General features: G+C 50.1%; 56 protein-coding genes (2 of these 56 cut by a window edge). 12 read left to right on the top strand and 44 right to left on the bottom strand.

Annotated features, from left to right (window positions below):
- From BBD41_RS27095 to BBD41_RS27035, 12 genes are all read right to left on the bottom strand, one after another.
- On the bottom strand, positions 1 to 470 hold the beginning of the coding sequence (locus BBD41_RS27095) for an extracellular solute-binding protein (protein WP_099479733.1). The gene continues 1,240 nt to the left of window position 1, outside the view; 470 of the gene's 1,710 nt are visible here — the first part of the coding sequence; its start codon is at positions 468 to 470; its stop codon lies beyond the left edge, outside the window.
- Between the two features lie 278 nt (positions 471 to 748).
- Positions 749 to 1,540 (bottom strand): sulfite exporter TauE/SafE family protein, encoded by a 792-nt coding sequence (locus BBD41_RS27090; protein ID WP_077566739.1) that lies wholly within the window; start codon positions 1,538 to 1,540, stop codon positions 749 to 751.
- Between the two features lie 17 nt (positions 1,541 to 1,557).
- A complete protein-coding gene (locus BBD41_RS27085) occupies positions 1,558 to 2,325 on the bottom strand; it encodes a spermidine synthase (RefSeq protein WP_099479732.1) in 768 nt (255 codons plus the stop codon).
- 154 nt (positions 2,326 to 2,479) lie between these two features.
- Positions 2,480 to 3,025: a GNAT family N-acetyltransferase gene (locus BBD41_RS27080; RefSeq protein ID WP_099479730.1), complete on the bottom strand. Its 546-nt coding sequence runs from the start codon at positions 3,023 to 3,025 to the stop codon at positions 2,480 to 2,482.
- Positions 3,026 to 3,248: 223 nt separating this feature from the next.
- Positions 3,249 to 3,716 carry a hypothetical protein gene (locus BBD41_RS27075; RefSeq protein WP_099479728.1) on the bottom strand — a complete coding sequence of 156 codons (468 nt, stop codon included), beginning with the start codon at positions 3,714 to 3,716 and terminating at the stop codon, positions 3,249 to 3,251.
- Between the two features lie 16 nt (positions 3,717 to 3,732).
- The gene (locus BBD41_RS27070) at positions 3,733 to 4,272 is read right to left on the bottom strand and encodes a thioredoxin fold domain-containing protein (RefSeq protein WP_099479726.1); all 540 of its coding nucleotides are present in this window, start codon (positions 4,270 to 4,272) and stop codon (positions 3,733 to 3,735) included.
- 11 nt (positions 4,273 to 4,283) lie between these two features.
- The gene (locus BBD41_RS27065) at positions 4,284 to 4,811 is read right to left on the bottom strand and encodes a MauE/DoxX family redox-associated membrane protein (protein WP_099479724.1); all 528 of its coding nucleotides are present in this window, start codon (positions 4,809 to 4,811) and stop codon (positions 4,284 to 4,286) included.
- 25 nt (positions 4,812 to 4,836) lie between these two features.
- The gene (locus BBD41_RS27060; protein ID WP_077566745.1) at positions 4,837 to 5,481 is read right to left on the bottom strand and encodes a hypothetical protein; all 645 of its coding nucleotides are present in this window, start codon (positions 5,479 to 5,481) and stop codon (positions 4,837 to 4,839) included.
- Between the two features lie 355 nt (positions 5,482 to 5,836).
- A complete protein-coding gene (locus BBD41_RS27050) occupies positions 5,837 to 7,288 on the bottom strand; it encodes a carbon starvation CstA family protein (RefSeq protein WP_077566746.1) in 1,452 nt (483 codons plus the stop codon).
- Between the two features lie 146 nt (positions 7,289 to 7,434).
- Positions 7,435 to 8,172, bottom strand: coding sequence for a LytR/AlgR family response regulator transcription factor (locus tag BBD41_RS27045; protein ID WP_099479720.1), 738 nt, complete (start codon positions 8,170 to 8,172; stop codon positions 7,435 to 7,437).
- 20 nt (positions 8,173 to 8,192) lie between these two features.
- The gene (locus tag BBD41_RS27040) at positions 8,193 to 9,950 is read right to left on the bottom strand and encodes a LytS/YhcK type 5TM receptor domain-containing protein (protein ID WP_099479718.1); all 1,758 of its coding nucleotides are present in this window, start codon (positions 9,948 to 9,950) and stop codon (positions 8,193 to 8,195) included.
- 237 nt (positions 9,951 to 10,187) lie between these two features.
- Positions 10,188 to 10,781, bottom strand: a complete 594-nt coding sequence (locus BBD41_RS27035) for a GNAT family N-acetyltransferase (RefSeq protein WP_099479716.1) — start codon at positions 10,779 to 10,781, stop codon at positions 10,188 to 10,190.
- A gap of 371 nt (positions 10,782 to 11,152) precedes the next feature.
- On the opposite strand from BBD41_RS27035, the gene BBD41_RS27030 reads away from it, so the two are divergent.
- Positions 11,153 to 13,549 (top strand): Ig-like domain-containing protein, encoded by a 2,397-nt coding sequence (locus tag BBD41_RS27030; RefSeq protein ID WP_099479713.1) that lies wholly within the window; start codon positions 11,153 to 11,155, stop codon positions 13,547 to 13,549.
- Between the two features lie 143 nt (positions 13,550 to 13,692).
- Here the strand turns inward: BBD41_RS27030 and BBD41_RS27025 are convergent, their stop codons facing one another.
- Both BBD41_RS27025 and BBD41_RS27020 read right to left on the bottom strand, forming a co-directional pair.
- Positions 13,693 to 14,136: a GNAT family N-acetyltransferase gene (locus BBD41_RS27025; RefSeq protein ID WP_237086933.1), complete on the bottom strand. Its 444-nt coding sequence runs from the start codon at positions 14,134 to 14,136 to the stop codon at positions 13,693 to 13,695.
- Between the two features lie 109 nt (positions 14,137 to 14,245).
- On the bottom strand, positions 14,246 to 14,965 hold the full coding sequence (locus BBD41_RS27020) for a VOC family protein (protein WP_099479711.1): 720 nt from the start codon (positions 14,963 to 14,965) through the stop codon (positions 14,246 to 14,248).
- Positions 14,966 to 15,281: 316 nt separating this feature from the next.
- Between BBD41_RS27020 and BBD41_RS27015 the strand changes: the two genes are divergently transcribed.
- Positions 15,282 to 15,737 carry an AraC family transcriptional regulator gene (locus BBD41_RS27015; RefSeq protein WP_099479709.1) on the top strand — a complete coding sequence of 152 codons (456 nt, stop codon included), beginning with the start codon at positions 15,282 to 15,284 and terminating at the stop codon, positions 15,735 to 15,737.
- Positions 15,738 to 15,815: 78 nt separating this feature from the next.
- Here the strand turns inward: BBD41_RS27015 and BBD41_RS27010 are convergent, their stop codons facing one another.
- The 7 genes from BBD41_RS27010 to BBD41_RS26980 form a co-directional block, all read right to left on the bottom strand.
- Positions 15,816 to 16,406, bottom strand: a complete 591-nt coding sequence (locus BBD41_RS27010) for an HD domain-containing protein (RefSeq protein WP_077566753.1) — start codon at positions 16,404 to 16,406, stop codon at positions 15,816 to 15,818.
- 451 nt (positions 16,407 to 16,857) lie between these two features.
- Positions 16,858 to 17,505, bottom strand: a complete 648-nt coding sequence (locus BBD41_RS27005) for a FusB/FusC family EF-G-binding protein (protein ID WP_099479705.1) — start codon at positions 17,503 to 17,505, stop codon at positions 16,858 to 16,860.
- A 256-nt stretch (positions 17,506 to 17,761) separates the two neighbouring features.
- Positions 17,762 to 18,679, bottom strand: coding sequence for an HPr(Ser) kinase/phosphatase (gene hprK, locus BBD41_RS27000; RefSeq protein ID WP_077566755.1), 918 nt, complete (start codon positions 18,677 to 18,679; stop codon positions 17,762 to 17,764).
- A 307-nt stretch (positions 18,680 to 18,986) separates the two neighbouring features.
- On the bottom strand, positions 18,987 to 20,471 hold the full coding sequence (locus tag BBD41_RS26995) for an S-layer homology domain-containing protein (RefSeq protein ID WP_099479703.1): 1,485 nt from the start codon (positions 20,469 to 20,471) through the stop codon (positions 18,987 to 18,989).
- Positions 20,472 to 20,603: 132 nt separating this feature from the next.
- The gene (locus BBD41_RS26990) at positions 20,604 to 21,299 is read right to left on the bottom strand and encodes a response regulator transcription factor (RefSeq protein WP_099479701.1); all 696 of its coding nucleotides are present in this window, start codon (positions 21,297 to 21,299) and stop codon (positions 20,604 to 20,606) included.
- Positions 21,268 to 22,776 carry a sensor histidine kinase gene (locus tag BBD41_RS26985; protein WP_099479699.1) on the bottom strand — a complete coding sequence of 503 codons (1,509 nt, stop codon included), beginning with the start codon at positions 22,774 to 22,776 and terminating at the stop codon, positions 21,268 to 21,270. Before BBD41_RS26985 ends, BBD41_RS26990 begins: the two co-directional genes overlap by 32 nt.
- 180 nt (positions 22,777 to 22,956) lie before the next feature.
- Entirely contained in the window at positions 22,957 to 23,439 is a 483-nt protein-coding gene (locus tag BBD41_RS26980; RefSeq protein WP_077566759.1) for a nucleoside deaminase, read from the bottom strand.
- 298 nt (positions 23,440 to 23,737) lie between these two features.
- Between BBD41_RS26980 and BBD41_RS26975 the strand changes: the two genes are divergently transcribed.
- From BBD41_RS26975 to BBD41_RS26965, 4 genes are all read left to right on the top strand, one after another.
- The gene (locus BBD41_RS26975; protein ID WP_099479697.1) at positions 23,738 to 24,619 is read left to right on the top strand and encodes a LysR family transcriptional regulator; all 882 of its coding nucleotides are present in this window, start codon (positions 23,738 to 23,740) and stop codon (positions 24,617 to 24,619) included.
- Between the two features lie 236 nt (positions 24,620 to 24,855).
- Entirely contained in the window at positions 24,856 to 25,011 is a 156-nt protein-coding gene (locus tag BBD41_RS29870; RefSeq protein WP_157929341.1) for a hypothetical protein, read from the top strand.
- Positions 25,012 to 25,051: 40 nt separating this feature from the next.
- Entirely contained in the window at positions 25,052 to 26,395 is a 1,344-nt protein-coding gene (locus tag BBD41_RS26970) for an arsenic transporter (RefSeq protein ID WP_077566761.1), read from the top strand.
- A 239-nt stretch (positions 26,396 to 26,634) separates the two neighbouring features.
- On the top strand, positions 26,635 to 27,927 hold the full coding sequence (locus tag BBD41_RS26965; RefSeq protein ID WP_077566762.1) for a saccharopine dehydrogenase NADP-binding domain-containing protein: 1,293 nt from the start codon (positions 26,635 to 26,637) through the stop codon (positions 27,925 to 27,927).
- Positions 27,928 to 28,028: 101 nt separating this feature from the next.
- On the opposite strand, the gene BBD41_RS26960 is transcribed toward BBD41_RS26965, so the two are convergent.
- Together BBD41_RS26960 and BBD41_RS26955 are read right to left on the bottom strand one after the other, a co-directional pair.
- Positions 28,029 to 28,694, bottom strand: coding sequence for a DUF2642 domain-containing protein (locus BBD41_RS26960; protein WP_077566763.1), 666 nt, complete (start codon positions 28,692 to 28,694; stop codon positions 28,029 to 28,031).
- A gap of 291 nt (positions 28,695 to 28,985) precedes the next feature.
- A complete protein-coding gene (locus BBD41_RS26955) occupies positions 28,986 to 29,795 on the bottom strand; it encodes a hypothetical protein (RefSeq protein ID WP_077566764.1) in 810 nt (269 codons plus the stop codon).
- A 211-nt stretch (positions 29,796 to 30,006) separates the two neighbouring features.
- Between BBD41_RS26955 and BBD41_RS26950 the strand changes: the two genes are divergently transcribed.
- The gene (locus BBD41_RS26950) at positions 30,007 to 31,053 is read left to right on the top strand and encodes a CotH kinase family protein (RefSeq protein ID WP_099479695.1); all 1,047 of its coding nucleotides are present in this window, start codon (positions 30,007 to 30,009) and stop codon (positions 31,051 to 31,053) included.
- A gap of 125 nt (positions 31,054 to 31,178) precedes the next feature.
- Here the strand turns inward: BBD41_RS26950 and BBD41_RS26945 are convergent, their stop codons facing one another.
- The 3 genes from BBD41_RS26945 to BBD41_RS26935 all read right to left on the bottom strand — a co-directional run bounded on the left by BBD41_RS26945 (position 31,179) and on the right by BBD41_RS26935 (position 33,914).
- Positions 31,179 to 31,868 carry a class I SAM-dependent methyltransferase gene (locus tag BBD41_RS26945; protein ID WP_099479693.1) on the bottom strand — a complete coding sequence of 230 codons (690 nt, stop codon included), beginning with the start codon at positions 31,866 to 31,868 and terminating at the stop codon, positions 31,179 to 31,181.
- Positions 31,869 to 31,919: 51 nt separating this feature from the next.
- On the bottom strand, positions 31,920 to 32,531 hold the full coding sequence (locus BBD41_RS26940) for a histidine phosphatase family protein (RefSeq protein WP_099479691.1): 612 nt from the start codon (positions 32,529 to 32,531) through the stop codon (positions 31,920 to 31,922).
- A gap of 564 nt (positions 32,532 to 33,095) precedes the next feature.
- The gene (locus tag BBD41_RS26935) at positions 33,096 to 33,914 is read right to left on the bottom strand and encodes an SPL family radical SAM protein (protein ID WP_099479689.1); all 819 of its coding nucleotides are present in this window, start codon (positions 33,912 to 33,914) and stop codon (positions 33,096 to 33,098) included.
- Positions 33,915 to 34,226: 312 nt separating this feature from the next.
- On the opposite strand from BBD41_RS26935, the gene BBD41_RS26930 reads away from it, so the two are divergent.
- On the top strand, positions 34,227 to 35,417 hold the full coding sequence (locus BBD41_RS26930; RefSeq protein WP_099479687.1) for an oxalate decarboxylase family bicupin: 1,191 nt from the start codon (positions 34,227 to 34,229) through the stop codon (positions 35,415 to 35,417).
- 51 nt (positions 35,418 to 35,468) lie between these two features.
- Here the strand turns inward: BBD41_RS26930 and BBD41_RS26925 are convergent, their stop codons facing one another.
- Genes BBD41_RS26925 through BBD41_RS26915 form a run of 3 tightly spaced genes read right to left on the bottom strand, consistent with a single transcriptional unit; the run spans position 35,469 to position 37,312 of the window.
- Positions 35,469 to 36,182: a 2OG-Fe(II) oxygenase gene (locus BBD41_RS26925; RefSeq protein WP_099479685.1), complete on the bottom strand. Its 714-nt coding sequence runs from the start codon at positions 36,180 to 36,182 to the stop codon at positions 35,469 to 35,471.
- Positions 36,175 to 36,726, bottom strand: a complete 552-nt coding sequence (locus BBD41_RS26920) for a methylated-DNA--[protein]-cysteine S-methyltransferase (protein WP_077569010.1) — start codon at positions 36,724 to 36,726, stop codon at positions 36,175 to 36,177. Before BBD41_RS26920 ends, BBD41_RS26925 begins: the two co-directional genes overlap by 8 nt.
- Positions 36,710 to 37,312 (bottom strand): bifunctional transcriptional activator/DNA repair enzyme AdaA, encoded by a 603-nt coding sequence (locus BBD41_RS26915; protein WP_077566771.1) that lies wholly within the window; start codon positions 37,310 to 37,312, stop codon positions 36,710 to 36,712. The genes BBD41_RS26920 and BBD41_RS26915 overlap by 17 nt, the downstream gene beginning before the upstream one ends.
- A 149-nt stretch (positions 37,313 to 37,461) precedes the next feature.
- Between BBD41_RS26915 and BBD41_RS26910 the strand changes: the two genes are divergently transcribed.
- Positions 37,462 to 38,535 carry a DNA-3-methyladenine glycosylase family protein gene (locus BBD41_RS26910; RefSeq protein ID WP_099479683.1) on the top strand — a complete coding sequence of 358 codons (1,074 nt, stop codon included), beginning with the start codon at positions 37,462 to 37,464 and terminating at the stop codon, positions 38,533 to 38,535.
- Between the two features lie 145 nt (positions 38,536 to 38,680).
- Here BBD41_RS26910 and BBD41_RS26905 read toward each other — a convergent pair whose 3' ends face one another.
- The 11 genes from BBD41_RS26905 to BBD41_RS26850 all read right to left on the bottom strand — a co-directional run bounded on the left by BBD41_RS26905 (position 38,681) and on the right by BBD41_RS26850 (position 52,152).
- Positions 38,681 to 39,154: a DUF3574 domain-containing protein gene (locus BBD41_RS26905; protein ID WP_077566773.1), complete on the bottom strand. Its 474-nt coding sequence runs from the start codon at positions 39,152 to 39,154 to the stop codon at positions 38,681 to 38,683.
- 223 nt (positions 39,155 to 39,377) lie between these two features.
- Positions 39,378 to 40,424, bottom strand: a complete 1,047-nt coding sequence (locus BBD41_RS26900) for a P-loop NTPase family protein (RefSeq protein WP_099479680.1) — start codon at positions 40,422 to 40,424, stop codon at positions 39,378 to 39,380.
- Positions 40,425 to 40,469: 45 nt separating this feature from the next.
- The gene (locus BBD41_RS26895) at positions 40,470 to 41,201 is read right to left on the bottom strand and encodes an alpha/beta fold hydrolase (RefSeq protein ID WP_077566775.1); all 732 of its coding nucleotides are present in this window, start codon (positions 41,199 to 41,201) and stop codon (positions 40,470 to 40,472) included.
- A 111-nt stretch (positions 41,202 to 41,312) separates the two neighbouring features.
- Complete coding sequence (locus tag BBD41_RS26890; protein WP_099479678.1) at positions 41,313 to 42,269, bottom strand: acetamidase/formamidase family protein; 957 nt, start codon at positions 42,267 to 42,269, stop codon at positions 41,313 to 41,315.
- 491 nt (positions 42,270 to 42,760) lie between these two features.
- A complete protein-coding gene (locus BBD41_RS26885) occupies positions 42,761 to 43,432 on the bottom strand; it encodes a DUF6320 domain-containing protein (RefSeq protein WP_099479677.1) in 672 nt (223 codons plus the stop codon).
- Positions 43,429 to 44,706 carry an alcohol acetyltransferase gene (locus BBD41_RS26880; RefSeq protein WP_099479674.1) on the bottom strand — a complete coding sequence of 426 codons (1,278 nt, stop codon included), beginning with the start codon at positions 44,704 to 44,706 and terminating at the stop codon, positions 43,429 to 43,431. Before BBD41_RS26880 ends, BBD41_RS26885 begins: the two co-directional genes overlap by 4 nt.
- 129 nt (positions 44,707 to 44,835) lie before the next feature.
- Positions 44,836 to 45,489, bottom strand: coding sequence for a YkoP family protein (locus BBD41_RS26875; protein WP_317616216.1), 654 nt, complete (start codon positions 45,487 to 45,489; stop codon positions 44,836 to 44,838).
- A gap of 285 nt (positions 45,490 to 45,774) precedes the next feature.
- Complete coding sequence (locus BBD41_RS26870) at positions 45,775 to 47,448, bottom strand: ribulokinase (RefSeq protein ID WP_099479672.1); 1,674 nt, start codon at positions 47,446 to 47,448, stop codon at positions 45,775 to 45,777.
- A gap of 24 nt (positions 47,449 to 47,472) precedes the next feature.
- Positions 47,473 to 48,480 carry a LacI family DNA-binding transcriptional regulator gene (locus tag BBD41_RS26865; protein WP_099479670.1) on the bottom strand — a complete coding sequence of 336 codons (1,008 nt, stop codon included), beginning with the start codon at positions 48,478 to 48,480 and terminating at the stop codon, positions 47,473 to 47,475.
- A 418-nt stretch (positions 48,481 to 48,898) separates the two neighbouring features.
- A complete protein-coding gene (locus BBD41_RS26855; RefSeq protein ID WP_237086932.1) occupies positions 48,899 to 49,753 on the bottom strand; it encodes an aminoglycoside phosphotransferase family protein in 855 nt (284 codons plus the stop codon).
- Between the two features lie 512 nt (positions 49,754 to 50,265).
- The gene (locus BBD41_RS26850) at positions 50,266 to 52,152 is read right to left on the bottom strand and encodes a beta-L-arabinofuranosidase domain-containing protein (protein WP_099479666.1); all 1,887 of its coding nucleotides are present in this window, start codon (positions 52,150 to 52,152) and stop codon (positions 50,266 to 50,268) included.
- Between the two features lie 188 nt (positions 52,153 to 52,340).
- On the opposite strand from BBD41_RS26850, the gene BBD41_RS26845 reads away from it, so the two are divergent.
- Positions 52,341 to 53,201 carry a helix-turn-helix transcriptional regulator gene (locus BBD41_RS26845; RefSeq protein ID WP_099479664.1) on the top strand — a complete coding sequence of 287 codons (861 nt, stop codon included), beginning with the start codon at positions 52,341 to 52,343 and terminating at the stop codon, positions 53,199 to 53,201.
- A gap of 30 nt (positions 53,202 to 53,231) precedes the next feature.
- Here BBD41_RS26845 and BBD41_RS26840 read toward each other — a convergent pair whose 3' ends face one another.
- From BBD41_RS26840 to BBD41_RS26830, 3 genes are all read right to left on the bottom strand, one after another.
- Entirely contained in the window at positions 53,232 to 54,026 is a 795-nt protein-coding gene (locus tag BBD41_RS26840) for an SDR family NAD(P)-dependent oxidoreductase (RefSeq protein ID WP_099479662.1), read from the bottom strand.
- 120 nt (positions 54,027 to 54,146) lie between these two features.
- Complete coding sequence (locus BBD41_RS26835) at positions 54,147 to 54,992, bottom strand: aldo/keto reductase (RefSeq protein WP_099479660.1); 846 nt, start codon at positions 54,990 to 54,992, stop codon at positions 54,147 to 54,149.
- 106 nt (positions 54,993 to 55,098) lie between these two features.
- Complete coding sequence (locus BBD41_RS26830) at positions 55,099 to 56,313, bottom strand: MFS transporter (RefSeq protein ID WP_099479658.1); 1,215 nt, start codon at positions 56,311 to 56,313, stop codon at positions 55,099 to 55,101.
- A 190-nt stretch (positions 56,314 to 56,503) separates the two neighbouring features.
- Between BBD41_RS26830 and BBD41_RS26825 the strand changes: the two genes are divergently transcribed.
- Together BBD41_RS26825 and BBD41_RS26820 are read left to right on the top strand one after the other, a co-directional pair.
- Entirely contained in the window at positions 56,504 to 56,908 is a 405-nt protein-coding gene (locus BBD41_RS26825; protein ID WP_077566788.1) for a winged helix-turn-helix transcriptional regulator, read from the top strand.
- Between the two features lie 302 nt (positions 56,909 to 57,210).
- On the top strand, positions 57,211 to 57,570 hold the full coding sequence (locus BBD41_RS26820) for a DUF3221 domain-containing protein (protein WP_099479656.1): 360 nt from the start codon (positions 57,211 to 57,213) through the stop codon (positions 57,568 to 57,570).
- Between the two features lie 74 nt (positions 57,571 to 57,644).
- On the opposite strand, the gene BBD41_RS26815 is transcribed toward BBD41_RS26820, so the two are convergent.
- Positions 57,645 to 57,671, bottom strand: the 3' end of a protein-coding gene (locus BBD41_RS26815; protein ID WP_099479654.1) for an ABC transporter substrate-binding protein. It continues 975 nt past the right edge of the window; the window shows 27 of its 1,002 coding nt (coding positions 976-1,002); the start codon falls outside the window, past its right edge; it ends in the stop codon at positions 57,645 to 57,647.

Here is a 57,671-nt window from a genome sequence, read left to right as displayed (position 1 = left end):
TCGTAAAGTTCCGTCATATCCATGATTTGGTCCGAATCCGCCAATTGCTTGAGCTGGGTGGCGTTGACCGGAATCACGTCCGGAAGGTCGCCCGAAGCCAGCGTCACGTTAATTTTCTGCAGGTATTGGTCGGAGGTTGGACTGCCTTTGACCACCCATTTGTACTTGACTTTGATGCCAAGCTCCTGCTCATACAATTGCGTCCATCGATTGTTGTCGATCGTTTCGTCTTTAAGCACGCCCAGCACGTTATTTTCCACGACGTCGCTAAGATCCCTTACGAACGATACCTCGATTGGCGGATCATATTTGCCGAAAGGGCCGTCATTTGCTACGGTGCTTGGATCGGTCTTGGCCGTTTCGTTTGAGCTGCCGCTGCCGGACCCGCTGCCTCCGCAGGCCGAGAGCAGGAGTGACGCCATGAATAATACGGATATCGCTCTCCGCCATACTGAATTCCTTTTTTGCATTTGCATCCCCCGTTCCAATGGATTCAAGATCTGTACTTGGTTACGCTTTCATTATGGAATGGCGTGCATTCCGTTACAACGTTCATCTTTTTACTTTGCTTCTCCTTCATTTACCAACTCCACTCGGCACCTTGATAATTGTCTAGACGTATACAGTTTTCGTGAAAATCCAGCTGATCCCTGATATGTACTTCGCTAAGCATAGAAAAAAAACCAACCAGATCACCCGGTTGGCTGAAACAAAAGTAAATGGGCTCAACGCGATGAACCCGGACGCTCTATCCTTTAAACATCAGCCGGATCGCCACGATGAACAAGCAAACCGACAATATCCGCACGATGACGAGCCCCGGTATTTTGGAGGCAAGCTTGGCACCGATTTGGCCCCCGGCCAGCGCTCCGATCGCAAGCCAAATGAACGTCCCCCATAACACATGGTCGAGCACGACATGAGAGATGGTTCCCACCAGCGAGGAAAGCAAAATTGAAAACATGGACGTTGCGGTGGCGATATGCGGCGGAAAGGCCAGGAACAGGATCATCGTAGGCACCATTACCGAGCCGCCGCCGATGCCGAACAAGCTGGAGATGAAACCGACAAAAAACGCAACCCCCGAGCCGAACCACAAATTGAACGCATAGCGATGCTCAACGCCGGAGGCATCGATGAAGTTTCTTGTCACCGTCGGCCGGAGGAAGCCGCCCCGGCTCTGGGTCGGCTTGAAGTTGATCACAACCGCCATCAGCATCAGGAAGAGTCCAAGCGCTACAAAAAAAACACGGCTCCCCACAATGCTTGTCGTCCAGGCACCCAGCACAGAGCCCGGTATCATGGCTACCGAGAACGCCAGGCCGCTCCGGTAATCAATTCGTTTTTGCCTCGCGTAGGCCCATGTGCTGGAGATCGCACTGACGAACAGAACGGCCATTGATGTGCCCGATATCTGGGACACCGGCATTGTATACATGAGGGCCAGTACCGGCACAATGATAAATCCGCCTCCAAGGCCGGCAATCGCCCCGCTCACCGCGGCCAGCATTCCGACAAGCACCAGCAAAACATATTCCATATGTATTCCATCCCTTCCTACGGACGATCCGTTATCACATAGCCCTGCTCAAGAGTTGCCTCCCGGAAGCCGGCCATATGACGCTCCTGATACAGAATAGGGCGCGCGGCTCCGATGAGAATGATATTTTGAATATCTGTGCGGCGATCGGACAGACGAAATGCCTTCGTATAGGAAAACACCGTATAGAGCGTCGTGTGGATCGCACGGATATAAGGGTCCGTAGTTCCTCGTCCAATCAGGTTCATAATCATAATACCCTGATCACGCAGCCTATCTGCCGCCATCATGAAAAATTCCGCAGAAGCCAGATGCCGCGGCGTTCCTTCCTTCGTAAAGGCATCCACAATAATAACGTCCAAAGTATCCTGAGCTTCCCTCTCCAGCAGCTCGCGCCCATCGCCAATTCTCACGGATTCAGCTTCGCTGCCGAAAAAGGTGCGGGCCAGCTCCGCCACCCGCTTGTCCACCTCGGCTGCCGTTATCCGCCTGTTCGCATAATGGCGGGCGATCGTCCCGATGCCGTGCCCGATCAGGAACATGTCCTCGAAATCCGAATGATTGGCATCGATCAGGTGAATGATCGCTCTCGGGTACTCAAAGACGATCCGCTCCGGATCGTTCAGATCCAGAACGCCCTGCACAGCCTGATCGGAGAATTCAAGCACGCGGAAACGTCCCTTCACCCCGTCTAACTCCTCTGTATCGTATACTTTCAATTCATGAACCTCACTCGTATCATGGAGCAGAATACGCACCTTCTCCACCCCCTTCGCTCCATTCATTCTGACAGGATGATCCTGTATGGTGCTGCTATCTATTGTACACCCGTTCGGGGACGCTCACACACCAGATTCCAGTGGAATCGCCACAAATTTATGTGATCAATTTCACGAATAATCTTGTGCGCCATTGATTAAGCCATAATAAAAAGCCTGGTTATTCAGGCTTTACAGCAATCGGTCTTCTCCAGATCATATGATGAAGGCCTTCGCCCCAATAATCCTGCAGGAGAACATCGGGTTCTCCAAACTTCTTCTTCCAAATGCTTTGGGCCGCAGAATATCCGCTGTCCAGGCAAAATTCCCGGTATCCCCGCTCCATCATCGACAACCAAATGACGTTTAAGAGCAGGCTTCCGATTCCCCTGCCTTGATAGTCAGGGTGAACGAATACGGTACCCACCTCCATGATGTCCTGCATGTTCCATGGAGCGTGCTGCCGGATCATGGCGTTGGCCGGCCCGTATTCGATCGTACCCACGACATGGCCTTCATTCAGGGCAATTAGGAAATACCGATGTTCGCCTCCTGAATCCAGATCCCAATGCAAGTATTGAATTTTCGATTCGATTTCCTGTTCGATATCCTCCTCCATTTCCGCCAAGCCTTCCTTGGCGAACGTATCGGTTACAACGACTCGAAAAAAAAGCGCAAGCGTCTCGACATCATCGTGCCCGGGTCTCCGGATCTCAATGCCCGCCATCAGTCCCTCTCCTTATTCCCTTCATCAGCTCACGATGAATGGTAACGTTCATACCCCTCACTGTTACTCCAATTATATCCTTAAAGCGCGGACAAAGCAGCCAAAAATAAGGATTGCGGCTCTTGTTGATTTGGGCGTGCCGGCATCCCATCACGACGCCATGCATTTCGACGAACCGGGTTGTTTTAATTCATGATTGGGAATTGGCAGCTGGCTAATGGCACTAATACGTAAATGTCGATCTGCATGCGCAAATAATATATCTTCCATAAATATGAGCCCCTTGGTAGCAGCCTTTTATGCCGAATTCGGGGTGAACATATTGCGAGATGCAATCCTGGCATTTGGCCCGTTGTCCGGGCGGATCGCTTGTATACCACCAGCCGGACGGATAAGGACACAGCCCTTTGCAGTCTGTAATAACCGATTTCGGCGTGCAGATGATATAATCGGGCGGGCATGAAGCATCTGCTCCGCAGCCGCTGCAATACTGACCGTGAGGCGGGCGGCATGGACCGGCGGCAAAGGAAATGCGAACAAGCTTCTCCTCTGGCCTCAGGAGGATTCTTGCCAGCAGCTCCGCCGTTTTTTGCGCGAACCGGTTCAAGATTGGGATTCGATTGGCTTTCCGGGTCAGACGGCTGATTACCGTCTGCGCTTCTTCATCCTTATTTGCAGGCTTGCGCCACATACTTATCACCTCGTATTCAGGAAGCCTTGGTTGCCTTCACGTAGGCTTCCAGCTGTTCGCGGCTGTTGACCAGCCCCTTGTGCCTGATGACGCCGCTGCCGTCAACCGCATATGCATAAGGCGTTACTTGGACGTCCAGCTGCCGGGCCAGCTCGGGGGTAACCAGGACGGCTTCATCCGCATAGCCGATCGTCGAGACATAAGACGCCGCTTGCTCAGCGGACGAGAATAACAGAAGGACAGGCTTAACCTGGTGCTTCTTCGCAATTCGGGTAAAATCGGGAATAATATGGGCGCACTCCTTGCAGGTCGGCGATCCGAACAACAGGATGGCTGAGGTGCCGGCCAAGCGGCTCGTCGACCAGGAGCCCCCTTGCAGATCGGTGGTGATAGCTTCGGGAAGCTTGCGACCGACCGGAATGCCGGATTGATTCACCCCCCGCGCAGTTCCCATCACCATGATTCCCAGCTGCCTGAACAAGACCAGGTTAAGCAGAACCAACGGCACAACGAGGAGCCATAGAATAATATAGGATATCCAAAAAAACGTGTTCATCACGTCCTCCTTTACCTAGGTTTGATGTACGGAGCATGCGGGGCAGCGAGCTCGCGGTATATCCGGATGGCATGCACGGCATCCGGAATGCCCACGATGACAAGCAGCGATACGAGAAGCAGCATGCCCTCCAGCAGAAATCCGTTCAGCGCGACTGCTTCCGGATAGATAAACCACGACGGATGGCTCCAACCCCAGCTGAGCATTCCCATTAACCCGTTAACCGCAATGAGCGGCCATCCGAGTCGGGAATGAAATTGCGGACCGAGACAGCCGCAGTCCACCCTTCCTTTCTTCCGTATGTAATAAACCACGCCGATCCCCTGAGTAAAATACAGGACCGACAGCAAAACAAAGCTCATGGATGAGGGATATCCGTAAACCATGGTTACGGTAAGGAACTGCAGCAATACAAGCAGCGCGTGCAAACGGGGACTGCCGGGGAATCGATCCGGATCCCCGAAGAAGGCACTCCAGATGTAGCCGGTGACCGACAACAGCATGGGGAAGGTGGAGGAAATAGCGGCAAATTCATACATCGGAACGGCAACCTCCCTTCTTAAATTAGGACAGGAGAATCCATAAGATGGATCCGGTCAGCAGCACGTAAGAAACGACTAAACGCACGGCGCTGAGCAAGGTGCGCTTAAGCCATCTTTTTTCCAGCAGCATGTGGACGACGGACCGGATCAGGGGGAGACTAAATACAGTGCCCCGTACGAATCCGAAGCATATTCCCGCCAGAAGACTCAACCACCAGGCCGGCGCAAATATCGATAATAGCACATAGGCGTGGAACAGGACGCCGGCTTGAAGCGTAATAAATCCCATGCCCAAAATATGGCCCCAGAGCGCTGCAGAACGGTATCCCGCCTGCCTTATCCATTCCGACGGCACAATGAAATTTCCCGCTGGGAGAAGTCCGGATTTATTAAACAGCTCTAACAGGATGAACACGGCAAACATGATGATAATGATTGCATTATATGAGGTATTCAGCGGGGTTAGAGACAGCAAATAATTGATACCGCCGATCGCGAGTCCGGTCACCGCGCCCCCCAGCGTGCAGGAGAGCACATAAACGAGTGCATAAGAGGCTTTGTTCACTTTTGTGTTATCCAGGCTTCCAAGCACGTTCAATCCGCAGGTGGTATCGACGCTGGCAACCGCAGCACTGGCGGCAAACAGGAACAGTAACAGGGTTAACATCTTGCACACGGCCCCCTTTCACCATTACACATTACTTTCATCATTTTATGAGCCGGTCGGATTGATTATATGTATATTTTCGTCAGGATGGTTGCATGAAGCATCTTGCAAAAAGTCCAAGTCCCTTATCCTATGGAGCAAAGGAGTGAACGATGGTTCTGCGCGAGGCCGGATGACTTCACGGCCGAATGAAGCGGCCATGCACCCGGCATCATGTCAACAGGTATTTGGATGGATGAAGTGGATGCCCGATCACGGCAAAAAGGCACCGCAAATGCAGGCTGTAACTAACCTGCTGCAGTACCTTCAAACCATGGATTACAGATTAACCTTTGATCCGTTAAAATTGTAGCTATTATGCAGCCTTGTTGAAATCGGAGACATCCACTTCCAGCGGAAGCTTGGCGGCTCGGGCTCTTTGTGCGGCTTTAAAGAAGACGACCACCAGAACCGCACTGATGACTGCACCGACGATGTAGGAAGCGTTCATGGACAAACGGAAGCCGATTTGCGCGTTCAAAATATACACCGTCGTGGTGTATAGCATCATCGCACCGGGAATCAGGGCCACCCAGAAGTTTTTGCGTGCAATGTACAAATACATCGCCCCGACAAACAGGGCAATCACACCAGTCGCCTGGTTAGCCCAAGAGAAGTAACGCCACAGAATGTTAAAATCGATCTGCGTAAGCGCTATCGAAATCACAAAGAGCGGAACGGCAATGAGAAGCCGGCTTTTCATGCTAAGCTGCGGCAGCTTGATATAATCGGCGATGATCATCCGCGCGCTGCGGAATGCCGTATCGCCTGACGTAATCGGCAGAACAATAACCCCAAGCACAGCGAATGTACCGACAACCGCCCCAAGCGTCACCTTCGCGACTTCGCTTACGACAAGCCCTGTGCCGCCTGATGCGAGAAGCTCATTCAGACCGGTCGAGCCGTGGAACAAGCTCATCGCCGCAGCTGCCCATACCATGGCGATAATCCCTTCGGCGATCATCATGCCATAGAAGATTTTGCGTCCCTGCCCCTCACGCTGCGTCGTTCGCGAGATGATCGGTGTCTGAGTCGCGTGAAACCCCGACAAAGCTCCGCAAGTAATCGTCAGGAACAGCAGCGGGAAGATCGGCAGGTTGTCAGGATGCATATTGGTAAATGTCAGCTCGGGAATCGGCGCCTTCTGGATGATCAGCATCGCCCCGACGCCGACCGAGGCAATCAGCAGCAGCGCACCGAAGATCGGGTAGAAGCGGCCGATAATTTTGTCGATGGGCAGCAGCGTTGCCAAGATATAATAGCCGAAGATAGCAACTGTAATCATCCACAAGCTGATAGAGCCATTCATCAGGTTGTGAAGCAGGCTTGCCGGCGAGGTGACGAATACCGTTCCTACCAGGATCAGGAGCAGAATTGCGAAAGCGTTGACCACATGCTTCATGACTTTCCCCAAGAATTTGCCCGCGAGCTCGGGCAGATGGGCACCGCGGTTGCGAATCGAGATCATACCGGTCAGATAGTCATGCACGGCTCCGGCGAATATGCAGCCAAATACAATCCACAGAAAGGCAACCGGACCGTATAAGGCTCCCATGATCGGCCCGAAGATCGGTCCGACACCCGCGATGTTAAGCAGCTGGATCAAGGAGTTTTTGCCCGTACTCATCGGCAAGTAGTCAACGCCATCCTGATTGACGTAAGCCGGCGTGGACCGCTCCTCTTTGACGCCGAATAACTTCTCAATATATTTCCCATACGTAAAATAACCGAGTATTAACAGCAAAATCGATACGATGAAGGTAATCATATCTATCGCCTCCTCCTTTGGAATCGCTTACATCGATTATAAGGAATTTCCTGCGGGCAGGAGGCGATTTGCGATTAACATGTCGTTATTACGGATTAAGATGCACAAACCGCGGGTTGACATGCAAGGAGTATGAGCAGGTCGTCCTACAGCTCCAATGCTTCGCGAAAAGCCTTGGCGTAATTGCGGCTCACGGCCAGCAGCTCGCTGCTCCCCTTGAGCTCGAGCTGGTATGCCCCATTAAACCATGGGATGAGTCTTTTAGCATATTTAAGATGAACGATATAGCTTTTATGGATCCGAAAGAACGGGTACAGCCGTAGCTTCGCCTCCAGCTCCTTGAGCGGCGTCTTCACATGAAACTCCCGATGGACGGTAACAATCTTGGTGTACGTATCTTCTCGCGATATAAAAATAATGTCATCCGGATCGATAAAATGAATCTGTCCATCCTCCTCCAACGACAGCTTGCCGCAGGACTTCATCGGCGCTGGCGATTGCTGCTTCGGCGATAGGATCGTTTTTTCCAATCTTCGAACCGTCTCAGCCAGACGCTCCTCGTCAATGGGCTTCAGGAGATAGTCTATCGCCTCATACTGGAAGGCATCGGCCCCGAACTGCGGATACGCGGTGGCGAACACGATTTTCGGGGGCTTCTTCATCTCCAGCATGGCTTCGGCCGCCGCAAGTCCGTTCATGAGCGGCATTTCAACATCGAGAAATACCGCGTCGGGCTGCAGCTGCAACGTTTTCAGCACCGCTTCCTCTCCGGATCCCGCTTCGCCCGCAACTTCGATTGAAGGATGCTGCTTTAATAGAAATGCGAGCTCCTCGCGGCTGTATCGTTCATCATCCACAATGATGGTTCTGATTCGTTCTGTCATGATGCGCTTGATCCCTGCCTTTATTTAAACTTATCGTCAGCTGCCGAAGACGCCGGCGGTATATGAAATACAACCTCGGTACCCTCTGACTCCTTGCTCTTAATCTTTAAGGAAGCGGATGCCCCGTACATTAGCGTCAAACGACGGTTGACGTTGAACACGGCCAGCCCGGTACCCGATGAGGATTCCATCATCTGTAGACCGAGCTGCTGCAGACGTTCAGCCGGAATTCCTTCGCCGTTATCCTTGATCGAAACGGTCACGCCGGAAGACGGCTTGCCGGCGATCCTGATGCGAATGATGCAATCATCCGTCTTGTTCCTGAAGCCGTGCCGGATGCAATTTTCCACGAGCGGCTGCATCGTCAGCGGAGGAACAATAGCGTGCAAAGCAGACTCTTCTACCTCATATTGGATCGCAAGCTTATCCTCGAACCTGGTTTCTTCGATGCTCATGTAGGATCGGATATGCTGCAGCTCCTCTTGAAGCGTCGCTTTCTCGGCAGCAGCTGCCGTTAAGTTCTGCCGGATATAATCCGACAAGCTCCGAAGCAGCTTGCGCGCTTTCATTGCGTCAATCCTCGTTAGCGACAAAATCGTATTGAGCGCGTTAAACAGAAAATGCGGATGGATCTGAGCCTGAAGCGTCTTGATCTCGGCCTCTCTCGCCAGCTCCTTCGCTTCGGCAAGCTGCGCTGCTTCCAGCTGATAGCTTAACAGCATACTAAGTCCGGACATCAGCTCGGTAGTAACATGCGTGATTTCCTTCTTGCTGCGGAAATAAAATTTAAGCGTCCCGACCGTCTCCCCTCCTTGCTTCAGCGGCCCGACGATCGCCGCCCCGAGCGGACAGTCCCGCATCTGGCATTGGATTTGGTGCCGGTCGACAATCAGCAGGTCGCCCTGCTCGATAACATGCCGGGTCACCTCCGTCTGCAGCGGGCGTCCTGGCGCATGATGATCGTCCCCGATGCCGATGTGGGCCAGGATGACTCTGTCATCGGTCATCGCGATTGCGCTTGCCTTCACTTCCTCGAACAGAATCCGGCAGACCGCTTCAGCTGATTCCGGCTTCATGCCCTGCCGCATGTAACCGAGCGTCTTCCGTGCAATGCGGAGCGAGGTTTGTGCCTGTTGGGCTGCTGCCTTCTGTTCTTCATTGACTACGGATCGGATGATCAGCAGGAACAAGGCGCAGCCGATTCCATTAGCCACGATCATGGGAACCCCGATAAATGTGACGAGGTTCAACGCCTGGTCAAAAGGCCTTGAAAGCAGCAGAATAATCAGCATCTGCAGCGATTCTGCCAGCGCTCCGAGGATTAAAGCAGCGGAAACGCTGATCTGCTCGTTCTTTTTCCGAAACAGGCTTGCCAGAATGCCCGCCAGCATCGTCGCCAATCCGCAGGCAAGGCTGGTAAAGCCGCCTAACGTGAAACGGTGCAAGCCTGCAACCAGCCCAGCCCCCAAACCGATTTTCCATCCGCCGAACAGACCGGCCATCGCGATTCCGACCACCCGTGAGTTAGCTATGGCTTCGTCCTCGGACACCTGGAGCATCCATTTATTAACGGCAAGCGACTCTGTACTGACCGTAATGCCGGTGTACGTTCCGACAATGCCCAGTACGCCGAATACCAGAACGGCCTGGAGCCGCTGAACGGAGGACAGCTTGTCCTGACTCAGCATCGTGCGGAAAAACCGCAGTCGGGTCACGATAAAAGCGATCGTAACAATAATGCCGATCCGTTCGGTCATGGTGATCAGCAATTCGAACATGGTGTCACCTCCGTTCATCCCGTTAGTCATAACCTTCTTCGCCTATATGCAGTATACCGTCAACACTCCTCTCCATACCAGCATGCGAGGATTAAAGACTAAGTGAGGTACATAAAAAAGCCCCCTTTCACATAGGTCCCTATGCGTCCGAAGGCTGCTTGCAGAAGTGTTTGAATACTACTCGCTATATAGTTGTCGATCAATTTCTTTCAAAATTTTCATGGAGCAGCTCAACGTTCATTTCTCGCGTGTCCACTCCATATAAATGCGGTATTTAAACCCTACGACTTCGGCATTCGCTTCCGCTTTCCGCTCAAACTCTCGGAACCCTAATTTCGAGTAAATCCGATGTGCGGCTTCGTTGGAATCGGTAACCTCAAGTACATAGCGGCGATATGGCAGCTTCTCCAGCACATATTTCAACAAGGCTGAGGAAATGCCTTTTCCACGATCACGGGTCAAAGTCGCCACACATTCGATATACCCCGTCCCGTCATCGTAAGGCAAAGCGGTATTAAACTCGTTTTTCATGACTTGATAAGCCAGTTCTCCCGTTTGCGCGCCGAATGCGTCCTGAAGCGGATCTAGTTTGACCTGCATCGCCCGCCGCCGATTGTTGGAGCAGGCCAGTATACCGGCAATCCTGCCTTGGCGTTCTGCCACATAGAAGACCTCGGAGCTAAACAGATCTTTGAAGGCGGAAATAAGGGTCGAACGATCTTTCGTGAAATAAGATAATTCACCATAATACCCATCCACGAAAACCTCTGCCACTTCATCCCGTACGTCGCGCCCCGCTTCGGCCATGTTATAAATCGCGATGGATTTCATCCATCATCCCTCCTGTCCATCAAGAAAATCCTCTCAACCCGAGCCCCCGGCGTAAATGCTCTTCAGCTGGAATCCACATCTAGGGCCGACGAACTCAAACGGGCCGCAAATGCTCATAGGAAACATGACATCCTATTCACCAACGTCCGTTTAACGACAGAATACATAAAATTTCTCCCGATTTACACCGTCTCAAGAATAAAATGGTGATCCGTCTGAAGAAGGATAGCCGGCGGCAGTTCTAATCCTCTTTATTCGTAATATTTAAAAGTAAGCGCTTTAATCGTGACCGTATCTGATTTTGCCATCAAGCGTTTAAGGCTGCCGGGTTGGTCAATACGTTTACATCTCAATGACAAGGGTGTGAAAAAATGTTAAAAAGCTCGAGGTTTCGCAAATGTGGACTCTTGTTCCTGACGGCAATTCTGCTCGCTGTCTGTATTCCCCTCCCTTCTGCCAAAGCGGCAGCGATGATCACCATTGATTCTCATCAGGATGGACAAACCATTCAGCCGGGTACGGCCGAGCTGTCAGGTATCTACTCCGGCGTCTATGATCTCGAACTGATCGTGAACGGAAACATGGTGACTGACGTCCACATGAAGGATCCGGACGGGGATGACAGCGGGACTTGGTCTTATTCGCTTGATACGACTCAGCTGGACGGGGCTATAGAAATTGTCCTCAAATCCAAAGATGTTGTAACCCGGTACGGAGTTTGGTCTCCATGGATTTATCTGAATATCGATAATCCCCCGGCTAACAAACCTCAAGTTCAAATCGTAAGTCCAGCCGAGAACACCCGGCTAAGAAGTAAAGTCGACGTCCAGATTTCGGCCGATGGCAAAAATCCGATATCGCGCGTCGAGCTCCGAATCGACGGGGGCGAGTGGATCCCGGTTCCGCCGGCCAAGAAAGGATATTTATATACCTGGGATACCCGTCGATTAACGCAGCCGGTCCACAGCCTGGAAGCCAGAGCAACCGATACGCACGGCAATACAGGTTACAGCTTATCCGTCTATGCGCAAACCGGAAATACTGCATCCGGCAGTATTTCGGCTGCCCATGCTGCCGTCACTAGCGACGTTTACGAGGATGATCCCAACATTGACCAGGATGATGTTGCGGGAACGGAAACCGTCGATTGGGCGCCCTTCCATCCAGAATCGGTTACAGACCTTACTTACGGGGATACTCACCCCCTTCCCGATCAGGACCGGGCAATCTGGATATGGGAAAATGCCTCCTATCCCCTGGTGCTAAACCCGAATGCGCGGTATTCTTTCGCTGCCATGGCCAAGGACACCGCTGCCTTTGATCAGCGCCCCATCAAGACGCTGTATCTGGCCGTCGGGAAATATCAGGGAACCATGATGCTGGAAGATTACCGAAATGAAGTGCAGCGGTTTATTACGTGGGCACATGAAGAAGGCTTTGATGTGCAGGCTTTGATTGCCGGCGGTACCGCACCTCCCTACTTCGGGGCTTACAGCCGTTATCACGCACAGGCAGTCAAAGAATTCGAGCAGGTATTGAATTATAATCTCGCCTCCGAAGCGTCCGCCAGATTTGACGGAATCAATCTGGACACCGAACCGTATATCCTGCCTGATTTCAAAACGGCGAAGCCCTCCGTCCAAATTCAGTATCTGGATATGCTGAAGCTGCTCATGTCACGAAAAGCGGCGTCCGGACTTTCGCTCTCAGTGGGAGCTGCCATTCCGAGATGGTATGATTCTTCGGCGGATGCCGGCAATATCACCTGGAATGGGGGGACCAAGTGGTTGTCCGAGCACATTCAGGACACTGCAGATTACATCTCCATCATGAATTATCGGGATCAGGCCGAAGGCTCCGCAGGCATTATTGCCCATGCCGTAAACGAGCTGGCTTATGCATCCAGGATCGGTAAACCTAAATCCGTCGTGATCGGAGTCGAGACGAAAGACATTGCCGATGGCGGAGATCCGGAGACCATCAGCTTCCATGAGGAAGGTCGGCTCTATATGGAACAGGAGCTCAACAAGGTATACGCAGCTTTCGAAGACGATCCTGCGTTTGGCGGGATTGCGATCCACCACTACGCTTCGTTGGTCGATTTCCCGAGCAAGTGGGGGCCTGGCGGGTTCAAATGGCAGCCTCCAGCAGACAACGAGCCTCCCGGACTGGTCAGCCGGGTATCCGCGTCTGCATTCGATTACCAGCGGATCGACATTCATTATGATATGGCTATGGACAACAGCGCCGTGAACGAATATCGGATCTATCGCGGTACCGATGCTGCATTCGAGATTGGTCCGGATACGTATGCAGGTTCATCGAACACTCTGTCATTCGAGGACACCGGGCTGCTGCCAAACACGACGTATCACTACAAAATTACGGCCGTTGACATCAGCGGCAATGAAGGAGCACCCAGTGCTGCTGCAGCTGCAACTACAGCTCCGTCCGCAATGAAGCCCATGATCATTGACCATATGACCATTACCTATAATGAAGGCACCGCTACGGTTACCATCCAGGTCGTTGACATGGAGACGAAGCAGCCGATTTCTGCAAGGGTCAGCGGACGATACACCCATATGGCTGGAAAGTATGTTCAAGGAGTGACAAATACGGAAGGCATGTTCACCTCCCGTTCTGAACACATCTCGGTGCCGAGCGGCGAGATCGGTTTCCTCCCGCGACGCATACTTGCAGATTCCTATTATTGGGCTGGCGCCTATGATCAACTCCCCTACCCGACCGTCATCTGGGAACCATAAGTTGTTCAAGTGCTCCAAGACTGTTCTGCGTACGAGTTAACGCATTCGTTGACGCTTATCCTTATCAAATCGGGTTAATCGAGTATATAAAAAAGCCGTTCCCTTTGGGCAGATCAGGGGAACGGTCTCTTTTCATATAAGAATTATTTCAAATCCTTGCTCATAAACACCAATCTGTCGATTTCGTTGAATCCGTTCCGCTTGTAAAACGATTCTGCAGGTATGTTCCGATTCGTTAAGAGCGTCATGTTGCTGACCCCGGAAGCCGTAAGCTCCCGCTCCAGGAATTGAAGCATGCCGGTGCCTATGCCCGATTGTTGACTGGTACCACGCACGCACATTTCGTGAATAAAGAACTCATCCGCACTCCACCATCGCTTGCGTACGCCAAAGATAAAGCCCGCTGCCCCGCTCACATCTTCAGCGATAACCCCGACAAATTCAGGCGTATCGGTGAAATCCTGCAAGTATTTCCGTGCGCGCTCCATTGTCCATCCATCGTTCCACGGCTCTTCATTAAAGACCTGCATAAAGGTTTTGGTGCATGGAAGAATGTCATTTCGATCATATTGTCTATAGTTCATCATCAGTTCCTCTCCTGTTCACTCAACTGTCAGGCTCTCTCCCGGCCGCTTCTTCATCAAACTCTCCGACTGGCGCTCAAGTCGATCTTTCATATATGTACCTCCCTGCCATTCACAGGTTTTTTGGAGAAATTTCCTCCAGCAACTCTTGAAGACGCTGCTTCTCTTCAAGTAATCGCTCAAATACACTTCGATTCAAATTGATCGTATTGATTTCGGCAAGCGTTTCATTCATTTCCTTTCCTCGCTCTAAATGAAATTCGATTTCAAGCTTTAGTATGAGCAACTTCGCATAGAAAATCTGTGACATCTCTTCTTTTTTACCGGTAAGTCCCTCAATGATTTTATACGCGGTTCGATAGTCGTTTTTAGAATGTGCTAATGTATATGCGCTATAGAATCGTTTTTCGATGGTAGAAGTACCGGCTGAATATGATTTCCCTCGATCATCCCGTTCTTTTTTTTGCCCAATAATCAGATAATTCCCTGCAGGATCAACCAGATTAAAACGAATATCTTCTTTGTTGGTGCTTACTTTGGTAATTCTAGGCTCACCGCTACGGAACACTTTTCCGTATACCTTTTTTAAATTCGAAATAAATTCAGAGTACACACTCTCAACATCCTCAACAAGGATATAAGCACCATTAATGGATTTTTCCTTTTCATAATTTTTTTGCCTCGTGAAATTCACCTCACCTATTCGATGCTTCACGGCTGCATATCCATATGGAACGGATTGCATATAGGTTACGTCGAATCCAAGGGCTTCGTAAAACACAACCACCTCTTCAAGCGATTTGCAAGGGAAAATAGGAATCGTTTTATTCATTTTCTCCCACCTTTCTTACTGCATTTTTGAATGTACCCTTCTATCGTACAACATTCATGCAAATGATAAGGTTTGGCGAAAAGATATCCTTTCCATAAAGAGCCTACTGCTGGAAAGCAGTCATCTGCTTTAACGATTCGTGGCAAGATTACAGATTACGAACATGATGCGTTAGGAATCATTCGGAGCAGCAGGGGGAGCGATCGATACTTCTGATAAATATTTTTAAATGCATCGATAATTTCCTTTAAATATTTTTTATAACATGTTAGCATCAAATGGCAGCACCCAATTTACCAGAGAAAGGAAATTAAAAATGACGAATATGTCCGTCGAGCATCTTCCAACCTACCGCATTGCCTATGTACGACAAGTTGGACCGTACGGCCCTGCCAATGCCCAGGTGATGGAAAAATTAAAAAGGTGGGCTATGGAGCGAGAGCTTCTCACAACCTCGGCCATCCTGTTTGGAATTCCGCAAGACCATCCCGCAGAAACACCTCCCGAAAACTGCCGGTACGATGCCTGCATTGTCATTTCTGAGGATTACGAAATCGCCGGATCCATCAATGAGAGCAAGCTCGTTGGCGGAACCTATGTCATTTGCAAAATCAAACACACCGCTGAAGCAGTACAAAGAGCTTGGAGTGACGTTCTCCCCTTTATTCAAAGTAAAGGCTATCAAATGGATAACAGACCGGTCATCGAAAGATATACGGGTGAAATGATAAGGAATCATTTATGTGAAATTTGTATCCCTATCATAGCCTGATCCGAATTCTCGCTCATTGCTGCTAAAAAAGAAGAACAAGGGGTTCGGCAAGCGATCCCTTCTTGTTCTTCCTGGAATTTACGATTTAGCCAATATTCCTTGTTCAATCGAGCTATCGATGATGGACTGCGCAACTTCCCATAATGCCCTTGATCCATTCCCGATCTCTTGATTGCGATTGATGACCTGCTCGCTCGTAATCCGATATTTCTGCCACGTATCTCCCTGATTTAAATGATTATGGATAAGCGGCTGCAGTCGATCGAGTGAGGAAGCGAACTTCGCTTCGTCCGTCTCCTTCCTCTCAAATTCTAACCATAGATTCATGAATTCCTCTTCCTGCTCTGGCGGAAGCATGCCAAACAATCTTTGGGCTGCTTGCAGCTCCCGCTCAAACTTGTCATTGTGCCCGGCCGTATCATAAGCGAATGTATCGCCTGCATCAATTTCGACCAAATCATGGATAAGGAGCATCTTGAGCACTTTGAGGAGGTCGATGTAGCGGTTGGAATGCTGATGCAGCACAAGGGCCATCATTGCAAGATGCCACGTATGTTCCGCATCATTTTCGAGCCTTGACCCATGAATAATCTTGGTTTTTCGTTCAATCGTTTTAAGCTTGTCGATTTCAATAATGAAATTGATCTGTTCTTTAAGCAGCTTCTCCACTACAATAATCTCCCCTTAGCCGTTTTGTTTAGGTTGTAGAGCCGGTTCGTAAAACCATATGCCCGTCTTTATGTACGCTTTGATTTTGTATGTAAATGATATGAAGGGGGTGAGCCCAATCTATAAAGATTAGGCTCACCTGCCTTTTTATGCGCGACGCTTTTTGTGCTTCTCACACTTTACAATGACTTTTTGTCCAGGCTTGAGGACAATCACTAAAACCTTATCATGGTGTTTTTTCATGAAAAATCCTCCTTTCGTGAAGATAATATAATCTATGTAAGATTAAGAGAAAGATTTGGACGCTTTGGTAATTAAATTTTCGATTAGATGCTAGCTGAAATGTACCTTCCTTCTTCACGTCGAGCGATAATATCAAGTCAATTGGAGCTTTGTCGCATCTGCCTGATCTATAATAAAAGGCTGCCTTCGGGGCAGCCCTTTATAACGTTTATTTACTAACCGAGAGTATAAACTTCTCCAAGGATCCGGTAGCGGTAATGCATTGATTACACGCTTGATTGTCCATACAAACGTAATGGCCAACCGAAGAGAAATTATCCGGTGAAGCGTAAGCAGATTTGGTTCTGACCGAGAAATATGCAAGCTCTTGATGGCGATTGCAGAACAGGCAATATCCCTTCTTGTGCGTCGGCGTAATTCTGCCCTCGATCCCGATAAATTTCCCCTCGAACGGGTAAACAATGAACAAACGGCTTGTTGCGATATCCACCCAACTCAAATACGTCGTATATCGAAAGTCGATGGATCCTAGATCAGGTACTTTCAGTTTCTTATTTTTAGGAAACAGCTTCTGAATCTGTTTAACCGTAATCGGCGGATACGGCTCCATATACGGTTCCAATGCACTAAGATATCTCTGGAAATCATTGGCCGTCTCGAGGGTCGTGATCTCCTCCAGCAGCATCTTCTGTTCCTGCGTCAGATCGGGAATTGCTTCCGTGATATTCACGACGGAACGATATCGAACGGTTTCCAAGACGCTCCGATCCGCGGCGGTTCGCAGAGTCTTCTGTATGAAATCGGCTTGCTTTTTAATGACGTTGAATTGATGGTTTCTAATAAATGTTGTACTCATAGGTCTTCAGCCCCTTATTTTTGTTGAAAAAACGAATAAGGTGCAAAGCCTATTATTAGATACGATAATATCCAAGGCTGGGCGATGGAATTCCTTCGATCTCACCCATGCAAAGTATCGCCCCATTTAGGCTTTGCATGAGCACTTCCTAGTAAATGAGCAATCTCGCATTGCCATCGGTACTACCCCCAATCTCATAACATGCGAAAAGTATATCAGGAATTACCAATGGGTGCAATTAGAATGCCGATTCCGGTCAAGATTTCATCTCATTTTCAATCCGCTTCATAAAGTCTTCTGCTGCGCTGTAGCCGAGCTGTTTAAGATACCAATTGTTAGCCGCCGCTTCGATCAGACCGGCAACGTCGCGTCCTGGCTGAAGCTGAACCTCGATATGCGGAATCTGGATGCCCAAGTACTCTGTAAATTGAGGGACCGTCTCCAATTCATTGTTAAGCGAGTCCCCCTGCCAAGGCGACAGCTCGATATCGAGCACAATTCGCGTCTCGTCCTGAAACGCCGTGCGCCCGTATTGACGTACCACATTGATCAGTCCGATGCTTCGGAGCGCCAGGAACTCGCGGCTGATCTCATTATGAGTACCGAGAAGTGTCGTCGGCCCCAGCTTCTTCAGCACCACGATGTCATCGGCGACGAACCGGTGTCCTTTTCGGATCAGGGTATGCGCCGTTTCGCTTTTGCCAATTCCGGATTTGCCCCTGAGCAGGATGCCTATCCCAGACACATTCACGCAGACCCCATGGATGGACATCTCCGGTGCCAGTGTCTTCACTAAATAGCTGTTGAGCTTCGCGATAAATTCCGTTGTGGTCTCGGTCGTCCGCAGCAATGGAATGCCCTCTTGATTACAGAAAAGCGTCAGATAAGGGATTTCCTGCTGACCCGACGTTACAATAAAGCACGGCGGATGATATTTAACGATGTTGCCGATATGTAACTTGCGTTCCTCTATACTAAGCGTCAGCAAGTAGTTAATTTCCTTGCGCCCAAGCACCTGCACTCGCTCCATAGGAAAAAAGTTGAAATATCCTACAAACTCTAGCCCCGGCCTATGTGTCTGCGCACGGGTGATCAAACGATCCATACGGTTGGCTCCTGCAAGCACTTCTAATTGAAATTTTTCCGTAAGACTTTGAACGGTGATCGACTTCATGTTGTTCTCCTCCTGCGGCTAAAGGTGCCTGTAGTACACCTGAGATTTATTGTGGTCCTCCGATATATTCAACGGCCATCGGGAGCTTTCCTGCATATATGCAGGATAAGCGCTTGTACAGGCGAAAAATATGCCCATTCTCGTTGAACCTTAAGAAATGAAACGAATGGTGATAGTATCGCAGCTCATGATTTTGACATAGCAAATTACACGCTGCAAAAAAAAATGACCCTGCCGCTTCAAGCGTGCAAGGTCATGTAATAATTTCTACACATTTATGGCCGGGGAAGCTGCTTTGTACGAACCATTACGGTGCAACAGTCAGCTCCGCCTCGGACTCGCCGGCCCATTCACCGACTGGGGTCACGACATACGTTGTCCCTGCAGTCAGTTTGCTGCCATGCGCAAGTTCGAATACGCCTGCTGCCCCTTTACGGCTGGAGTATTTATAGGCGGCTGTCCGTTTATTCCCCTCGGCATCCGTCAATTCCACACTGCGGCCGGAGAACAATTCATCGCCCGGATCCTCCGCCAACGTAACGACGATGGAGGTTTCACTAGCAGCCTCGGCCTTATCGATTTGGAGCGGGGCCATCTCCTTGGCGACAAAGGTCGGGCTTGCAATATTCGCCCAATCCGATGTAACCGTGTACGTAATGCCCGGCTTCAGGACTATGCCCTCAGGCAGCCGGAATTTCGGTTCTTGCTTGCCGTCTGTGGACTGTGTAAAGGGAACGTATTTGGCCGTAATCGGCTGTCCGCCTTCCGGCGTGATCGTCACCTCTCTGGCTTGGCCGGAGGAAATGATCTGGTATTCGACCCCATCCGCCCGGTTGTTGTCATCCAAGATGAACGCATTCTCCCCGCGGCCGGCACTATAGGCGGAAATGACGTAGCCGTAATCAACCACTCCGTTCTCTTTGAGAGCCTCCAGCTCAAACGTATCGTTCGCAACCTGTCTTACCTCTGTCATGTCAAGCTTATTGGCGTTGCCGGTAAAGCTTCCCGCATCCTTACCCTTATAAGCCAGTGTGTAGCTTGTACCTGGCTGCTGCACGGATGTTGGGACGATATACGTCGCAATTGAGCCTGTTTTTAGACGCGGCATATTCGTCAGGGTAAGTCCGTTCGTAAAGGCAAAATCCGCTTTGGCTTGTGCAAATGCTTCATTTTCTGCTGTCAATGGGGCATCGAAAGTAACGATCAGCGTTATGGCGTTTAAGGCACGGACGCTTGTTATGTTGGCATTTGCCGAAGGGATCGCCTGCCGGGCTTTATCCAGCAGGAACGCAGCCTCCCCACGGGTGGTGCTGTGATTCCTGGAGAAGAACGGCTCCGCCCAGTATTGCACGGATTTCACATCCCGCTTCAGCACTTTGGCCACGATCTGCACCAGCTCGTCGTTGGTTACGGATCCGCTTGGGTCAAAGACTCCGTCCTCCGCCTTCATGATATCCAGCGATGTCAAGGCGGCAGCGTACGTGAAGGACCAGTGACTTGGAGGGGTATCGGTTATTTGTGCCGGCGATGCGGGCGAACTCTCCAGGCCAAACGTCAGAGCGACCAGCTTCGCCAACTCGGCGCGGGTTATATTGTTTTGCATTCTCAACGTACCGTCCTGATAGCCATGGATGATGCCAAGCCGGCTTAGTTCTTGGATCGCTTCTTGAAGCTCCTGAGAAGTCATGGCTGCCATAGCGGCGTTTGCCGGCTCTGCGGCCAATGGCAAGGATGCGGTGCCCAGGGCTGCTGCCAGCATAAGGGAAGCAAATTTAGTCTTATATTTATTCATCGATAAGCCCTCCTTAAGATTCATAGGTGCGATTCTCGCTCGCCCTGCCTATAGAATAAAGGAGAAGCCTAAACACCTAAGAAACCAGGTATTAACCGTTTCGAAAATGTTTATTAACAATTTCTAAACTCGCTATACAGAAAAGCGATAGCCCGCTCCCCACACGGTTTCGATATATTGGGGATTCGAAGGATCCACCTCAATCTTCTCACGCAATCTGCGGACGTGAACCGTCACGGTTGCGATATCCCCGTTCGACTCCATGCCCCATAACCGTTCAAACAATTCATTTTTGCTAAAGACGCGATTCGGATGGCTTGCCAAAAATTCCAGCAAACTGAACTCGCGGGTCGTAAATATTACTTCCTGGTTACGGACATGGACCCGGCGGGCTGCTTTGTCAATCACTAAGCCACGAAGACGGATTTCGGATTGGGGAACCGTCCCCTGCTTACCCGTCAGCCGGACATATCGGGTCAGGTGCGCCTTGGCTCGCGCAACGAGCTCCCCGGGGCTGAACGGCTTGGTAATATAATCGTCGGCACCGAGATGAAAGGCACGGATTTTATCGATTTCTTCTTTTTTGGCGGAAACGATTAAGATGGGCACTTCCTTCGCCTGCCTGATTTGTCTGCATACATCATATCCGCTGATCCCGGGAAGCTGCAGATCGACGATGACGAGATTGTAATCGTTGTCCAGGGCAAGCCTGAGCCCTTCATTGCCGGTGTGGCATAAATCAACGAGATACCCGTTCAGCTCGAAATAGTCCCGCTCCAGCTGCGCGATCGTAACCTCATCCTCGATAATCAGAATCCGGGTTGTCATCTGTTCGTGTCCCTCCTTGGTCCATCGTTCTCTTCAACGTGAAATAAAAGCTCGTGCCGACGCCAAGCTCGCTGCTCACCCATATTGTACCCCCGTGGCCCTCGATAATCTGGCGCGCGATGGCCAGCCCGAGACCGCTGCCGCCTGTCGAGGAATTGCGCGACCGTTCGGCGCGGTAAAAGCGTTCAAATATATGCGGAATGTCCTCGGAAGAGATTCCAATCCCGTTGTCCTGTATTTCGACAGTGACCCATTCGGACGATGCTTGCACCGAAATAACAATGAGCTTGTCTTCTTTGTTCATGAAGTTCTGGGCGTTTCCAATGATATTAAGCACGGTTCGTTTTAATTTTTCCAAATCGGCGACAACCTCAATGCCCTTGCCCGGACGCTCGCCCCACTTCAGCAAGATCCCCTTCTCTTCCAATTCGTAATGCAGCTCATCCATGCAGTCGTCCAGAAAGCTCATGATGCTCACCTTCTCGAACAAGAACGGAATCTGCTTTAAGTCCAGCTTGGAGTACAAGAACAGCTCGTCCACCAGTTTGTCCAGATCCATGGTTTTGGAATAGATAATGTTAACGTACTTGTCCATCTTCTCGGGGGTATCGGCAACCCCGTCGCGAATCCCTTCGACATATCCTTTGATGTTCGTAATGGGAGTACGCAAATCATGGGAGATATTGGAAATCAGCTCTTTCCGGTTCTCTTCGTCCCGCAGACGGAGCTGCACCGATTCATACAGCCGCTTGCGCATATTCTCGAACGCCTCGTTCAGTTGACCGATTTCGTCCTTGGAGCGCAGATCGAGCGAAAATTGCAGATTCCCTTCCATTATATGCTCGGTCGAGTCACGAAGCAGGTTTAGTGGTTTGACCACACTTCGGGTAATCCACCGATATAACAGCATGTTCGCGATGACAATGATGCCGATAAGCAGCACCACGATCATCGGCAGCAGCTTTCGCGTCACTTCGCCGAAAGGACTGCGTTCGTGAATAACGTAAACGCTCCCTTTCTCTCCATCCGAATACCGAAAATCGAATTTGGCATATGCGTAAAACCGTTCGCCGATGTTGAATGTTCCGCGGATGTGATGGTTGTTCAACTCATAAGGAGGCAGGTGCCCCTCCAATTCGGGCTGGTTGAACGTATGCGATTCGAACACTTGGTTGCTCTCCCGGCGCACGTAGAGTCCGGCCTGCACCGTTTTCAGCTTGAAATCGTAAGCCTGCAGCAGCTCCTGATTCATCAGGTCATCCGGTTCATTTTTGGCAAGGTATTTCAATTCCAGGAAGATGGATTCCTCCTCCTCTGTCAGCGGGTTGAGCTTGTAATGGACTTTATAGAAATCCCGGAAGCTGTGAATATCCCCCGTCGCCGCGATTGTGAACAAACTGGCGGTCAAGGCAAACACGAGCAGACTGACAACAAGCATGCCCGTATAGGACAGCAACAATTTGATCCGAATGGACATATGCTCACCTCGCTTCGAATGGCAATGCACGGATAGCCGATGGAAGCCGTAGGCATACCGCTTGGTGCTCTGTGGAGAAACGAGAAGCCTCCTGCTTCACCTTCGAAGTGGCCGAGGAGGCTTCAATAGAATGGACATCGGCAATCTTGAACCGAGAATCATGAACATCGCATAACGGACCTACTTTTGCCTGGAATGGAACTGAAGATGGAGCTCCCGAACCTCCTGGGCCAGCTCGGGGACCGGACCGTCTATGATTGTATCGCGAATGACTTCTTGAATCGGAAGATTCCGTACACGGGATGGCGCGACTCCCATTTCCTTAAGCCACTCCGCCAGTTGTTTGGAGGAGCTTGCGTATACAATCCGGCCCAGTCCCACCCAGCCGTGCGCCGCTGCGCACATCGGGCAATGTTCGCCCGATGTATATACGGTCGCCTTCGCTCTTGCCTCGGGCGTCATGTGATTTGCCGCCCACCGCGCTAATGCAAATTCCGGGTGTTGTGTATGATCCCCGCCCGCAACATGGTTATGGTCTTCGGCAAGCACGGTTCCGTCTGCAGATACAAGCACGGAACCGAATGGTTCGTCGCCGGCCTCAAGTGCCGCCCTAGCGAGTTCAACACAGCGCTTTAGATGCTTCAGATCGATTTCATTTATCATCGATGGAATCCTCCTTATTGAAACATTAAATTAACTTAAGCGGCAGCCCTTTGACAGCGTATGACCTAACCGGGTTGAGGCCAACCGTCCAGCCGCCTCTTCCTTCTACCCCGTAATGCTAACATGAATGAATCCAAACGAAAAATATATAAAAAATATGATGAGCTTAGGTTTTACATATGCATTGTCTTACGAGAATCCGCACCAATATGCTACCATGGGAATAACCAGATCAAAAACATAGCCAAAGTCCGTATTTGCTTAGGTTTTTCATATATGAAAAGGAGTGCTTTCAAAGATGGATATCAGACAACTGCGATATTTTATCGCGATTGTGGAGGAAGGGAAAATCTCTGCTGCCGCCAAAAGGCTTCATCTTTCCCAACCCCCTCTAAGTCAACAATTGAAAGCCATGGAGGAGGAGCTCGGTTCCACATTAGTGGAGCGCAGCGGGAAGCATTTAGAGGTTACCGAGGCGGGAAAAGCGTTATATAAATATGCTTTGCAGATGAATCAGTTAATGGAAGAGGCGAAAATGGAGGTTCGGGAAGTAGGAAAAGGGGTGAACGGAAGATTATCCCTCGGCGTGAATACGTTCTCGTTTGGCGAGCTTCCGCATGTTCTTCATCAGTTCCAACGGCAATTCCCCAAGGTAACCTATAAAATTCAGCAGAACGAGTCTGCCCATCTGTGCAAATTAGTGAGGGATCGGGAGGTCGAGCTGGCGATCATTCGCCTGCCGCTGGAATTGGACGATTTCGAGGTGCTTCACCTTTATACCGAGCCCTTTTATTTCATTTCGTCGGACAAGCAGAGGCTGTTCCAACGTGACGTGTCGCTGCAGGACATTCAAAACCAGCCGCTAATTCTGCCAAGCACCCAGGGATTAGGCGTGCATTATTTGATATTGGAGGCATTTTCCCGCTTCCACCTTCACCCCCATGTTACAGGCGAATGCTCTGACATATCGCTGTTGTTGGATTTGGTTTCCTCCGGCTTTTGCGGGTCGATCGTTCCGGAAACGGTGCTCAAACGGCATAAAGGATACCCGATCCACGCTCACAAAATTTCCGGATCAGCCGAGATGTCAGCTCCGGTCGGACTCATCTGGCTAAAGAATCATTCCTTGTCCAAAATTGCACAAAACTTTGTCGATATATTGATCATGGAACACCATTAAGAGAATCAACAAGCCCGGTTGCTCACAAACGAGCAGTCGGGCTTGTTTCGTTTATCTTTTCCCCGCCAAAATGTGTGCCTCCGATATGAAATCCAATCGCGGAATATCGCAATAACAAGGCAAATCCATTAGAGCAGTGCCAGTCCTTGATACATATAAATAGAGTATATCTATCTACTAATTATGATTGGTAGGTAACTTCGCAAAAAAAATTAACCCAAGAAGGAGTGACATTTATGATCGTGCTCATCTTTATATTGCTGGCTGGATGGGGACTGTATGCTCTGCTAACGCCACCTAAACAGGTTCCCGTGGAGTCAACGAAGAGTGAAGCGGCAAAAGAACAAGTTGCTTTTATTAGTGTCGTGATTCCCGAAAAAGAGGATTCGTAAGAACCCTTGCTATTAATGAAAGAAGGGAGTGAGATATCCCATGCTCAGTCCGGCAGTAGTCACACTAACAATCGCAGCCTTTATTGTCGCAATGGTCCTTATCATATGGCGTCCAAATGGATTAAATGAAGCCATCCCGGCATCCGCAGGGGCCGCAATCGTGGTGCTTAGCGGGAGCGTATCATTGCCGGACCTCCTCACCATCGGCTCTACGATAAGCAGTGCTGCTATAACGATCATTGCAACCATCGTAATGGCCATCATATTAGAGAGTTTCGGCTTTTTTAACTGGGCGGCTGAATCCTTGGCAGCCAGAGCAAGAGGGTCGGGTACCCGGTTGTTCTGGTATGTCAATCTATTATGTTTTCTGATGACCTTGTTTTTTAACAACGATGGAAGCATTCTGATTACGACCCCTATTCTACTCATCCTGCTGAAGCAATATGGATTAAAGAACCATGAAAAAATTCCCTACCTCCTCTCAGGCGCGCTCATAGCGACTGCATCAAGCGCACCGATTGGCGTCAGCAATATCGTGAATTTAATAGCACTGGAAATCGTGGATATGGATCTGTACATGCATTCCATCATGATGTTTGTTCCCGCTACCCTCGGGCTTTTATTATTTGTGTTCCTGTTATACCTTTGTTTTCGAAAACAGCTGCCCCGCAAGCTTTATGTAAGAAGGCACGCAGGCGGCGGCATGCACCCTCTCGGCAGGACGCTGATTTCACCTGCAGATATCCACAAACGCAATAAGGTCATGCGTAATGTTCTCTTGTTTGTATTTACGGTTCGAGTAGCGCTATTTGTCGCCTCCTATTTAGGGATTCCAATCGAAATTGTAGCGATCCTCGGCTCAGTCATTCTATTGTCCTGGCGATGGGCCGTATTGAAAATAAAACCGACTGACTTATTGAAGAAAACGCCCTGGCACATTCTCATATTTGCATTCGCGATGTACGTGCTCATCTATGGGCTGCATAATATCGGTTTAACGGAATTTCTCATCCAATTCTTTGAGCCGATCGTTTCCACAGACCTCTTAAATGCAAGCTTATTAATGGGCGGCCTGCTCTCTTTACTATCGATTCTATTCAATAATCACCCCGCGCTGATGGTTGGTACCATCACACTAACCAATATGAACCTGGATCCTTTAACCCTCAAAATTTCATACCTGGCCAGTGTAATCGGAAGTGATATTGGAGCATTGCTTTTGCCGATGGGTACGCTTGCTTCGTTAATATGGCTTCACATTCTTAAACAACATCATGTCAAGATCAAATGGAAGGAATATATCAAGATCACGATATTGACCATCCCGCCCACCCTTTTATTTACGCTTGTAATCCTTGCCTTCTGGGTTCAATGGGTATACTGACGATACTGAATACAGGAACAACATTTCATAGAGAGCATGAAATTCTTGTGGAGCATAGGTTCATTATTCGATTAATGAATCATCACCACGGCATTCATGACTCTCTTTTTTTGTTCGGCATGCTTCGCATCGTACGTACATCCATCATGATTTCAAATAAAAGCATGTTGAAGGTGTTTTAGCACAGACCTTTTCCCGACTCTATGAATAATCATATTACTAGAAAGGAGTTGGTAGATTTGAAACAATCACCGATCGTCATCAGCATCCTTGGCAGCTCCGGCGGCGTCGCTAAAGCAATCCTCTCGATATTAAATAAAAGCGCTGAAGATATCCATGACCCCATTCATTCCATTATGAAGCACAGCACGCTTCATTTGATCGACCTGAAACAGAAACATCCGGATTACTATCGCGCTTTCATGCCAAGCTTGCTTAAGAATGCTGCATTGCACCAATTCGATTTGAACCAGTTGGAGTCGTTTCGCCAGCATCTGCGACAGACCGGCACCACGCATGTCATCGATGTCTCGTGGGCAGATACGGTTGAAATGCTAAAATGCTGCGAAGAAACCGGTGTGCATTATATCAATACCGCGCTTGAGAATCCCCTGGTGGATGAGAATGAAAGCCTTGCCCCATACTCGCTGTTAGAACGTTACCGGATCTTCCAGGAAGCCCGGCAATCATCGCCGCAGACCACTGCAATTATCGGTTCGGGTATGAATCCAGGAGTCGTCCAGTGGATGGCTATCAAGTTAATGAAGGAACTGCCAGACAAGCAACCGATCGCCTGTTACATTGTAGAGCATGACAGCTCGCTGTATAAAGACCCCGCCCTAATAAAAGAACGCACGATTTACTCCACCTGGTCTCCCGAATGCTTTTTGGACGAAGCGATTCTCAATTATCCGATGTTTATGAAGCATCAGTTCCCATTTACGATGCATCTTCCGGTGTATGAGTTGGAGTTCAAGGTGACCTTAGGGAACAAGCAATTCAATGGTTCATTAATGCCTCATGAAGAAGTATTGTCCCTTGGAGAAAAATTTGATATGGAGACTGGTTTTATCTACCGTGTCAGCGATTATACGATCGATTTAATCCGTTCCCAGCTTGAAGATCTCGACGTTATTTGGGAATGGGATCATCAAATTTTGGATCCATCGAATGGCGAAGTCGGAGGAGAAGATTTGGTCGGAGTCTTGCTGGTATATCCAGATAAAGAGAGGTATATGTATAATGTTCTGAGTACCGACACCATCTACCCTGTCTTCCAGATCAATGCCACTTATTTTCAGGTTGCTTGCGGCATATATGGCGCATTATGTACACTCCTGAAAGACGAAATTCCAAACGGTGTTTATTTCGTTGACGAGCTGCTTCTCCAAACCGAAAGTCAATACGGTGACTATGTATCCTACTATATGAAGGATTTTGTGACTGGGGAGAACAAGCGGACGGATGGGCTATTACTTGACCGGATGATAAAATACCCTGCCCCTTCCCAAGAAGACCCTTCTGTTGAATAATCCCCGAAATCGTTTCATCCTCTAAGCCGGCAAATAGCAGCCCCACTGCCAGACAAACTGTCAGTGGGAAGACTGCGACTTTCTTATGGTTTTTGACGGATCTACGGCAGCTGGATGGATTTAATATGATCCAAATGCAGAAAATTATCATTTCCGCCGGCAAGCACCAATTGAACGATCTTGTCATCGACCGATTTCAGTAACCCTTTTTTGTAAGGATGTTCTCCAAGATCAAACACCACGAGCTGACCCTCAAGTTTTTTCAACAGCTGGTCCATCGTTCTGGATAAAGCAACAACAGATGGCTGAACGGGGAAATGTTTTTGATCAAGGCTATAAGGTGTTGTGTTTGGAGGATAGGGTATCAAATATTTGACGTGGTTAACTGGAATATAAACCGTCTGATGCATCGGCGAGTGATATACAAAATAGTCATTCATAATACTTGTCACATAACCATGCAATGATTGAGAACCTCCCAGGTAGATCTCAGTAAAGACGCCCCTGGAATTCATCAATATTTTGCGATAGGAAATATTGGCGAGGTCTAATTTCGAATCGGGACCGCTGTCCATTGGGGGATTATCCAGCTCTTCATATAGCCTTAAATGCTGCAAATGATGGATCGGCGTATAAATATATTTCGACTTGGAATATAAAACGAGAACATCGCTTCCCATATCAATGAATTCGCCATGAAGCAATGGCTTACAACCCGAAAGCTCCAGTTCAACACGTTTGCCGATCAGTGAACGCAGTGATTCCATCTCTTCCCTCCTCTTCTAAAAATCCTAATCTTACAGCTTTCCGGCATGCATTCATGCAAAGCTTTCGGAATCACCAACACCATGCGCCTGCATATATTGTTGGTATCGAACTTTAACGTGCAGATTGCACAACTTTTTAAGCGGGATATTTAAAAACCCCCTGAATGGAGCATTGGATGACTGTGCAGCCAATGCTCATTCAGAAGTGCTCAATCGGGGGAATGCTTGTTTGTTTCACTCATGGGTGAGTCGAAGATGGCTGGTTAGGCTATGCCCCTGTCCTGCGGATTATTATTCGCCTCCGCTTCTTTGCTTGCCACTGCGATTGCGCTTACCGGATCGGTTATTCGAACGATTGCCACTGCGATTACGTTTGCCTGAGCGGTGCTTGGATTGATTGCCGCCAGTCCAATTCATCCAGTCCCCTGCCGTTTGGTTGCCCCCGGTACGGTTACCTCTGGATTGATTGCCGCCTGTCCGGTTGCCTGCGGTTTGGTTACCGCCCGTGCGGTTGCCGCGTGTCTGGTTACCACCCGAACGGTTGCCTCCCGACTGGTTACCTTGCGCTTGGTTACCGCCTGAACGGTTGCCTCCCGATTGGTTACCTTGCGCTTGATTGCCTTGAGATTGATTACCTTTGGAGCTGCTGTTTTGATTCTGATTACCGCCGGATTGGTTACTATTCCCGCCGCGGATTACGGTAATCGATTTAATATGACTTACCGGAACGTGAACGACCTCTTGCCCTTTCACCGTTAAGATCAAATAATTCTGGTTCACATCGACGATGATACCCTCGATTTTTTCCGGTCCGCCGCGGTTTACTTTCACATAGCGATAACGAAGGGCCTGCATAACACCAACGAAGTCATAGGCCCTGATCGGATTGACAATGCTCTCTCTTTCTCCACCAGATTTACCCGTATCCGTGATGCTTTTGACATGCTCGTCTTTAACATAAACGAAACCGCCGTCAGCAACTGCAACCAAGTAGTCGGATTGGGCATCCAGCAGAAGACCTTCGATTGAATCCGGTCCACCGCGATTGATCTTTACGTTTCTTCCTACCAAGTTCCCGAAACCAAACCTGTTGTAAGCCATGTCCATGCTCCTTTCAAGGATTTATATATTTCGACAGATCAAGAATGGTAAGATCTCGGGCATGATCACGAAAGCTGTCGATACCCCTCAACTGTCCATCAGGTCTGTCGGTAATATACTTATATGTTTCATGTAATAGAAAGGAACTGGTTTAATATAATCAAGCAGACAAATTCAAACGATAGTCTATCAGTTTGAAGGAGGTAGCTTCATGCCTTTGCCTGTGTATCGAGTCGTGATCAAAGACAAGGATTATGAACAGTTAAACAGCAATATCTGGTCCAATCGTTTCGTACCGGGACAGCTAGTTGTCGGCCGTAAAAAAATACCGGTACGCATTCGCTACCGGGGAGGGCATACCCGAGAATACCCGAAAAAATCCTATGAAATTAGAACCTCAAAATATACCTACCACTTTAATGCTGAATATGATGACCCTTCCTTGATTCGAAATGCGCTTTCCTTTCATTTCTTCAATTCCATTCGCGTGCCAAGCCCTTCCACCCGTCACTGCGTGCTTACGCTGAACAATGAAAATCTTGGGGTATATTTAAATATAGAGGCAGTGAAGACCCCATTTTTTCGGAAAAGGGGCATTCCTGTTCGGAGCATCATTTATGCGGTTAACGACAATGCCGATTTTACAGATAAACGTTCAATGGGCAAATCTCCCTTCTCCGGCTATAATCTTATAAAAGGCTCAGAGCGGGACCGCCTAAAACTGTCAGGCTTTATTCAGGATATTCACCAAAAAGAAGGGGCCGATCTGCAGCAATATCTTCGCAAGCACCTGGACATCGAAAATTACTTACGGTGGTTATGCGGCGCGGTATTAACGGGGAATTATGATGGTTTTGATCAGAACTATACCTTGTTTGAACACGGAAAAAGGAAAACCTATTGCATGATCCCATGGGATTATGAGGGCACTTGGGGAAGAAATTGCTATGGGAAATTAGTAGATTCAAACCTTGTGAACATACAAGGCTACAATAAACTGACGGAGAAAGTATTATCCTTTCATTCACACCGGGAAAGGTATAAGACTTTATTATCTGGGTTCCTTGAATCGGTATTTACCGTAAGACGTCAGCTGCCCCTCGTTTACAAAATGCACGATGCCATTGCAGCTGACGTCTATAAGGATCCGAATCATAAATGGAGCACGAAGGTGTTCGACGCTGAGCCGGACACCATTCGGAAATATATTGACCAGAGAAGGCAGGATATAAAGAACCAACTAGGATTATTGGACTAAACGTACCACAAGTCCAGTCGCAGCAAAAATCTTGCCTGTCAATGAAACAGCTCCCATCATAAAAAACTTGCTTTGCCTTCCTCCTGTTGCTCATCAGGGGGAGTTTTTTTTCACTTGGATTCTCCTTATAGATGCTTCCACCAAATTCCTGCGCATTCCGGAACCGTTGACCACTGATTGTCGAGAATCTTCTGCCCCAGCTCTTCGCCAAAGAAAAACTCGGTACATCGTCTCGCTTCTTCAACCTGGCTAAAGGTATAATCCATTCGGATCCACTTGTGCTGGAAGCCGTATTCCTCTTCAAGCGCTGTATAATAACTCGTCAGAAATCCGGGAGGATTCGGGGTTTCCGTCCCCGTGCCCATCGTCTCGAAAATGATGATCGTGCCATGTGGCTTCAACACACGGTGAAGCTCAGACATAACCCGTTCCAAATTTTCCGCCCAATTGTCATTGTCCGTATTGGCTAAATAGCCGATACTCCAGCCCGAAACCGCCAAATCTATCGATGTATCGTCCAGAGGCAGCTCCCTATAGTCTGCAACAATCGTAGTCCAATTACGCTCGAGCCCTTGCTCGATTAATTTTTGATCTAAGAGCTCCAGCATGGAAGCTGAATTGTCCGTGCAGATTAGCGAACTCGCGTCCTTCGCAAGAACACTTGATAATCGGCCGGTTCCCGCTCCCAGATCCAGAACCGCTAAATCTTGAAATGGCCGGATCTCCCTGATCACCTCAGATAATTCAGGCTGTTTGCTAATCATCAACTCATAGACATCCGATTGATTTTTATAAATCTGTTCATGTGTGGCCATCCATTATCACTCTTTTCTGAATTATTGTTGATAGACCTCGCTAAAAGCCCCTTACAAATGCTTCGTCGTATTCTTTTCGGTAATCTTCCATTCGTTCAAGATCTTCTCAACCGTATGTATACTTGTGTTATCAATTGGAAAGAACGGACTTTTGTTAGTCCATTCCTGCCTGTTTAAATGATAATACAAGACATTAATGACACCGCCATGAGTGACAAGCAGAACATTCGACTTCACTTCTTGACATTCAAGCTTCCTGCATAAGCTCTCGAACGCTTTGATGATCCGGTTATAAAAATGCTTCGGTGTTTCCCCTCCCGGAAAAGGAGCATCCATGTCCAGCGTATTAAAGTAAACACCAGGGTACCTGTTCTCAGCTTCTTGATTTGGCATGCCTGCTAAGTACCCATTATTCATTTCTCTCCAATCCTGCGAGTAAATGGCATCCTGGTTGAAGCTTCGTTCCATCTCCCTAGTCGTTTCAACCGCACGTGTCAGGTCACTGCTCATCATTGTGCGGATCCCATACTCATCTTGGTAACGATGCAGATACTCCCCAAGTCTCCTCGATTGGAGCACGCCTTGCTCGACTAACCCCCGTTTGCTCCATCCCCCTCGAAAGCCCTCTTCATCTGCGCCGTGTCTTACAAGAAATATCTTCATATGTCGTATCTCCATCCAAAAAATTTGTTTCGTACTATTTACGCTTCACCAGTTACCAAACGATCCGCTTTGGACTTGCGCTTGCTTATAGCTTCTTCTCGTAATAATATCCTTTCAATATGATCTGTTTGGTATTTTGGGTCACTTCGTCGTCGGCATCGAACCATATAAACAAACCCCAGTATTACTAGACAACTTGATGCCATGATCATAATTCTTATATGCTTCTTATTCATGCCCGTTCCTCCCTTTTAAGCTAATTGCTCCATAACGTCATCCAACGCAATCACCTCGCTTGCTTTCAAATCCATGCAGGCTATAACAGTCACAGGCATTCTGACTTTTAAATATATACTCTATTGGGTAATTATAACATCCAATACCTTCACTGGAATAACAAAATACAAGCCTGAGCATGCTCAACGGATTTGAATTGCTCTAACCACTTAAGACAACAACCCGCTTCAATCGCCGCATCGCAATCCGATCTGCTAATAATAAAAGCCTTCCAAGGAACCATCCCTTAGAAGGCTTAACACACATGTGCAGGTTGCTGCGATTCACTCATGGCTCGAATCCCTTCTGACTCACATACAACTGATCTTCCGGAAATACCGCGCGAAACCGATCGTATACGACCCGATAAGCGGAAGGATCGTACCATTCCTCAAGCCCAAGCTCTTTATACAGCCAGTTCACAGGGAGCTTCTTCGTGCGTTTCCCGGCGCTCCCGTCACCCATGAAATAATCGTCGATGCATACGCGATGGACAAGCGGGCGCAGGATCTCAGGGAATCTCTCCGTGCTCGGCAGCACGGGAGCAATCGCGGCTTGCGTCGGGATCCCGGCATCCCGCAGCTGTTCAAGGGTCTTCAATCTGGCCTGGATCGGCGGAGCTGAAGGCGTAAAGTGCTTTCGGATGTCCTCCCGGTCCGTCTCCACCGTCATGCTGACCCTGACCCGATCCCCTAATTGCTGCAGCAGATCAATATCCCGCCGAACCAACGGGCTGCGAGTCTGTACCAATAGAAAATCCGGCGGATCCGCGGCCATCACCTCAAGCATCATGCGAGTCACTTCCTCCTTCGCATCTGCCGGCTGGTACGGGTCGGTGCTCGAGGACATGAAGATGGTAACCGGCCCCTTCTGCTTGGCTCGACTCAGCTCCTTGCGAAGAATTTCGGCCGTTCCTTGCTTCACATCGACCCAGGAGCCCCACTCCTGCTTGCGAAATAAAGAGACCGGCATTTGCCTCACATAACAATACGAACAGGCAAAGCTGCAGCCCGTATACGGATTCAAGGTATGACTGTATCCATTCAAAAACCCGGTTCCTTTATTCAGCAATGTCTTCGGCGTTTTATACTGAATCTCCGTTTTCATAATGTAAAGGTCCCCTCCTTGTCTGTTCAGGCCAAGATCCTCTCTATCGTGAGATGGGTTTATGAGGAGCGAGTTCCTTCTATAGTATACTGAAACCTTCAGCATGGCCAGCTAGAAGCCCGATCACAGGCTTGCCGATCTTCCCTCTGAACTTGCCGTGTTAAGTGCGAAGGGGTATTCCCGCCAGGCTTCCCGCTCCATACCTGCCGTGGATTGTGGCCATCGCGGGGGGATGTTGTATTTCTAAATTCCGAAAGCTATTCATAACGTTTATTAAGTAACGATGTTGATGAATAAGGGGTGTGAGTACTATTGGGCAAAGACAACCGGGATGGATCTATACCGCAACCCGTTCGGAGCGATGGCGCGGGGTGGTGGGATTTGGGACCGCGTGACATTATGCGCGACCTGGAGAATCCGGATATGCTGGTTCCGCCTGTGACAGATGCAGGCACGCTTCCCAACCTGAAGTTTTCCTTTTCCGATACCTATATGCAGTTAAATCATGGCGGCTGGTCCCGGGAGGTAACCGTACGACAGCTCCCGATTGCAACAACGCTTGCCGGGGTGAATATGGCGTTAACTCCGGGCGGTGTGCGGGAGCTGCATTGGCATCAGTCGGCGGAATGGGCGATTGTCCTCGTTGGCAGCGCACGCATTACGGCAGTCGATCAGGACGGACGAAATTTCATAGCCGATGTTGGCGTAGGCGATCTGTGGTACTTCCCACCGGGAATCCCCCACTCCATACAAGGGTTGGAAGGTGGCTGCGAGTTTCTGCTCGTCTTCGACGACGGCAGCTTCTCCGATCTCAACACTTTATCGATTTCGGACTGGTTCGCCCATACGCCGAAAGATGTGCTGTCGGCAAATTTCGGTGTGCCCGTCAGCACGTTTGCCCAGATTCCCAAACAACAGCGATATATTTTCCAAGGAAACCTTCCCGGTCCACTTGAAAGTCAGTATGTAGAGGATCCTTATGGCACGGTACCCAAAAGCTTCACGCACCGATTGCTCGCCCAGGAGCCGATCGTAACGCCAGGCGGGACGGTACGGATCGTGGACTCCACCAATTTTCCGATTTCGACGACGATTGCCGCATCATTGCTGGAGATCAAACCGGGTGCGATGCGAGAAATGCACTGGCATCCAAACAATGATGAATGGCAGTATTATATATCGGGCACTGGCCGCATGACTGTTTTTGCGCCCAATGGCACGGCTCGCACGTTCGATTATCGTGCCGGCGACGTCGGATATGTACCATTCGCATATGGTCACTATATCCAGAATACCGGCGACCGAAGTCTGTGGGTGTTGGAAATGTTTAAGAGCAGACGCTTTGAAGATGTATCCCTGAATCAATGGATGGCGTTAACTCCTCATCAACTCATAAGGGAGAACCTTCATGTAGGACCGGAATTGATCAACGCACTGCGGAAGGAAAAAGGTTATATCGTCAAATATCCTGGTTATTCCGGCTACCCTAGAACGTCTAGTTAGCGTCGGTTCATGCTTTTTATTTCAAAAATGGTTGAACAATAAGGAATTGTCTCATCTGGCATCATGGAAAATGATCCCCAGGCTGTACCTGGTCCCTGAGGTGATCGTACTCACACCATGCCGCAGCATCGTCCGGTAAAATCCCCGGGTACCCATCACCGGCCGGTGATGGGTCGGAAATATCAGGCCTGAGCCCTGCTCCAAGGTGATAACATGCCCCCGGCTCTGCGCGCGGGGCCGCTGCTCCACCAGCAGAAATTCACCGCCCGTATAATCGTTCTCTTTTTCGTTTAATACGAACACGACCTGGAATGGAAAAAACACATCCCCGTACAAATCCTGATGCAGACAGTTATATCCGCCTTCCTCGTATTTTAATATCAACGGCGTTGAGCGACGCTGCCCCTGAGCATGGCATTCCGCCAGAAAATCATCCAGCTGTGCCGGGTACCTTTCCTCGCTTCCTAGCCTTGCCAGCCAGCGGTTGGCCGTTAGCGCCAGCCCTGGATAGAAGCCTTCCCGGAGCTGCTGCAGCAGTTCCGGGAGGGGAGCCTGATAGTATTTGTACTCACCGATCCCGAACCGGTGCCGCGCCATGTTAATCGTACTACGGAACCGCGCTTCTTCTTGATACGTGTCTATGATTGCCGTACACTCTTCGGGCTGCAGCAGCTTCCGAACCACGGCATAGCCGTGTTCATCAAGCTCCGCTTGAATCCCTTCCCAGTTCAGCCCTTCGATACGTTCAGGAAGCGTATTAGACATGCTCCACGGTCTCCATCTGCATAGCTTGCTCATGTTCACGCTCAAGCTCCAGCAGCTTGGTCTTCATCGCCAGACCTCCGCGATAGCCCGTCAAAGTACCGTTCTTGCCGATAACCCGGTGACATGGCACGGTGATCAAGAGCGGATTCGCCCCGACGGCGGCCCCAACCGCTCGAACCGCGGCAGGCTTTCCGATGGTTTGGGCGATGTCCGTATATGTGGCGGTCTTCCCATAGGGGATTTGGCACAGCGCATGCCACACTGCCATTTGAAAAGGAGTCCCCTTATAATCCATAGCCATCCCGAAGCGGTCACGCTTTCCCTGCATATATTCCTCCAGTTCTTTTACATAGGGCTTCATGATGCGGTCATCCTGCACAAGCCCCGCACCGGGATATTTAGCCCCGACCCATTCCGCCAGCTCATCAAACGTATGATCCTGTGAACCGACATAGCATAAGCCTTGCTCCGTGGCAGCAATGTACAGGCTCCAGCCAGCATGAGTCAGCCGCGTCCAGCGGATCACATCAGGATTGGATTCCATCATGATTAATTACCTCCATCATTGGATGATTTAAAGCTTGCCGACGATAGCTTAAAGGAGTCGATCCCGTCTTCTTCTTAAACAACGTCACGAAGTAAGCCGTATTCTCTATCCCGACCAACTGACCGATATCAGCGATAGGTTTAGCCGTATCCGTCAGGAGCTGCTTGGCTTTATCGACGCGCAGCTTCTGGATATATTCCGTCGGGGTCATTCCGGTAACCCGCTTGAATATGCGGTGAAGGTGATACGGACTGCCGTGGCTCACATCGGCCAGTAAATCGAGCGTTAATTGCTCGTTGTAATGTTTATCAATGTACTCCTTGACGAGCTCGATCCATTCATGGTCCGGCAGGCGCTCTCCCGTTGGCTTGCACCGTTTGCAGGGACGGAAATGCTCGGATCTTGCTTCATCCGCCGATTGGAACACCCGCACATTTTCTTTTTTTGGGGGTCTGGATTTGCAGGAAGGCCTGCAGAATATCCCGGTCGTCTCGACCGCGTAAAAAAACTTGCCGTCGCTCGCTTTATCATTTTCGATAATCGCCTTCCATTGTGCTTCGCTTGGCTCGATCCGGTTGGCCACGTTTCATTCACCTCCGCTAACATTATAACCACAGGTCCAGCTCGTTGTACGGTTTTTGGAATATAAGAGCAAGATTACAAAATAATTTGCTTCGGAAATATGGTACAACTAGTGTAATAGATATTTTGAGCGAAAGGAAACGATGCATCATGTCCCATTCCAAGCCGGCACCAGGCGGCCGAACGTCTGCACAACCTTCAGAACCAAGCGCTAACCACACATCGGGCAGTCTTTCCAATACGAAACTTCCGGCTGCTTCGAATTCCGCCGGGCTTTCCAATCAGAATCCGGTTCATCATACCGGCTGGGAGGATCATCAGCATGAACTCAAGCTGTTCGCGCCGAAGGAATTCAGCTTTAAAGAGAATTTGAAATACCTGCAGCGCTCACCGAATGAATGTCTGTTTCACGTCCGCAATGACCGGATCTATCGAGCTCTTCCCTTGAGCCATGGGGAAGATATCGTCGTAATTGAAGTACGCGAAGCCCCTCACGAACAGGCCGTGATTGTTCGTTTCCTTGGGGATTTCCTCCCTGTTGAGCCCTGTTTGCGCGCTGACGCGGCAGCGTATGTCCGCGATTGGTTCGACATGAACACCGACCTGGTGCCGTTCTATGAGATGGCATCTGCAGATCCTCTTCTGCGCGATGCCGTCCAAACCTTCTATGGGCTTCGCAACATGGGAATCCCTGATCTGTTCGAGGCGCTGTGCTGGGGCATTCTCGGTCAACAGATCAATTTGACCTATGCCTATACGTTAAAGAGGCGTTTCGTAGAAGCATTTGGCCGGCGCATCCCATGCGAGGGAGAGTCCTATTGGATTTTCCCAAGACCGGAGGATATTGCAGCGCTAAGCGTCCACGACCTCAGCGGTCTGCGGATGACGGTGAAGAAATGCGAGTACGTTCTGAACGTGGCCAAGCTCATGGCCGATGGGGCATTGACCAAGGAGAAGCTGCTTGAAGCCGGAAGCCTCAAGCAAGCGGAGAACATGCTTATCGCGATCCGCGGCATTGGTCCCTGGACAGCGAATTATGTGCTGATGCGCTGCCTTCGGATGCCGGACGCCTTTCCGATCGATGACGTGGGTCTGCATAATGCGATCAAGCATGTGATGGGCATGGAGAAGAAGCCGACGAAGGAAGAGATCCGGAAGCTGTCGGCTCGATGGGTCAATTGGGAATCCTACGCTACCTTCTATCTGTGGAGATTTCTATACTAGCTGTGCGCAAAAAAAAAAGCTGGCCCTCTCATCCCCTGCTGCAGGATGAGAGGCGTCAGCCCTTTCGCTATGATCATAATGGTTAAGTAAGATGATGCATAAGTTAAGTAATAATACCTGTGGGTTCACGTTATGATATTGCTTTCTATTCGATAAAGTACATTTTCCCATCCACTTCTAGGGAAATCGCATATTGGGCAAGGTCCTCTTTCAGCTGCTTGGCATACGCCACCACTTGGTCCAATGATTTCTTATCCAGTTTCTCGGCATAGGCGTACACAATCGTAACATTCTCCTTGATCAGCTTCTGATCTTTGTCCACCCAAGCACCCTCACCATCAATAGCCGTAGCGCCGCCGAACCATTGCGAAAATTTCGTTAATGCCTGATCTACGAATTTTTGCTGTGCCTCTTCGGTGATTTCAATATTTCCCTTCACCGTGGACGGGATGTAGATTTTTACGACATGGCTGAGGTGAAACTGCCCCTCAAGAGCACTTCCCGACACTTCAGCTGCCGAAGACCCCTCCGCACTGTAAGATTGCTGGACCGGGACGAACACGAGCAGCAATAATACTGCAATCGCTGCCGTAATCATCCAATTCTTTTTGTTCTTCATTCCCCATGTCTCCTTCTATTTTGTTGGATAACCGAACGGCCGGTCCCAAAACGGGTGTCCTTTTTTACCCTGCCGCATGTACCTGTCCGTCGATTAGAGCTTGGATAATTATATTAAAGGAACCTATGATGTTCAATGGGAAATCCGAAATTATTCGAGAACACATCAAAAGCCGAATTCTGCTTTACGAGGCAGATTCGGCTTTCTGGCTCTTGTTACGGCACTAACCTAGCTTCCCGATCCAGGTTAAGCTCTCTACCTCCCGGTGATCCATGCTTCCATTCAGAATAGCCTGAACGTCATGCAATGTGTCTTGCAGCGGTACCCGTTCCCCTTCTCTTCCGGTATAAGCTTGTGCAATGTGAAAAGGCTGCGTCAGGTATGCCTCCAGACGCTCCCCTCGTTGATAAACTTCCATTTCCGATGCAGGAATCGCCTGCAGTCCCCTTACATTCACTAAGGAGCGAAGCTCACGATAACGCCGCAGCAGCTTCTGGGCCCGCTGCTGGACCGAGGCATGATTCTGATCCAGATGGGCACCTTCCAGCACAGACGATGTGGAATAGAGGGGATTGACGGCTGGAAACCGATGTCTTGCCGCCAGATCGGCATCGAAATACCACAGCGTCTCAAGCGGACCGTAAGGCATATCCTCATCCACAACCGCCCCTTTCAGGTCGACGAGGAATGTGGTGACATGCTGGATGCCCTCCTGCTGCAGTCGCTCCTGGAGCTCGTATATTTTTCCGGTCAGCACATGCTCCCGGTCCGCGGCGAACATCATTTCTTTACCCGGCGGCCCGCTCACCGCGATATCATAAACTTCTTCTATGGAATACGCCACTCGCTCCACATCATCCAGCAAATCCTGCAGCTCGGGATACTCCCCTTCCGGTTTCAGCAGAATCGTCAAGTAACCATCCTGTTTAAAATGATGAAACAATTCGCCAAGAAGCACCAGCTGCCCCATTCCGGGTCGGGCGACTAAACCTACGGTCCCGCCTTTGGCGATCGGAGCAAATAAATCGAGCGGCTTAATGCCCGTCTCGATCATATCGATCCGTTCTCCGCGCAAGATCAGCTCATCCAGACTGCATTTCGCCAGCGCTGCCAATGCGGCAATTGTGCGGACTTCCGCCCGGCCGACCGGGATCTTACCCGTGCATAGATTGGAGACCGTGGCCGGCCGCAATCCAACCGACTTGGCTGCGCTGGTCAGGTTCGGGACTCTTTGTCGCAGCAGCGATACGTTAAGCTTCAGATTATCCAAATGCGTACACCCTTTTTTAATAATGGATTCATGGTTTTCAGGATCTCACTTTATCGCGTTCATAAAGGAATCGGCGGTGCGGACAAACGCTCCCGCGTCCGGCTCGAAAATATTATGGTCATGCTGATCGAATTCCACAAGCTTGGCCTGCGGCAGCTTCAGCTTATACTGTTCCGCTGCCTCTAATGATAACCCGGGATGCGGTTTTACGCCACGGATAATCAAGGCTGGACAAGTCAAAGTGGTCAGATCATCCCACAGTTCTACCTTGGATGATTCCCGCTGCAGTGCATGCAGAGCCTCGGCCCGCATCCGATCAAACAGCTTCTTCCCCCGCCACGGCGGCAAGGAGGCGAAGAATTCCACCCAACCTGGCGGCAGCTGGGTATGAATGGCGGGATAGTCGCCGATGATCAAACCCCGAATGCGTTCAGGATGCTGTACGGCATAGCCGAGCTGATACGACACGCCTCTTGAATACCCCATGAGGATGAACGACTCAAGTCCAAGATGACGGACAGCCGCGTCAATGTCGCCGATATGATCCTCGAGCGTATATCCCGATGAAGGGGAGTCGCTTTTGCCCCGTCCGCGGAGCGTGATCACAACGATATGTCTAGGAGAGAGCTTCTGTATAATGCCGATGTAATCATCTGCCGATTCCGACAACCCTGGAATGATAACGAGCGGAACTCCTTCCCGCTTCAGTTCTTGATGCGCCTCCGTCACGTGAATATGGACACCATTGTTATTCACCATCGTTTCAAATAATTGCATATGCAGTTCCTCCTGGGTATAAACAAATTTTTAAAATGAAGAAATATCCTTCATTCCGCGGTTTCTCTTGTGCTCTTGCTTGAGCCTGGAGTATGTATGTAATCAAATTCCTTATCTCAAGGCGTCGAATGGCAGGAAAGCATGCACGCCCTTTGCCGTATTCACGATTTGCGTAATTCTTAAATCCACCGTCAAGGTGGCATAGGCATATGCTTCCGTCCTTGACATCGCATAGAGCTCGGTCATAAGATCCAACATCCCGTTCACAGCGAGCCACATCGCTTGTTCCAGATCCTCATGGATGCCCATCGTCAGCCAGCCCGTGCACGTCTTTGCCCTCGGCATCGTAATGGGCATGTCATTGAGGACGCGGAAGGTCAAACTCACCTTTTCCATGGGGCATTCCAAGGCGGGTCCGCTAACTTCTCCGTCCCCTTGCGCAGCATGGCCATCCCCTGTTGAGAATAAGCCGCCGCTTACCGGGACCGGCAGATACAACGTACTGCCTGCGGTTAATTCTTTGCAGTCCAGGTTTCCTCCATATGGCCGGGGGACAAACGTAGAGTGTCTGCCGTCTTCTTTGGGCGGCATGCCCATAATTCCCATAAACGGCTTCAGACGAACGCCGTATTTGAAATTCCCGAACTGGCTTCGTCCGATCATCGTACGGGCATCCAGTTCAAAATCCAGCGTCACTTCAGGGACATCCGCCATGCCCAGCCTCTCGTTCCAATAGCTTGGGAAGCCTCCGGCAGAGGTCCAGCCCCAGGAGCCGGGTACAATCTCATTGATCTTAATCTCCAGTGTGCTCCCAGGCTCTGCCCCTTCGATATGAACGGGGCCCAGCAAAGCATGCCCAAACTGCTTCTCCTGCCGCTCCGGCAGGCGCTCGGTAAACTTCAATCTCGGCTCGCCCGGCGAAGAACGCTTCGCAAGTCCCCATCCCGCATCCAGCGTTTGATACTCGACCGTATCCCCGGACTGAATATAAAGAGCAGGCTCAAGCTCTTTGCTGAAAAATCCATGAAGCGAATGAACATCCGGTTTCAACCCATGCACCTTGGACATATAGTCTCTCCTCCTTAAATGACCAGGCATCACTGAATACCAGTATTTAGTGAACTACCTTGTTGCTTCCAAGAGTAATTTATATTACTCTATAAGTCAACTGTAACTTACGTTAAAAAGAAATAAAAACTACTTCAAAATATAATTTCTCTTGCGGGGTTCGATCCTGTATATGCCACCTTCCTCCTCAATACAAAAAAGCTCCCGGCCTCATCACGTAAGCGTGACGGCTGGAAGCCTATTCATGAATTCGTCATCAAAAGCAGTAATCGGTTAGTTCACTTATCATATCGTCCAGTAGACGGTTCACGTCCTGTTCCGATACAGCCGGGGGATGATAACCGACGCATAACGTAAGAGTGTGGCGATATGTGCTGGCTCCTAGACTGAAGAACGGGGAAAGCATGATAGGCGAGGTCAGTCCGAACGCTGCGATTCACATTTGCTTTGTTGTTGATTGGCCCATTGGTGTCCTCGCCTCATGACCCTCGTCAGTAGTGCAGCCTGCGCTTCACTTCTTTACGAAAGCCCTTGTCCGCAAGCAGCCACATCCCGCCGAATGTCAACAGGGCATACATCGCTGCCGACACCGACGGCCATAATACGTTCGAGAGACCGAGCAGAAAGAACAGTAAAGGGGTGAATCCCAGGATCATCAAAAGGAGCAAATATCCTGCGAAATCGCGCCAGCCACGAGGCTTAGCAAGGCAGATCAACGTCATCAGCAAGGTTGCAGCCATAACCAGGAACGGGATGACGTACCCGGTTGACCAGGAGCTTCCGCCCGAAAGCGCGTTGATCCATAGCAGCATGCCGGACAGGCCGAGCCATTGCACGACGATTTTTGCCCCTAGATGTGATTTCGACATCCATGTGTGACGGATGAGCAGCCAGCCGTACAGCACACAAGGTGCAACAAACAGACTCCACCATACATCACGGTTACCCAAAACGTTAATGATGAGGGTAATACTGATAACCGCCACTATCGCAAAGATCAGCGATCGGGCCAACGCGCCGCTCGCGCGCGGGGCCGGCACTGCCGGATAGGAAGGATACCAGCGGTTGCCCGCCGCTTTGCCGATTCCGGCCGTATTTCGCCGACAAAGCGGACAAACGGCATGGGCCGGGTCCACACTAACGCCGCAGCTATCGCATCTCATGCTCCCATCCCCCAATCATTGCTGACAATTCTGACGTCGAGACCGGTTAATCCGGAAAGCTGGCGGAAGAAGTGCATGATCATGTCGCTCTCCACGATATTTCTAGCGAAAGTCACGGTCAGCTGATCGTTGATGGAGCATACAGCGCAGTTCAATGGGCTTTTGGCCGTAGGGTACATCGTTGTTTCCATCGCTTCAATATGCGCCGCCATCCCTTCCGGCACATCGACCTTGCCGAGGTTGGTAAGCGTAAGGGTCTTGGCAACTTCCCCATAATGGTCAAATCCGTAGCGGATCGCCAGATCCTTCAGCTTCAAGGGTGCGATTCGCGATAGGAAGGTGTTTTCGTATTTCATGCTGCCGGACATCACGCGAGATAAATAAGACTTCGTTGTTTTCTCTTTCATTTGCTGCTGGACTTGTTCGAGCACCTGCTCGAAATTCATTTCCTCTGCCCCAGCGATGACAATGTTGATGACCGCAAAAAAGTTGCGCAGGCTGCTGGATGGAAAGATGTTTCGCAGATTCACCGGCATACTGATCACGATCGGGCGACGCTCCGTATTTAACGGCTCACCCGCATGAAGGACCGCCATCACCAGAATGGCCGTCAAATACGCCGTTAGCGTCACGCCCTTCTCCTTCGCGCATGCATTCAAGCTGGAGGCGCGAAGCATGCCGTGAATGACATTATGACCGTAGGGAACAAAGCGTGTCCCGCGGATTTGAAACGCCTCCGGAGCCTTGTCCAAGTCTAGCGGCGGCTCTGAAGTATAGTGGGCCTTGAAGCTGTCCTGCGCTTCCGCATATCTGGCAAACGACGCAGGCGGCAGGATCATCCCCTGCTTGTCGTCCACGTTTTCGCCAAGCAGACGTAAATACTGGAACACTAACGTTTTCAGAAACTCAAGGGCACCCCCGCCGTCGGTCAATGCATGAAAAATTTCGACACTGATCTTGCTGTCGTGATACAGAATGCGAACCAGACTTGCGCTCGAGTCCGAGAGCGCGACCGGTGCGCAAGGGTATCTGCCTTCCGGCTCCACTTCCAGCGGCGACTCCCTTTCCCGCAAAAATTTCCAGAACAATCCGTTCCCCATTTCCACATGAAGCAGCGGGAAGCGCCTGATTACGCTATCCAGCGCCTTCTGTAAAATCGGTGGCTTTACGGGATGTTTCAATAAGAACGACAACCGGTAGGTTGATGAGTTTTGCTGGCCCGCCACGGCTGGAAACAGCTTCCCTGCGTGATCCAGCTTATACCAATCCTCCATATAATCCTGCTACCTCCAACCCATAATTCGTGACATCCTGCCTGATCCGGGCAACCGAATGCTTTTTTCTCGGATGCTTATCGAGCCTCTAACCTCTAGCCCTTAGCCTCTAGTTGGCTTATTTGAAGGCTACCGCGCTTGTTCCATCACCGTCTCTTGGACCGGGCTTGGAAACCGTCTCGCAAGCGATGCGCGGGTATGGATCAGCTTCATCGGAATGAGCTGCTCCCTTCGGCGACCAATCCGGTTTTTGCCTTCGGGGTGCAGCACTGACAAGAGCAGACGAAGATAGGACGTGGTCAATCTTCGGAGCAAGCCTTGTTTCATGGTCTGCATCTCGAAACCGAGACCATGCGTCAATCCGCGGTGGAGCAATGTGATGCCGATCAAAGCTCTTACTTCGTTGAACTCGGACTGATCGGCATAGGCCCGGCTGATAAGCTTCATTGATCGCCGGCCGAGCCTTGCGATTTTGAGCGCTGCGAGGTCGGGACCCTCGGTACGGATCAGGCTCAAGATTTCAGCGTTATCAAGATGAAGCTCGCCGATCCAATCCCCGTGTGAAATGACGGTCGAATCGGCGCAGATGATCGGCGCCCCTCGATGCTTCTTGATCATGACAGTGCAGATTCCGAAGCGAAACGTATGTGAACCGCGAAAACGCGAAGACCAGATAAAAATGCGCTCCCATGCCATCCACATGCTTTGCAAGGCGTTTTTGAATATAAACAGATAATTCACCCACCCTATGTCGGATACGCCGCGTTTTAGGATTGTTTTCATCCATCGGAACGCATCCCGATTTCATTAGGTTAAGCATACATGATGAGATGTACCGGATTACACCGTCTATGGCATTAAGTACAGCTCCGTCCCGGGGCGGAGGATGCCGCCGGCTATTCATCAAGTTGAGCCGATTTATCCAGGGGAAATAGAAGGCTATTGGGCATTAAGAAGAACCGCGCTTTATGCAAAATTCCTTTGATAAAAATAAAGAACGACCGTTCCGCACTGGTGTACGGAAAAACGGCCGTTCATATTTTTTGAAAGTGTTATGAGTACAAAGATTTATTGCCGACCGCCGCTCTTTAATGCCTTTAAGCGCTTCAGCACCCCGTTTTCGCCTCTTCCCAAATAATCATGCAGTCCTTTATATTCCTTGTACAATCGATCATATATACGCACATTCGCCTCAATCGGCTTAAAGGTTTCTTCCCGAACACGGGCCATGGCTTCTGCAGCTTCTACGATGCTCCCAAAGCCGCCCTGCTCCTTGCCTGCCGCCACTGCGCCGAACATTGCTGCACCAAAAGCAGCGGTCTGGACGGTATCCGCAACTTTGATTTCTTTGCCGGTAACGTCGGCATAGATTTGCATCAGCAGCCGGTTACGCTGCGGCAAACCGCCGCAAGCGTAGAGCTCCTGAACGTCCATGCCGCTTTCCGTAAATGCGTCGATGATCGCCCGCGTTCCAAAGGCGGTGGCCTCCAGCAGCGTCCGGTATATTTCCGCTGGCTTGGTCTGCAGGGTCAAACCAAGGATGACGCCGCTGAGATCAGCATCCATCAGGACGGAACGGCTTCCGTTCCACCAGTCGATCGCCAGCAGGCCGGTTTGGCCAGGCGCATATTGCGCCGCCTCCTTCTCAAGCCACTCATGTATTCCAAGTCGCTCTTCTGCAGCCTTGTGCCAGACATATTCTGGCACTGCCTCATCCACATACCAGGCGAAAATATCGCCGACAGCCGACTGTCCTGCCTCATACCCGTAATAGCCGGGAATAATTCCATCCTCAACAACGCCGCAAATGCCTTCCCCCGTCACTTCCTTGTCGCTTAAAATCAAATGACAAGTCGAGGTTCCCATGGCGAGGACCAGCTTGCCCGGGGTTACGACACTGACGGCCGGCACCATGGCATGGGCATCGATGTTGGCTACGGCTACCGCGGTACCCGGAAGAAGCCCGGTCAGAGCGGCCATCGATTCGGTTAATCCGCCCGCTTTGGAACCCAGCGGCTTGACCGGTCCTCTCAGCTTCGTCTCCACGAGATCTCCGAATCTTGGATCAAGCGACTGCAGGAATTGCTTGGACGGATACCCCTCTCGCTTATGCCAATTGGCTTTATAACCGGCGGTGCAGCTGCTTCTTGCAAGCTGACCGGTCAATTGCATCACCACCCAATCGGCAGCCTCCATGAATAGTACAGCTTGCTCATACAGCTCGGGAGCTTCGTTCAGAATCTGCAAAGATTTCGCAAGCATCCATTCCGAGGACAGCTTCCCTCCGTAGCGTGCCAGAAATGTCTCCCCTCGCCGTTTAGCCGTCTCATTGATCAGGTTCGCTTCATCCTGCGCCGCGTGATGCTTCCACAGCTTGACCCAGCTGTGCGGATGGTCCCTCCACTCGTCGAGCATGCACAGCGGGGTTCCCCCGGCATCCAGCGGCATCATCGTGCATGCCGTGAAGTCGATGCCGATCCCGATGACTTGATCCGGTGAGACGTTTGCCTCAGCCAGGACACGCGGAATCGACTGCCGTATCACCTCCAGGTAATCGCCCGGATGCTGCAGCGCCCAATCCTGCTCCAGCTTCGAACCCGAGTGGATCAGCACCTCGTCCATGACTCCGTGCGGATATGGCGTCACATGGGTTGCAACTTCTTGCCCGTTCGTGATATCAACCAGCAGGGCTCTGCCCGATTCCGTCCCGAAATCCACGCCTATCGTGTATACCCGCTTCATAATCAATCTCCTCCAAGTATAGGATCAATTCAGCTGTTTCACTTCAGTGCCATATATCTCAAATGCCGGTTTCATCAGCGGCGCTTCCTCGCGAATGCGACGCAGAAGAATTTCTCCGGTTTTGATTCCCATGTCATAAGGACGCTGTTCCAGATAGTAGATTCCTGATTCTTTAAGCAGCGGCCCGGCCTCAACTTCACCGAAAGAGGCTACAGCGATGTCGGACGGAATCTTTAAACCGCTGCGTATAATCTCAAGCAGCACGCCAAGGCTCATACGGTTATTCAGAGAGATAATCGCGGTGGGACGATGGTCCGCACCCAAAAAATGCCGTACTGCCTGGATACCGTCCTCCGTTGAAAAATCTCCATTATACACCATGGGTTCCTCGCTCAGGCCGTACTCCTTCATCGCTTTCCGGACGCCTTTCAGGCGTTCCCTGCCCGTACTGGACCGCGTTGGACCGTTTACGACTCCGATCGCCGTATGGCCATCCTCAAGCAGCTTTCGAGTCAGGCGGGAAGCGCCTTCCGTATTGTCCTCGGCTACCAGATCGAGCGTCAAGCCCGCTTCCGTAGAATCCGGCTTGCGGTCCACGAGAACGATCGGCATATTGGCATCTGCCAGCTGCTTGATCGCCGGGTCGTTTCCGCCTGACGTTGCTAGCACGACAGCATCCACCCGTTTTTCCAGCATTAGCTTAAGCAGTCGTCTTTCCTTGTCGGGGTTCTCATCCGAGCTGCAGAATATTAGCTGAAAGCCTTCTGTGCCTACAATATCCTCAATTCCTCTGGAGATTCCCATAAAATAAGGGTTGGATATATCGGGAACGACGACCCCGATCATATAGGTCCTGTCCTGCTTCAAACTGCGGGCAATGGCGCTTGGACGGTAATTCAACCTGTTCACCGCCGCCATCACTCGCTCTTTAATCTCGTCGCTTACAAAGCCGGTATGATTCAGCACCCTTGATACGGTCGCCGTGGATACCTCTGCCGCCTCTGCTACTTGTTTAATGGTCGCTCTTGCCATGCCTGGCTCACCTCAACCCCAGCATATTCATGTAATCGATTACGTAAACGATTACATGAATAGGTTAAAGGAAAAGCCAGTCGTATGTCAACTCTCTCTTTTAAAAGTCAGCTTGCTACGTCATTAGAGCTCCTTTTGCCCGCACAAGTCCCTTTCCGGGACTTGCTCCGCCTCGGGGAGCTTCTTTTGCCCTGGACAATTCCCTTTTCGGGACTTGTCCAGGCAATGGACAAACTCAAGGCCGCGCCCCTTATTTGACACCGTCACCCTGACCAACAAAGTCCTATTCCGCTGCTGAATTAACACGAAAAAGCCCCGTACCCTCCATTGTAAAATGGCTGTACGGGGCTCAATGTAGTTCTCCAAGATTCCTCATTCATCCTCCCACTGGTAGAGGAGCAGCGGTATCATTTTAGGATCAAACTTCGAGAAGCTTGGAATACAAATACTTGTTGCTGTTCAAGATCGACCTGACCCTTGCGATGGTGTCCTTTCTAATGGGTGGGTGGTCGACTCTACTGAGCAAGATCCAGCGCAGACAGGCTATCGCTTCAAACAGCTCAAGCTCCTCCGCTTCGCACCGGTTATCGGCGCAAAATACATTCCGGTAGAAGAAAGCTTGCTCTTCACTCACATATATCCAAAATAAAACCGTCGACCAGGCGATATCGTAACGGGGATCGCCGATTTGGACATTCGTCCAGTCGATCACAGTCAGCTCGCGTTCATTCTCAAGAATATTGCCCAGGTGATAATCGCCATGGATGACACATTCATGTTTCATGTTCGCGCGCTGGACAAGCTCCGTCAAAGGCTGCTGGATATCGGGGAACTCTGCAATCCGTGGATAAAAATAAGAGATGAAGTCATGCTTCGGCAGTCCGAGTCCGCTTATGCTATCGAGTGGCATGTTATGTATATCTATTAACATCTTCGCAAGCCTATCAATTTTAGACGGATTCACACTCGGCACAGGCCTGCCGTCGTAGCTGGTCAGCATTACTGGACTGCCATTCGGGTCCGTCCCCCACCCCAGTGGCTTCGTTACTGCTCTACCGCGCGAGTGCAATGCTTTCAGTGTTTGATACTGCATTGGAACGTCAGGCTTGGACTCTTTGTTCCATACCTTTAGTACATAGTCTGCCGTTGACGTGGCAATCTTCAACACTTCTGCTTCCAGGCCGGAATCTAGCGAGGTGACTTGAAATGTAGTTTCATGTTCCAGCAATGACACCAGCGCCTCGTTTTTCTCCACCCAATTTATTTCCCGCAAAATATGCTCCTCCGTAACTCCCTTTATTTTAGAAGTTGCCTTGGCCTTTAAAACTGTAATAACCTCCGAGGTGCTTCCCATTATTTCCGGTGTAACAATACTGATAAAAATTATAACCTCATATTATGCGTATTCTCATGGTTCGTAAACACTTATCAGCAACTGGAGCGATAAGTCGTACAACGAAAAACCCCCTCCGTTCAACAAGATCCATTCCATCTTAACAGATGTTTTAGTTCGTCTTGTCTACTTGAAAGGGGAACAGGGAACATTTCACTGGCAATGCGGTTTATCAATGCAATCCGCCCTTGCTTAGAGCCTTACCCCTAAAAAGGCTTATGCTTCACGCTTTATATTCAATGTTGCATGTTTAACGCTTTATATCTATCGCTTATATCCAACGCTTATGTCCAACGCTTATGTCCAACGCTATATATTCAACTCTTTTTGTTCTAACTCTTTTTGTTTTAACGCTTAATGTTTAGCGCTTTATAATGCTTTAGCCTTAATGCCTATCTCCTAGCAGCTCTTCTCCGCTCCCCGATGAGCGGAAATTCACCGATCCGCAGCCTGGCGCTTCCGTACGGGACCAGCTCCAATTCCGTAACGGGCTGACCGTCCGTATTCGGATGCAGCGGAGGGTTGCCGGCGTTGTTGCCTTCCATTCTCCAATCCCGGATCAGCTGGCCCCAAACCTTCACTCTGACAGGCGCATCCTGTGCCTGGAACGGCTGGCGAACCATGTCCTGTTCGATTATCTCGAACGGCGTATCGCCCAGCAGGCCGTATTTCCATGGGGATTCAGGGTATAGCTCCCAATCGTGAAACATGTCGCGCTGCCGGATCATCTGCCAATTTTCCTTGACGGGCAGCACATACACCAGCGGCCCTCGCTCGATGCTGGTGGCGTACATATTTCGGGATACCAACCTGACTTCCATGGGCAAGTGAAGTTCCAGTCGGTCGCCGTTCTGCCAATGCCGTACGATCTTGGCGTAACCCGACTCGACTTGATAAGGCAATTCAAGCCCGTTCAGGGTAATGACGGGTTGCCCTTGCTCACACCAGGCGGGGATGCGCAGCGATAAAGGGAACGTTTCCGCGCGCTCCAAAGACATGCGGATCCCTACACGATCCTTGAACGGGTATTCGCCGGTTACCTCGATCTCGGCCGGAATGCCCTGGCGGCCGACGGTCGTTCTAACCGTACAAGGCGCATAGGAGACGGCAACGAGCCCCTCCTCCTGATCTTTCATCCACAAATGCGCGGCCAGCTTCGGCCAGCCTTGGTGCATGTTGGCCGTGCAGCATCCAAAGTTCGGTTCGAGACCGAACACGTTGGCGTCGGGTCCGTTGCTCCATGCCCGCGGAGCGACATTGCAGATGATCTGGTTGACTTGCTGATCGTACTGATGCGAGGTCCAATCCGGAGAGATGGTGGCAGGTAGCGCATTAAATGCAACCTTTTCCAAAATGTCCCCGAAGCGTCCTTCCCCGAATATTCTCGTCAGCTGCTCCATTGAGAACATATACTCGACGACGGCACATAATTCCACGCCTTGACTCGGATGGGTGCCGGATAACCATTCGTCTCCGGAGAACATGCCGTGCGCCTGACCGTGATACGTCATTAGAGAATCGATGCCCCGATGCACGCTTTCCCGTTCCACCGGGTTGCCATACAATTCAAATAATACGCCCGGCGTTTTAATGCCCATCGCTACATTCACGACATGGGTTGTCCAATCCCACGCTTCCACTTTTCTCCAGAACGGGAAATCATGGAAAATATCGCTCCAGTCCGTGGTTTGTCCGGCTACGATACCGGCAAGCTCTAACAGAAACGGTTGCTGTGTGCGTTTATACAACCACACGATGCACAAGAGCATCTCCGCTCCCCTTGCTTTGGCCCAGCCCCGCAGCGGCTGCTCCTCGATAACCGAGTGGACATACCTCGAAAACTTGGTCAAAAACGGGATAATCCGTTCATCGCCCGTTGCTTCCTCATGCTGCATCATCACTTTGAGCATGATCATGTAATGCCACCAGTCCTGCTCCTTATCAATATCCTGGTTCACGGAGGTAATTCGCGCCGGACCGAATAGGCCATTCTCCTGCTGGCTCGCAAGCGACCATTCGATCCACCGATTGGCCTTGGCAATCAAGGCGTCGTCCTCCAGCAAATACGCCAGCGGAAGCAAGCCATCGACATAATAAGGCCCCCGCTCCCAGCTTTCTCCCCGGCCGCCCAGCCATCCATTGTCTTCTCCGACGTCTTTCCAATGTTCCTCCAAGCGTCCGGTCAACCCGCTTGCTTGGATCTCCAGCTGATCCTTCAGCCAGCCGGCCGGCTTTATCGCGCCTAATGGCAAGCTGTTAAAAGCAGTCTGATGCAGCATGAAACTTCACGCTCCTTGTTTCTGTCTTTTCGGTGCACTGGTAGAAATATATCATTTCAACCGGGCGTTACCCTATACACAGAAACAACATCTTTTTATCCGATTACAACATGCTTGATTCTTGTATCCGGTAGGCGTTAACGATTATCATAGAGACAAGTTAGCAAGAGGAGGAGGCCCGGCCGCACATGATGATCCAATTCACGGCACCGCCGCTGCCCCATTATATTATTAGTGGTGAAGATACCTACCAGGAGGGAGACAAACACCCGGATCGGTTTAATATCGGGGTGTTTGATCTCATTTTGGTCACCCGAGGAGCGTTGTTTCTGGAGGATAACGATGTATGTTACAGGGTGAAGGCCGGCAGCTACTTGATTTTAAGACCGGATGCAGCCCACCGGACATTTCTGCCCTGCCAGGAGGAAACGCATTTTTATTGGCTGCATTTTCAGACGCTGGGGTCCTGGATGGAAGCGGAGGAACGGCCCCCTTTTGCCTTATCGCAATCCGATCAGCCTTATGCACAAATCGAAACCTTCTCGTTCTATATCCCTAAATACGGAGTGCTTCCTTCGAAGGAAGATGCCGTTCTCCTCCTGGAACAGCTGCAGATCCTTCAACAATCACCTTCATCCACGGCACGCTGGAAGCAGCAGCAGCTTCTCCAAGAACTGCTCCTGCTGTTCCAAGCTGAAGAGGAGGGGATCCAGCATCTCCACCCTCATTATGCCATTGCGGAGCGGACCGCAAGTTATCTCAGACAGCATTATAAAGAACCGGTGAGCTATCGCAGATTGTCGGAGGCCATGCATTTTCATCAGAACTATCTGTCTATTTGCATGAAAAAAGCGTTCGGCTGCACGCCCTTGGAATATTTGACACGGCATCGGATTGAACAAGCCAAGCGATTGCTGATCCATACCAACGATCCGATCGGACGGATTGCCGAAGAAACCGGATTCGGCTCATTTCCGTATTTCATACGGTGCTTTATTCGCTATGCAGGCATCAAACCCAAATCCTTCAGGCAGAAATACCGAACCTAACGGATCGGAGCATCCATAATCCTGAGTTGCTTAAAATACGCTCCGTACCAAGCCCCCGTCGATGCGAAGCGCCGAACCGTTAATCGCGGAGGATTTAGGACTGCTAAGATACGTGACAAAATCGGCAATCTCCTCTGGACGAATCAGCCGCTGAATTATGGAAGTCGGCCGATTCTCCTTCATAAACCGCTGCTCCGCTTCTTCGATCGTGAGCTCTTCATTGGGATAGAGGGTTTTCAGCATCGTCTCCACCCCTTCCGTAAGAGTAGACCCGGGCATGACGGTGTTGACCGTTACTCGGGTTCCTGTCGTCAGCTCGGCCAAGCTTCGGGAAAGGGACAGCTGCATGGTCTTGGTTGCGCTGTAATGCGCCATCTCTTGGGACGGCATGATGGCTGCTTCACTCGCGATAAAAATGATTCGACCTTCATTCCGATTGATCATGTTCTTCAAATAGTGCCGGGTTAACCGGACCCCGCTCATGATATTCGTCTCAAAGAATCTGAACCATTCTGAATCAGGGATATCGAAAAATTCAGCAGGCTCAAAAATCCCCATATTGTTGATCAGAATGTCAACGACCGGAGCGGCTTCCCTCATCTGATGACAGCCCTCCTCCGTTCCGAGATCCGCCACGGCATAACGCAGCTCGGCATCCGGATGCACGGCATGAATGTCATGGATCGTCTGTTTTACTTTATCCTCATGCCTTCCATTAATAATGATTGATGCTCCTTCCGCTGCAAGCGACATGGCGATCGCTTTGCCGATGCCGGACGTTGAGCCTGTAACCAGTGCGACTTTTCCTTGTAACTCCAATTTCACGAACGCTCTCTCCTTCCGTTATGTAGGAATGGACCCTCCTGATGCCCGTTGTTACGCCCGAGTTTCAGGAGAGCCGCAATAATTATTACACTTCTATTGTTTCGTAAACACAAATTTTTCTTAGAAATCAAAATTGTCCGGATCCGGTCCAACTCTGTGATCTTGATTCAGGCTGTCGATACGCTGCATATCTTCAGCGGACAATTCAAAATCAAAGATATCTGCGTTTTCGATAATCCGATGTTCCTTGGTCGATTTCGGAATCGTGACCACGCCGTTTTGGATATCCCAGCGAAGAATGATCTGCGCGATGGATTTTTGATACTTTTCAGCAATGCGCTGAAGATCCTCCTGATCCAGGAGCTGTCCCTGCATTAATGGAGACCAAGCCTCGAGCTGAATTTCATTCGCCTGGCAGTACGCCTGCAGTTCCTTTTGCGTTAGTCGTGGATGATATTCCACCTGGTTTATCATCGGCTTGATTTCGGTTTCCTTCATTAACTGCTCGAGGTGATGGATCTGGAAGTTGCTGACGCCAATCGCTTTGACGCGTCCTTGCTTGTACAGCGTTTCTAACGCCTTCCACGCCTCTGTATATTTCCCTTCAACCGGCCAGTGTATAAGATACAAATCCAAGTATTCAAGGCCCAGCTTCCGGAGACTTTCCTCGTAAGCCTTCAAGGTGGACTCATACCCCAGATCGGCATTCCATACTTTGGATGTGACAAACAGATCCTCCCGCTTGATCCCGGCAGCTTCCAAGCCCTCGCGGATGCCCTGTCCGACCCCTTCTTCATTTCCGTAAATGGCGGCCGTATCTATGGAGCGATAGCCATGCTGAATTGCCGTGCGGACGGCGTTTACCAGCTCCGGTCCTTCCTCTACTTTAAATACGCCAAGTCCAAACCAAGGCATGTTGACGCCATTATATAAAGTGGTAGTATCTTGTAAGTGTTTTGCTGTCATGTTGATAAACCTCCGAATTTTTTTGGGTTGTGAAGAATGAAAACCTAGCTGCAGTATTTCCGATGAAACGCTAAAACATCACCTCCCTTCACCATAAACCTTTCATTCAAGCCGCGCTCGCATTGGAACGGTCCGGCTTCTTCGAATCCTTTCGTGCCAGCTTCAAGCTCAATCCCGTGAGCAGGACTGCCGCTAATACCATCAACGACCCAATCCAAGCCGTATGAATCAAGCCCATCGATTTCGCGATCAAGCCGCCGAGGAAGGAGCCGATGGCGATCCCGGCATTGAATGCCGCGATGTTCAGCGCGGATGCCATATTCACGGCACCTGGCGCAAACCGCTCAGCCAGCTCGACCACATAGACCTGCAGCCCCGGGACATTCATGAAAGCCAGAAATCCCATGAGGATAATCGTAATAAATCCGGCGACTTTAAACGGCGCCGTGAACGTAAGCAGGATCAGCACCAATGCTTGCACAATGAACATATAGAGCAGCGCTTTGAGCGGACTGCGATTCGCTGCTTTTCCGCCGATAATGTTGCCGAGTGCGATGGCAATCCCGTAGACGAGCAGGATGACGGCTACTGTATTTTCCTTGAAGCCTGTTATATCCTGAAGCAATGGGGATAAATAAGTAAAGACAACAAAGGTCCCGCCGTAACCGAGTGCGGTAATCAGAAGCATCAGCAGCAATCGGCGATTGGTCAGCAGTTTAGCCTGATCGCGGAATGAGGTCCGCTCTCCCTTCGGCATGCCGGACGGGATCAGAATGCTGTTCGCGATGAAAGCAGCGACACCGACCAGAGCAATGGCAACAAAAGCCAGTCTCCAGCCCCACTGCTGGCCGATAAACGTTCCGATCGGAACACCGGTCACGGTAGCAACGGTAAGACCTGTAAACATAATGGAGATGGCAGAGGCTCTGCGGTTCTCTGGGACCACGCTGGCCGCAATGACCGAGCCGATTGACATAAACACGCCATGGGAAAAGGCCGAAAGGACGCGAGCTGCAAGCAGAATGCCGATGGAAGCCGCTCCAGCCGCCAAGCTGTTCCCGATAATAAAAATGATCATGATCCATAGCAGCTGGGTCTTCCGGGACATCCTGGAGGTAAACGACGTCAGGATGGGCGCACCGAAGGTGACGCCCAAGGCGTACATCGAAACGGTTAGTCCGGCGGTCGTTACGGATATATTCATGTCCTCCGATATCAACGGCAGCAGCCCTACGCTGATGAACTCCGTTGTTCCGATCGCGAAGGCGCTGACGGCAAGCGCCAGCAGCGCGAAGAAGCTTCTTTTTTTATCTATAATCATGGTGTTGATATTTCCCCCTATCCTATTGACTTGCTTGTATATTGTTAAAAAATTGAGTATGGTGTAATCCAGCTGGCAAATGCTATTATGATCCATATCGATTTTTATGTGAAGAACGTACTTTTTTGTAATGTAGGCACTTCTCAGTATCGTAGTTACTTTCCAGTGCCTATCCAATAGGAGGATGAATATGCAAGCGAAGAAATACAACATTGCCGTTGAAGCGACATTGGAAGTGATTGGAGGCAAGTGGAAATGCGTAATCCTTTGCCACCTGACCCATGGCCGAAAACGAACCAGCGAGCTGAAGCGCCTTATGCCGAATATTACGCAAAAAATGCTGACACAGCAGCTGCGGGAGCTGGAGGACGATGGCGTGATCAATCGCATTATTCATAATCAAGTCCCGCCCAAGGTGGAGTACGAGCTGAGTGAATACGGCAAGAGCCTGACCGTTATTCTCGATATGCTCTGCGCGTGGGGAGAAAAGCATATTACGAAGGTATACGGGGATAAGTTCAGCGTTCTGGAGGATAGCATTCTGAACGATAAACTGAAAGCTGCGGATGAGCCTGCCGCCTCGGATGCACGTTAAATATGATAATGACGGGCCCGTTCCACATGCCTATAAGTTCCCTATAAAGATAAAAGCTGCTCAGACGGAGCAGGCCCTAGCATCCTAAATATCCATAAGCAAACAGAGAGCCTCCTAAATGGAGGCTCTTAAGCTTTTCGGCTCTTCATATGGATCCTGTACCTATCTCATAAGGGCTGCGGAAATTACTGAGTAAATCACGATAAACTATAGCTTACAGAATCGACTAAATATGGTAGGATTTAAGAAGGCATGCTGCATGCGCGGTAAGCGCAGACAATCATTACAATAGGAGACGGATTATGGGGAGAACCATATATTCAGCTATAACTTCTTTGCTTCTTAGTAGTGCTATTGTCGGTTGCAATCAGGACGAGATTGAAACCGGTGATTTTATTTTTGATAAACAAATGAAAGATAACACTCCTGTGATCGCGGTGGTTCATAATATCTCAAGGAACGATACAGTCAACCATTCGTTATCAGACTATTTAAATAATGATGACCCGAATGATGTGATCTACTATCCTATCACCGATGCTAATTTATACGAAGATTTAGAAATTGGCGAGCGAATAACCGTCACAGCCCCCCACATTTTACTTAGCAGCCCGCTGCAAGCAGTTGCGGTTGAAGTTGAAAGACATGACCTGGCAGAGTAATAATCCCGTTATTATGGTTTGAAAAAAGCTTGCCCCCCGATCGATTTCAGCTGACTGAATGAATGAACGTACGATTATTTCGCGTTCTCCTTCTCTTTCTG

Source organism: Paenibacillus ihbetae (assembly GCF_002741055.1).
Classification (GTDB): domain Bacteria; phylum Bacillota; class Bacilli; order Paenibacillales; family Paenibacillaceae; genus Paenibacillus_AQ; species Paenibacillus_AQ ihbetae.
Note: the sequence above shows the minus strand (reverse complement) of the source record. Positions and strands in the feature narration are given on the sequence as shown.

Excerpts from the sequence above, each read along its gene's own strand:
- BBD41_RS27040 (WP_099479718.1), bottom strand. The coding sequence starts at position 9,950 with ATGTTCGAATTGCTGATCACCATGACCGAACGGATCGGCATTATTGTT.
- BBD41_RS27005 (WP_099479705.1), bottom strand. The coding sequence starts at position 17,505 with ATGAGTACAACATTTATTAGAAACCATCAATTCAACGTCATTAAAAAG.
- BBD41_RS26885 (WP_099479677.1), bottom strand. The coding sequence starts at position 43,432 with ATGAGATGCGATAGCTGCGGCGTTAGTGTGGACCCGGCCCATGCCGTT.
- BBD41_RS27050 (WP_077566746.1), bottom strand. The coding sequence starts at position 7,288 with ATGATTACCTTCATCGTATCGATTTTGCTGTTAATACTCGGTTATTTT.
- BBD41_RS26945 (WP_099479693.1), bottom strand. The coding sequence starts at position 31,868 with ATGGCCACACATGAACAGATTTATAAAAATCAATCGGATGTCTATGAG.
- BBD41_RS27030 (WP_099479713.1), top strand. The coding sequence starts at position 11,153 with ATGTTAAAAAGCTCGAGGTTTCGCAAATGTGGACTCTTGTTCCTGACG.
- BBD41_RS26970 (WP_077566761.1), top strand. The coding sequence starts at position 25,052 with ATGCTCAGTCCGGCAGTAGTCACACTAACAATCGCAGCCTTTATTGTC.
- BBD41_RS26835 (WP_099479660.1), bottom strand. The coding sequence starts at position 54,992 with ATGACAGCAAAACACTTACAAGATACTACCACTTTATATAATGGCGTC.
- BBD41_RS27080 (WP_099479730.1), bottom strand. The coding sequence starts at position 3,025 with ATGGCGGGCATTGAGATCCGGAGACCCGGGCACGATGATGTCGAGACG.
- hprK (WP_077566755.1), bottom strand. The coding sequence starts at position 18,679 with ATGAAGTCGATCACCGTTCAAAGTCTTACGGAAAAATTTCAATTAGAA.
- BBD41_RS26955 (WP_077566764.1), bottom strand. The coding sequence starts at position 29,795 with ATGGCTTACAACAGGTTTGGTTTCGGGAACTTGGTAGGAAGAAACGTA.
- BBD41_RS26895 (WP_077566775.1), bottom strand. The coding sequence starts at position 41,201 with ATGCAATTATTTGAAACGATGGTGAATAACAATGGTGTCCATATTCAC.
- BBD41_RS26880 (WP_099479674.1), bottom strand. The coding sequence starts at position 44,706 with ATGGAGGATTGGTATAAGCTGGATCACGCAGGGAAGCTGTTTCCAGCC.
- BBD41_RS27075 (WP_099479728.1), bottom strand. The coding sequence starts at position 3,716 with ATGTGGCGCAAGCCTGCAAATAAGGATGAAGAAGCGCAGACGGTAATC.
- BBD41_RS26920 (WP_077569010.1), bottom strand. The coding sequence starts at position 36,726 with ATGGAATCCAATCCTGATGTGATCCGCTGGACGCGGCTGACTCATGCT.
- BBD41_RS26995 (WP_099479703.1), bottom strand. The coding sequence starts at position 20,471 with ATGAATAAATATAAGACTAAATTTGCTTCCCTTATGCTGGCAGCAGCC.
- BBD41_RS26960 (WP_077566763.1), bottom strand. The coding sequence starts at position 28,694 with ATGGAATCACTGCGTTCACTGATCGGCAAACGTGTTGAACTGGAGCTT.
- BBD41_RS27085 (WP_099479732.1), bottom strand. The coding sequence starts at position 2,325 with ATGAATGGAGCGAAGGGGGTGGAGAAGGTGCGTATTCTGCTCCATGAT.
- BBD41_RS26975 (WP_099479697.1), top strand. The coding sequence starts at position 23,738 with ATGGATATCAGACAACTGCGATATTTTATCGCGATTGTGGAGGAAGGG.
- BBD41_RS26825 (WP_077566788.1), top strand. The coding sequence starts at position 56,504 with ATGCAAGCGAAGAAATACAACATTGCCGTTGAAGCGACATTGGAAGTG.
- BBD41_RS27025 (WP_237086933.1), bottom strand. The coding sequence starts at position 14,136 with ATGATGAACTATAGACAATATGATCGAAATGACATTCTTCCATGCACC.
- BBD41_RS26980 (WP_077566759.1), bottom strand. The coding sequence starts at position 23,439 with ATGATAAATGAAATCGATCTGAAGCATCTAAAGCGCTGTGTTGAACTC.
- BBD41_RS26950 (WP_099479695.1), top strand. The coding sequence starts at position 30,007 with ATGCCTTTGCCTGTGTATCGAGTCGTGATCAAAGACAAGGATTATGAA.
- BBD41_RS26905 (WP_077566773.1), bottom strand. The coding sequence starts at position 39,154 with ATGAAGAACAAAAAGAATTGGATGATTACGGCAGCGATTGCAGTATTA.
- BBD41_RS27020 (WP_099479711.1), bottom strand. The coding sequence starts at position 14,965 with ATGAATAAAACGATTCCTATTTTCCCTTGCAAATCGCTTGAAGAGGTG.
- BBD41_RS27090 (WP_077566739.1), bottom strand. The coding sequence starts at position 1,540 with ATGGAATATGTTTTGCTGGTGCTTGTCGGAATGCTGGCCGCGGTGAGC.
- BBD41_RS26845 (WP_099479664.1), top strand. The coding sequence starts at position 52,341 with ATGATGATCCAATTCACGGCACCGCCGCTGCCCCATTATATTATTAGT.
- BBD41_RS26985 (WP_099479699.1), bottom strand. The coding sequence starts at position 22,776 with ATGTCCATTCGGATCAAATTGTTGCTGTCCTATACGGGCATGCTTGTT.
- BBD41_RS26940 (WP_099479691.1), bottom strand. The coding sequence starts at position 32,531 with ATGAAGATATTTCTTGTAAGACACGGCGCAGATGAAGAGGGCTTTCGA.
- BBD41_RS26935 (WP_099479689.1), bottom strand. The coding sequence starts at position 33,914 with ATGAAAACGGAGATTCAGTATAAAACGCCGAAGACATTGCTGAATAAA.
- BBD41_RS26830 (WP_099479658.1), bottom strand. The coding sequence starts at position 56,313 with ATGATTATAGATAAAAAAAGAAGCTTCTTCGCGCTGCTGGCGCTTGCC.
- BBD41_RS26865 (WP_099479670.1), bottom strand. The coding sequence starts at position 48,480 with ATGGCAAGAGCGACCATTAAACAAGTAGCAGAGGCGGCAGAGGTATCC.
- BBD41_RS26820 (WP_099479656.1), top strand. The coding sequence starts at position 57,211 with ATGGGGAGAACCATATATTCAGCTATAACTTCTTTGCTTCTTAGTAGT.
- BBD41_RS26850 (WP_099479666.1), bottom strand. The coding sequence starts at position 52,152 with ATGCTGCATCAGACTGCTTTTAACAGCTTGCCATTAGGCGCGATAAAG.
- BBD41_RS27015 (WP_099479709.1), top strand. The coding sequence starts at position 15,282 with ATGACGAATATGTCCGTCGAGCATCTTCCAACCTACCGCATTGCCTAT.
- BBD41_RS26870 (WP_099479672.1), bottom strand. The coding sequence starts at position 47,448 with ATGAAGCGGGTATACACGATAGGCGTGGATTTCGGGACGGAATCGGGC.
- BBD41_RS27065 (WP_099479724.1), bottom strand. The coding sequence starts at position 4,811 with ATGTATGAATTTGCCGCTATTTCCTCCACCTTCCCCATGCTGTTGTCG.
- BBD41_RS26990 (WP_099479701.1), bottom strand. The coding sequence starts at position 21,299 with ATGACAACCCGGATTCTGATTATCGAGGATGAGGTTACGATCGCGCAG.
- BBD41_RS26890 (WP_099479678.1), bottom strand. The coding sequence starts at position 42,269 with ATGTCCAAGGTGCATGGGTTGAAACCGGATGTTCATTCGCTTCATGGA.
- BBD41_RS26875 (WP_317616216.1), bottom strand. The coding sequence starts at position 45,489 with ATGAAAACAATCCTAAAACGCGGCGTATCCGACATAGGGTGGGTGAAT.
- BBD41_RS27060 (WP_077566745.1), bottom strand. The coding sequence starts at position 5,481 with ATGTTAACCCTGTTACTGTTCCTGTTTGCCGCCAGTGCTGCGGTTGCC.
- BBD41_RS26910 (WP_099479683.1), top strand. The coding sequence starts at position 37,462 with ATGTCCCATTCCAAGCCGGCACCAGGCGGCCGAACGTCTGCACAACCT.
- BBD41_RS26925 (WP_099479685.1), bottom strand. The coding sequence starts at position 36,182 with ATGTCTAATACGCTTCCTGAACGTATCGAAGGGCTGAACTGGGAAGGG.
- BBD41_RS29870 (WP_157929341.1), top strand. The coding sequence starts at position 24,856 with ATGATCGTGCTCATCTTTATATTGCTGGCTGGATGGGGACTGTATGCT.
- BBD41_RS27035 (WP_099479716.1), bottom strand. The coding sequence starts at position 10,781 with ATGAAATCCATCGCGATTTATAACATGGCCGAAGCGGGGCGCGACGTA.
- BBD41_RS27045 (WP_099479720.1), bottom strand. The coding sequence starts at position 8,172 with ATGACAGAACGAATCAGAACCATCATTGTGGATGATGAACGATACAGC.
- BBD41_RS27070 (WP_099479726.1), bottom strand. The coding sequence starts at position 4,272 with ATGAACACGTTTTTTTGGATATCCTATATTATTCTATGGCTCCTCGTT.